Source organism: Ferrimonas marina, from assembly GCF_900129905.1.
Lineage (GTDB): Bacteria > Pseudomonadota > Gammaproteobacteria > Enterobacterales > Shewanellaceae > Ferrimonas > Ferrimonas marina.
The window spans coordinates 112,268-169,075 of record NZ_FQXG01000005.1 but is presented as its reverse complement, the minus strand read 5'-3'; the positions used below and the strand labels follow the sequence as shown (position 1 = coordinate 169,075).

Genomic DNA, 56,808 nt, shown 5'->3' with positions numbered 1-56,808 from the left:
ACCGTTTGGGGCCGGCTCTGGTAGCTTCTAGCCATTGTGTTGCAAAGGAACCGCAAGAGCATGAGTGATACCCCCATTGAGTTGCAGGGCCCGGATGGCCTGCGGGTTTCTCTATTTCGCCACGGGGCGGCGCTGGGGGCGATCACCCTGGATACGCCGGACGGCCGGTTGCCGATGTGTCTGAGCTACCCCCGCTGGCCTGCCGAGGAGCACTACTACCTGGGGGTGGTGGCGGGCCGCTTCGCCAATCGCATCGGCGGTAGCCGGGTTGAGCTGGATGGCCAGAGCCATCAGCTGGTGGCCAACGAAGGGAGCAACTGCCTGCACGGCGGCGAGCACGGCTTCGATAAGCGCCTTTGGCAGCTGACAGCGCAGGGCCAGGACGCCGCCAGTTTCGCCCTGGTGTCTGAGCATGGCGACCAGGGCTTTCCCGGCACTCTTAAGGCCCAGGTGCACTACGCGCTGCTAAGCCAGGGGCGGCTTCAGATCCGGTTTGAGGCCGAGACCGACCGCCCCACGGTGGTGAATATGTGCAACCACAGCTATTTCCACCTGGGGGCAACGGACCTGCGTGAGCTGACCCTGTGGCATCGGGCCGAGCGGTACCTGGCCATCGACAGCGCTGGGATCCCCACCGGAGAGCTGATGCCGGTGGCGGGCACACCACTGGATTTTCGCCAGACCCAGGGACTGGGCCAGGCCCTGGTGCCCTTTCTGGCCAATCAGCCCGACGGTGTGGACCATGCCTTGGTGTTGTCTGAGCCGGGTCTAGCTGAACCGGCCCTGAGCCAGCCGGTGGCGGTGCTCAGTCATCCCCGGCTTGGTGTGCGGATGCGCCTCTATACCGACCAGCCGGCGCTGCAGCTTTATACCGGTCAGCACCTGGGCGCGCCCTTTGCACCCCACCAGGGGGTGTGCCTGGAAGCGGAGGGATTTCCCGATGCCCCCAACCATCCCCACTTCCCCAGCTGTCGGCTTGAGCCGGGCCAGCGCTACCAAAAAACCGTGGTATACCAGTTCGATCGCCAGGGGTAAGGGCCACGACGGCGGGGTGGTGAAATAATCGCCTGTGCATTTGCGCCGGGCTTTTGTAGAATAGCCGCCCCAAATCACCGCGAGGCCCCCGATGAAGCGCACCTTTTCCGTAGCTCCGATGCTCGACTGGACTGACCGTCACTACCGATTCTTTGCCCGTCTGATCTCCCGTCAGGCGCTGCTCTACACCGAGATGGTGACCACAGGTGCGATCATCCATGGCAAGGGCGACTACCTGGCCTTCAACGAGGAGGAGCACCCGGTGGCGCTGCAACTGGGCGGCAGCAACCCGGCGGATCTGGCGCACTGCGCCAAGCTGGCGCAGCAGCGGGGCTACGACGAGGTGAACCTCAATGTCGGTTGCCCGTCCGATCGGGTACAGAATGGCCGCTTTGGCGCCTGCCTGATGGCGGAGCCGCAACTGGTGGCGGAGTGCGTCAAGGCGATGCAGGACGTGGTGGATATCCCGGTGACGGTGAAAACCCGCATCGGTATTGATGAGCAGGACAGCTACGGCTTTCTGACCGACTTTGTGGGCACCGTCAGCGACGCCGGTTGCGACATCTTCACCATCCATGCCCGCAAGGCCTGGCTGCAGGGCCTGAGCCCGAAGGAGAACCGGGAGATCCCGGAGCTTATCTACGAGCGGGCCTACCAGGTGAAGCGCGACTTCGCCCAGCTCAACATCTCGGTGAACGGCGGGATCAAGACCCTGGAGGAGTGCGAGGCGCACCTGGAGCACTTGGATGGGGTGATGGTGGGGCGCGAAGCCTACCAGGATCCCTACATGATGGCGGCGGTGGATGCCCGGTTGTACGGTGATGACCGTCCGGTGTTGTCCCGCGCCGAGGTGGTGGAGCAGATGATCCCCTACCTGGAGCGTCATATCGCCAACGGCGGTCGTGCCAACCACGTCACCCGTCATATGCTGGGGCTGTTCAATGGCATGCCCGGTGCCCGTCAATGGCGCCGCTACCTGGCCCAGAACGCCCACCTGCCGGGCACCGGTGCCGAGGTGTTGAGCCAGGCATTGGCCTCCTTGCCGGCCGCGGCCCAGGCGGCGTAAATCCCTCTTGGCGGAATTGACCAACCCGGTGGTCAATTCCGCTATTGCCCCCCCTTCCTCCCCATATCGGCAACTCCCCCTTGCAAAGTCCTTGTAAAAATAATCAATAAAATCAGACTTTTGGTTATTTTTTGAACATTGGCACGCCAATTGTAATAACCCCAGTGTCATTCAATCACACTGAGGTAAATCTCATGACTGCGCTCAAGACTCTGGTTTCTGTTTCTGTTGTTGCTCTGTCCCTGACCGGCACTGTTCAGGCAGGCCAGACCCTCTCCCTCAACGAAGCGATCGACCGCTCCCTGCAGCGAGGCTTTGACCAGACTCGCCAGGCCATCGTTGAGGATGCGCGTCAGGATGCGCTGGCCACTGCCCAACGGGTGTTTGGTCGTGTGACTGTTACTGATTACCCGATCATGGCCAAGCAAACCGAACAACCGAAGCGTAACGACAAGCGCATCCAGTAACCCTGGGGCACGACAACGGTATGGTGGGGAGAGACGACGATGAATGGAAAAAAGAGCTTAGCCAACCGCTGGTGGTTCGGTGTCGCCGCCCGGCTGGCCTACCTGATGGAGTGGCCGGTGCATTGGGTCAGGATCGGCATCCTGGCACTGACCTGGCTGTCTCCAGTGATGATGCTGTTCCTCTATCTGATGGCAGCCTGGCTGATGCCCAGATCATGGCGTGGCTGCTGATCCTGCTGCTGCTGGGGCTGGTGCTGCTGGTGGAGTGGGTGGATCTCTGGGCGTTGGCGATGGTGGACGGCGCCTTCTACTGGGCCCTGTTACCGGTTTTGGCGGGGGTGCTGTTATGGCGCTGGTGGCGCTGAGCCAATCGGCTTCGGCCGCCACCAGCAACAGCGCCGGTGGCAGCAAGCCCACCCCAAGCCGGGGCTTAACGTGCGGTCAACTGGGTCAGGATCTGGCGACACTCCGCCGAGTTCACATGCTGCAGGAACAGCTCCAGCTCGCGCTCGATGCACACCTCGAGATCGGCAGGCCGGCTCTGACGCAACAGTGCCAGGGTGCTGATCATCGCCTTGGGCGGCTGGGCCGCCAATGCCTGGGCCCGGCTCATGGCCAGCTCAAGCAGCTCTTCGGCCGGCACAATGGCATTGATCATGCCCCAGTCCGCGGCCTGCTGGCCACTGAAGGGCTGGCCCAGCAACAACAACTCCGACGCCCGCTGGCGCCCGACGTGCAGCGGCAACAGCAGGCTGGAGCCCGCTTCCGGCACGATCCCCAGGTTAACGAAGGGCAGCTGCAGCCGGGCATCGGCGGTGGCGTAGACCAGGTCGCAATGCAGCAGCAGGGTGGTGCCGATTCCTACCGCCGGACCGGCGACCGCGGCCAGCAGCGGCTTGGTCATCTTCGGTAGCTGGCGAACGAAGCGCAGCACCGGGGTCTGCTCATTCACCTGGTCCAGCGCCAGGAAGTCGTTCAGGTCATTGCCGGCACAGAAACACTCGGCCGACCCCTGGAACAGAACCGCGCGCACCTCAGGGTCGGACTCGGCCTGTTCCAGGTGCTGAACCAATACTGCATACATGTTTTGCGTCAATGCGTTACGCTTGTTCTGACGATTTAGGGTCAGTACCATGACTCCACCGTGACGGTGGCAAAGAACGGGATCCATAAGCACTCCTGTGACCGGCTGGCTTCCTTGAATTCCTTCAGTCTAAAGGATGGACGATGATGTTCAAACGTTTGTTTAACTTTCTTCCGTTGGTGTGTGCATTGCCTTTTTCGGCGGCGGTATCAGCCACTGTGTTAGTGGAGCAGCCCCAGGTTCGACTGATGCCCCCGGGGGTGCCAAACACCGCCGGCTACATGACCCTGACCAGCGAGCAGCAGGACGATGCCCTGCTTGCTGCCCGTTGTGATGGCGTGCGTACCACCGAGCTGCACACCATCCTGGAGGAGGATGGCCTGACCAAGATGCGTCCGGTCAGCTCCGTCGCTTTGCCCCAGGGCCAGGCGGTTGCGCTGACGCCCGGCGGCTACCATCTGATGTTGATGGGCGTCGATGGCTTGCCCGCTGAGGGCGAGACCCTGCGTTGTGAATTAACCTTTGAGCGGGCAGGGCCGCAATCGGTGGGGCTGGTGGCCACCCCTATCGGTGAGGAGTCTAAGGACGATCATCACCACCATCATCACCACTGAAGCACGGGCTCGAACTGAAGGAGAGGCAATATGGTGAAAGTGAGCACGAAGAGCGTTGTTATCACCCTCGGGGTGGTGCTGCTGCTCAACTACCTGATTGCGGTCTGGTGGAGCTTTGAACCCAAGGTGATTGAGCAGGCCGACCTGTCGCCACCGCAGGGGGAAAAGGTGGTGGGCTATGCCACCACCACGGCGGCCATCCTGATCGGCAATACGCTGCTGGATAAGCCCGGTGGCTTCCTCTCCAACGACGTCATGCCCCCCTCGGTTTTGATGGATAACATGCCGGCCTTCGAGTTCGGCGCGCTGGAGCAACTGCGAGACCTGACCCTGATCATGCGCCGGGATTTCTCCCGTTCACAGAGCCAGTCCACCGAGGATGCGGATCTGAAGCAGGCCCAGCCGCGCTTCAACATCGATCATCGCAGCTGGATGGTGCCCCGGGCGGAGTCCGAATATCGCAAGGGTGTTGAGGCATTAGAGCGCTACCGTGACCGGATCAGCGATCCCAGTGACGAGCAGGCCCAGTTCTATGCCCGGGCGGACAACCTGGTGAGCTACCTGGACCTGGTGCAGAAGCGTTTGGGCAGCCTGTCTGGTCGCCTCGCCGCCAGTGTGGGACAGGACCGAGTCAACCTGGACCTGGCCGGTGATGAGTCGGCGGCGCAATCCACTGGCGCGCGTCAGGAGCACGTGGTGCAGACCAGCTGGTGGAAGATCGATGACGTATTCTACGAGGCGCGCGGCCATACCTGGGCACTGCTTGGCATCATGCGGGCCATCGAGCAGGACTTTGCCACCGTGCTGGAGAAGAAGAACGCCCGGGTCAGTCTGCGCCAGATCATCCGTGAGCTGGAGGCGACCCAGGATACGGTGTGGAGCCCGATGATCCTCAACGGCAGCGGCTTTGGCCTGGTGGCCAACCACTCATTGGTGATGGCCAACTACATCTCCCGCGCCAATGCGGCGCTGATCGATCTCAAGCAGCTGCTGTCTCGAGGCTAGTTGTAACTCCTGTTAAAAACCGGCCTGATGGCCGGTTTTTTGGTTTGTGGCTGCGGCATTGCTAAGGGTGATTTCACCGTCGAGGCGAAGTGGATTGTCCCATGCCGAGAACATCAGGTTTACGCACTGAAAATTTTAGCTTTTTTAGATTAGCGTCGTTGTAAGCTGCTGCCATGATCAGGACAATAGCCTGCCATCACACCACCTAAGGACAACCCGATGAAGTTTAAGCCGAGCATTCTTGCCGTCGCTCTGGCCGCCCCCCTCGCACTGCCTGCCCAGGCCGATCTGCTGGGTGCCAAAGCCGGTCTGGACCTGTTTTTCGTTAACACCAGTGGCAGCCTGGAAGCTGACAGCCCCGCCTGGGACGACAAGAGCCGCCTCAGCGCCTACGCCGCCTTTGAGCACTTTGTACCGCTGCTGCCCAACGTGATGCTGCGCTACAACCAGATGGGTACCGGTAAGGAAGCCAACGAGCTGGATCTGTCCAACACCGACTTCGTGTTCTATTACCAGCTGCTGGACAACTCCGGCGTAGAGCTGGACCTGGGTGTGAACTACCGTCTCTACAGCGGTGAGGTACGCCAGGGTGGCTGGAACCAGGAAGACCTGGATAATGGTGTGGTGATGGGTTACGCCCGTACCCGGGTAAACCTGGTGAGCACTGGTCTGTTCGTGTTTGCCGACGTGTCCATTAGCACCTTCACCAGCGACAACATCAGCGATTACCAGCTGGGCATGGGCTATGGCCTGGATCTGCCGCTGTTCGATCTGAACCTGAAGGCCGGCTACCGTCAGCACGATTTTGACGTGAAAGGTTTCAGTGGCGTCACCGCCGATGTGACCCAGGATGGCTGGTTCATGGGCGCCGAGCTGACCTTCTAAGGTTTGCCTGAGCCATCAAAAAACCCGCCAATTGGCGGGTTTTTTGATTTCTATCCGGTCATCAGGACTTCTGATCGCCATCCTGATCGGCGGAGGTAGCCGGGCGCAGGCCGCGGTTGATCATCTCCAGATCGTCAGCAGACAGGGTGCCGGCGGACTGTTTCAGGGTCAGCACGGACAGGATGTAGCCGTAACGGGCATCCGCCAGTTGCTGCTTAGCGCTGTAGAGCTGACGGGTGGAGTTGAGCACGTCCACGATGGTCCGGTTACCCACCTCGAAGCCCGCTTCGGTGGCCTTCAGGGCGCTCTCGGCGGAGATCACCGACTGCTCAAAGGCGCGGATGGAGCTGAGCGACGCGTTGACGTTGTTCAGGCTGGCACGGGTGTTGCGGATCACGCTGCGGTAGGTCTCTTCCAGGCTCTGCTGGGCGCCGACGTAGTTGGCTTGCTCCTGCTTGACCTGGGAGCTGACCGCGAAGCCGCTGAAGATCGGGATATTGACCTGAACACCCAGGGTGCCTTCGCCGTTGTCCTGAACGTTGGAGAAGGAGGTGTTCTCGTTGTAGCTGGCGACCAGGCCAATGCTGGGCAGGTGACCGGTCTTGGCCAGGTCGATGCGCTGCTTGGCGATCTCCACACCCAGGCGATCCACCAACAGGTTGAGGCTGGACTCCTCGGCGATGGTCTGCCACTGCTCGTGGGTGGCCGGGGTCGGCTTGTTGGGGCTGAAGCGCGCGGTATCCAGCACGTTCAGATCCCGGTGGCTCAGACCGGTGATCTCGCGCAGGGCTTCCAGGCGATTCTCCAGGGTGTTTTCAGCGGCGATCTCATCGGCCACTGCCAGGTCGAACTCCGCTTGGGCTTCGTGCACGTCGGTGATGGCGGTCAGGCCAACGGCAAAACGCTGCTTGGTCTGCTCTAGCTGACGCTCAATGGCGCGCTTATTGGCGCGGACAAAGTCCAGCGCGTCCTGGCCGGACAGCACGTCAAAGTAGGCCTGGGATACACGCACGATCAGCGCCTGTTCGGTCAGGCTGTAGATCAGCTCGGCCTGGCTGGCAGATTGCTTGCTCAAGTCCAGGCTGACGTAGTTGGCGTGGTCGTAGATGCTCTGGTTCAGGGACAAACCACCGGTGAAACCGTCGTCTTCACGGGCTTCAATCTCGCGGTTGTAGAAGGTGTTGCTGTAGCCCAAAGAGGCGTTCACCTGGGGCAGCAGTGAAGCACGGGACTGGCCAATGACCTCGTACGCAGCATCACGGCTGGCCTTGGCCTGAAGCAGTATCGGGTCTTTCATCAGCGCCTGCTGGTAGATCTGCAGCAGGTCGTCAGCCTGGGCGGCCATGGAGCTGCAAGCTAAGCCCACGGCAACGCATACAGAGCGCAGTTTAAGGTTCATTACCAATCCTTTATCTATAACAAAATCCCGGTCCGAAGAGGGACGGGAAAATACTGGGGTGATCCCCAATGGGTGTCCAGGTATCGCTTCTCAAGAGAGGATGGATCCAGCAGGAACCCAACGAAACCGGAGTCGGCAACGGTTCAGGGGCAGGGCGGGCCGTGCCTAAAACCGCGAATTAACTCAGCTTTCGTTGAGACCAGCCCGAAGGAAGTGCAGGCAGCAGGGGACGTCAGCGTTGCAGCCAGTTTGAAAGAGGACCACTATATTCCCTCATGGCTGCGTCTTGCCCTCGTCACCCTCATGCACTCTGAACCGATCATCTTCCCTATGAAACGGTACTAAACGACCATGACTTTGACAGCGTTAGTTAACTGAATCTGGTCCGGACAAGTCAACGAAAAATCAGTACGTAAGTGTAACAGAGTACGCTGAACAAAAGCTGTTACAAAGCAATGGGAGAAAGAATGCGTCAATGGAAGCCCCCGTTTGATAAATCCTCGCTGGTACTGGAGTCCCGCCGGACCCCGTACCAGGGTTTTTTCCGCCTCGAAGAGGTGACCTTCCGCCACCCCCTGTTTGCTGGTGGCGACAGTGGCCCGGTGACCCGCGAGGTGTTCGAGCGGGGCGATGCGGTGGTGGTGCTGGCCTATGACCCACAACGGGATGCGGTGGTGCTGCTGGAGCAGCTGCGCTACCCGGCGGCGCGCACCAGCGACAACCCCTGGCTGCTGGAGCTGGTGGCGGGGATCATCGAGCCCGGCGAGTCCAACGAGCAGGTGGCCCGGCGCGAGCTGATGGAGGAGGCCGGCCTGGAGGCGCACTCGCTCGAGCCCATCTGCAGCTTCCTCTCCAGCCCGGGAGCCTGTACCGAGCGGCTCTACCTTTACCTGGCGGAGGTGTCGGTTGAGGCTGAATCCGGCCTGTTTGGCCTGGCCTCGGAACAGGAGGACATCCGTCGCCACGTGGTGCCCAGAACCGAGGCCCTGGCGCTGATGGCCGAAGGACGGCTGGATAACGCCAGTACCCTGATCGGCCTGCAATGGCTGGCGCTCAACCACCATCGACGTTGGGGCGCACGGTGAAAACGGGTCGCTACAGCCCCAGCCTGGATGCGCTGCTGCGGCTATGCAGTCGCAACTACCGCTCCCTCACTGGGCTGCTGCTGGAGGGGCGTCGTCGTCAGGGCGACGACCAGCGATGCTTCGAGTGGCGCCATGCCCAGGAGCCGGTAACGCTCAGGCTCGAACTGCACGAGCAGACCCGCTACACCGAGGTGGTCACCATCGAGCGCCTCGCTCCACCGCTGCCCTTTGTTGATCCCCCTCGGATGGAGGTGCGTTTGTACCACGACGCCAGGGTGGCAGAAGTGTTAACTGGCCAGCATTTCTCGCGTTTTCTCCCCGTCTATCCCTATCCAAATGCCAAGATGTTGCAGCGTGATGAAAAATTTCAGGTTAACCTATTCTTGGCGGAGCTCCTCGAGCAGTTTCGCCAGTCTCAATGGCAGTTGACGCGGCAAGGCGAGGAGAGTCGAAAGCTTTGAAATCCCCATTGGAGCACCTTCACCCGGAGGCTGAAGACGGCAGTGTCGTTCTGGCCCAGTTGAGCGATCCTCATCTGTTTGCGGACCGGAACAACGTGTTTCTTGGTATCAATCCTTACGACAGCCTGAGTGCGGTCCTGGCTCAGCTGGCCGAGGAGAGTGGCGTGGATGCGCTGCTGGCCAGCGGCGACATCAGCCAGGATCACAGCGCCGAGTCCTACCAGCTGTTCACCAACATGGTGGATAACCTGCCGCTGCCGGTGTTTGCCCTGCCAGGTAACCACGACCTGCCCTCCCATATGCACAGCGTGCTGGGTGCCTCACCGGTGCACTACCAGCGCCGGGTTCGCATGGGCAACTGGCAGCTGTTGATGCTGGACTCCACCGTGCTGGGGATCCCCGCCGGCCATGTGCCTTTGAGTGAGCTGCGTTGGCTGCAGGGGGTGCTGGAGGCCAGCACCGACACCCACACCATGGTGGCGCTGCACCACCATGCGGTGCCCACCGGCTGTGCCTGGCTGGACCAACACAGCCTGGATAACGGCGCCGAGTTTCTCAGTCTGCTGGCACGCTACCCCCAGGTCAAAGGGGTGGTGTGGGGCCACGTGCACCAGGAGATGGACCTGATGCACGAAGGGATCCGCCTGATGGCGGTGCCCTCTACCAGCATTCAATTCCTTCCCAATAGCCGCGGTTTCGTGCTGGATACCCAGCAACCGGGCTACCGTTTACTGCGTTTGGGCTCCGATGGTAGCATCGATACTCAAGTTAAACGCCTGACCGGGCATGAGTTTGTTCCGGACCCTACGGCTTCCGGCTATTGACGGACCGGACGGTGGCACACCCGGAGTAAAGGCCCGTCATGCTGCTCTACCTGCACGGATTCAACAGCGCACCCAGTTCCCATAAGGCCCAGGCCACCGCTCGCTACCTGGCCGAACATCACCAGGATGAGCCTTTGGCCATCCCCCAGTTGGCCACCGCACCCCAGGCCGCCATCGATGGCGTACTGCCCCAGGCGGAGGCCGTCGTTGCCGCTGGTGAGCCGTTGCGGTTGATGGGCAGCTCGTTGGGCGGCTACCTGGCCACCTACCTGGTGGAAACCCTGAGCGAGCGTTATCCCGCGGCCGACATCAAGGCGGTGCTGATCAATCCGGCGGTGACCCCATTCGAACTGCTCAGCGACTACATCGGTGAGCAGGTAAACCCCTACAGTGGCGAAACCTACCGGGTAGAGCCGGAGCATATGACCGAGCTGAAGGCTTTAGATCGGCCGCTGATCCGTCGCCCGGAGGCCTACCAGGTGCTGCTGCAAAGTGGGGACGAGGTGCTGGACTACCGGGAGGCGGTGGCCAAGTATCAATGCTGCCAGATGGTGGTGGAACCGGGGGGCGACCACAGCTTCGTGGATTATGAGCGCCACCTGCCGCAGATCATGACGTTTATCGGCTTGGCCTGAGTCGGCCAGCGACCCTATTTGAATCGAACCCGCAGCCGTCGCTAAGATGGCTCGATTAGTCAACATTGGAAGAGTGGATGAGCAGTCAATATACCTCGGACGCGATTGAGGTACTCAGTGGCCTGGAGCCGGTGCAGAAGCGCCCGGGCATGTACACCGATACCACCCGCCCCAACCACCTGGGTCAGGAGGTGATCGACAACAGCGTCGACGAAGCCCTGGCGGGCCACGCCAGTGAGATCCAGGTGATCCTGCACGAGGATCAGTCGCTGGAGGTGATCGATAACGGCCGGGGTATGCCGGTGGACATCCACCCGGAGGAGGGCGTGCCCGGGGTCGAGCTGATCCTGTGCAAACTGCACGCTGGCGGTAAGTTCTCCAACAAGAACTACGAGTTCTCCGGCGGTCTGCACGGCGTCGGGATCTCGGTGGTGAACGCCCTGTCCAAGCGGGTCGAGGTCAAGGTACGCCGCGACGGTCAGATGCACGAGATCGCCTTCGAGCATGGCGACAAGGTGGAAGACCTCTCTGTCACCGGCACCGTGGGACGCCGTAACACCGGCACCAGTGTGCACTTCTGGCCCGACGCCAAATACTTCGACTCCGGCAACTTCTCCGCCAGTCGCATGGCCCACGGCCTGCGCGCCAAGGCGGTACTATGCCCTGGCCTGCGGATCCGTTTCGAGGACAAGGTTAAGGGCGAGAAGCACGAGTGGTTCTACGAGGAAGGCCTGCGCGACTATCTGGTGGACGCGGTGAAAGAGTGGCCCAAGCTGCCGGAGACCCCCTTTGTCGGTAACTTTTCCGGCAACAAGGAAGCGGTGGACTGGGCGGTGTTGTGGCTGCCGGAGGGTGGCGACAGCATCGGTGAGAGCTACGTTAACCTGATCCCCACCGCTCAGGGCGGTACCCACGTTAACGGTTTCCGCCAGGGTCTGCTGGAGGCGATGCGGGAGTTCTGTGAGTTCCGTAACCTGCTGCCCCGCGGCGTTAAGCTGGGCCCGGAAGACATCTGGGACAAGGCCGCCTACGTGCTCTCCACCAAGATGCAGGACCCGCAGTTTGCCGGCCAGACCAAGGAGCGTCTCTCCTCCCGCCAGGCCTCGGCGTTTGTTTCCGGCGTGGTTCGGGATGCCTTCAGCCTGTGGCTGAACGAGCACACCGAGCAGGCCGAACTGCTGGCGGAGCTGTGCATCAACAACGCCCAGAGCCGTCTGCGCAAGGCCAAGAAGGTGGCCCGTAAGAAGGTGACCTCCGGCCCGGCGCTGCCCGGTAAGCTGACCGACTGCACCGGCTCCGAAGCCAGCAAGGGCGAACTGTTCCTGGTGGAGGGTGACTCCGCCGGCGGTAGCGCCAAGCAGGCCCGGGACAAAGAGTTCCAGGCGATCATGCCGCTGCGCGGTAAGATCCTGAACACCTGGGAGGTGGATGCGTCCCAGGTGCTGGCCTCCCAGGAGGTGCACGACATCTCGGTGGCCATCGGCTGCGATCCCGACTCCGACGACATCTCCGGGCTACGCTACGGCAAGATCTGCATCCTGGCGGATGCGGACTCCGATGGTCTGCACATCGCCACCTTGCTCTGTGCCCTGTTTATGCAGCACTTCCGCGCCCTGGTGGAGCGTGGCCACGTCTACGTGGCGATGCCGCCGCTGTTCCGCATCGATGTGGGCAAAGAGGTGTTCTACGCCCTGGACGAGGGTGAGAAAGAGGGGATCCTCGACCGCATCGCGGCGGAGAAGAAACGCGGCAAGATCCAGGTTACCCGCTTTAAGGGCCTGGGTGAGATGAACCCACTGCAGCTGCGGGAGACCACCATGGATCCCAACACCCGTCGTCTGGTGCAGCTGACGGTGGACGATGGCGAAGCCACCATGGCATTGATGGACATGCTGCTGGCTAAGAAGCGCTCCGGTGACCGCAAGGACTGGTTGGAGCGCAACGGCGACATGGCGCAACTGGACTAAGGACAGGGACATGAAGAAAGGGATTTTGACCGCGCTGCTGGCAACGGTCAGCGTGGGGGCCGCGGCGGTACCGGCGGTGGAGCAGGCGGTGTTGCCGCCGGGGTTTGAACTGGAGGTCTATGTCGACGGCGTGGAAAACGCCCGGCAGATGGCCTGGGGTGACAAGGGCACCCTGTTTGTTGGCTCGCGTCGCGCCGGTAAGGTGCACGCGATCATTGACAGCAACCAGGATGGCCACCCGGACAAGGTCACCGTGCTGGCGGAGGATCTGACCCTGCCTTCGGGCCTGGCCTTCAAGGATGGCGCCCTCTACGTGGCGGCGGTGTCCACCATCTACCGCTGGAGCGACATCGAGGCCAAGCTGGCGGACAAGCCCAAGCCTGAAGTGGTGTATGACCAGCTGCCGGAGGACATCCACCACGGCTGGAAGTACATCGATTTTGCCCCGGATGGCCGCCTGGTGGTGCCGGTCGGCGCCCCGTGCAACATCTGCGACCGCGAGCTGCCCTACGCCACCATCCTGGCGTTGGACCTGGAGACCGGCGAGCGCGAGGTGCTGGCCAAGGGCGTGCGCAACAGCGTCGGCTTTGATTTCCACCCGCAAAGCGGCGAGCTGTATTTCTCCGACAACGGGCGCGACCACATGGGCGATGACATGCCGCCTTGTGAGATAAACCACCTGACCGAAGTGGGCAGTCACTTCGGCTACCCCTACTGGCATGGTGGGGTGATTGAAGACCCGGAGTATCCGATTCCGGCGTCGCTGAAGGGCAAGATGGTGGACCCCATCGCCCAGCTGCAGGCCCATGTGGCGCCACTGGGGGTGCACTTCTACCGTGGTGAGCAGTTCCCCGCCCCTTGGCGTGGTGCTTTGCTGATCGCCGAACACGGCAGCTGGAACCGCAGCAGTAAGGTGGGCTACCGGATCAGCGCGCTGACCTTCGATGGCAGTGACAACAGCGGCTACACCGTGCTGGTGGATGGCTGGCTGGATGGCGAGGAAGCCCTGGCTCGGCCGGTGGCGTTTTTGCCCCACCCGGATGGCAGCATCCTGATTTCTGATGATGATAAGGGCCGGATCTACCGGCTCAGTTACAACGGCGATAACGCCGGGAAGTGAGTACCATGACCGATCTGAGCGAAATGAGCTTAGAGGGCGTAGAGCAACTGCCTCTGCGCCAGTTTACTGAGCAGGCCTACCTGAACTACTCCATGTACGTGATCATGGACCGGGCCCTGCCGTTCATTGGTGACGGCCTGAAGCCGGTGCAGCGCCGGATCATCTACGCCATGAGCGAGCTGGGTCTGTCGGCCACCGCCAAGTACAAGAAATCCGCCCGTACCGTGGGTGACGTGCTGGGTAAGTACCATCCCCACGGCGACAGCGCCTGTTACGAGGCGATGGTGCTGATGGCCCAGCCCTTTACCTACCGCTACCCACTGGTGGATGGTCAGGGTAACTGGGGTGCGCCGGATGACCCGAAATCCTTCGCCGCCATGCGTTACACCGAATCCCGCCTGTCTCGCTTCTCCGAGGTGCTGCTGTCGGAGCTCGGTCAGGGCACCGTGGAGTGGGGGCCGAACTTTGACGGCACCCTGAAAGAGCCCAAGACCATGCCGGCGCGGCTGCCGCACATTCTGCTCAACGGCATCACCGGCATCGCCGTGGGCATGGCCACCGACATCCCGCCCCACAACGCCCGTGAGGTCGCCAACGCCTGTGCCCACCTGCTGGAGCACCCCAAGGCGGAGCTGGCCGAGCTGATGGAGTTCGTCCAGGGCCCGGATTACCCCACTGAGGCGGAGATCATTACCCCGCGCAGCGACATTGAGAAGCTCTACCGCACCGGTAAGGGCTCCATCAAGATGCGCGCGGTGTACAGCATTCAGGATGGCGAGGTGGTGATCACCGCGCTGCCGCACCAGGTCTCCGGCGCCAAGCTGATCGAACAGATCGCCGCCCAGATGCAGGCCAAGAAGCTGCCGATGGTGGCGGATCTGCGCGACGAGTCCGACCACGAAAACCCGGTCCGCCTGGTGGTGGTGCCGCGCTCCAACCGGATCGATCTGGACCAGTTGATGGCGCACCTGTTTGCCACCACGGATCTGGAGAAGAGCTTCCGGGTTAACCTCAACATGCTGGGGCTGGATAACCGCCCAGGCGTACGGGATCTGAAATCGATCCTGGTGGAGTGGCTGCAGTTCCGTACCGAAACCGTGCGTCGCCGCCTCCAGTACCGCCTGGACAAGGTGCTGACACGACTGCATATCCTCGATGGCTTGCTGATCGCCTTCCTCAACATCGATGAGGTGATCGACATCATCCGCAACGAGGATGAGCCCAAGGCCGCGTTGATGGCCCGCTTCGATCTGTCGGAGAAGCAGGCGGAAGCGATCCTGGAGATCAAGCTGCGCCAGCTGGCCAAGCTGGAAGAGATGAAGATCCGTGGCGAGCAGGAAGAGCTGGCCAAGGAGCGCGACAAGCTGGAGCTGATCCTCGGTTCCGAGCGTCGCCTTAAGACCCTGGTGCGCAAAGAGCTGCTGGCGGATGCTGAGACCTACGGTGACGATCGCCGCAGCCCGCTGCAGGAGCGGGAAGAGTCCAAGGCGATGAGCGAGCAGGACCTGACCCCGGCCGAGGCGGTCACCGTGGTGATGAGCGAGAAGGCCTGGGGCCGCTGCGCCAAGGGCCACGAGGTGGACCCGACGGCGTTGTCCTACCGGGCTGGCGACGGCTACCTGGCCCACGCCCGGGGCAAGAGCAACCAGCCGGTGGTGTTCCTGGAGAGTTCCGGTCGGGCCTACACCACCGAACCGCATACCCTGCCATCGGCGCGCAGCCAGGGCGAGCCGATGTCCGGCCGCTTTAACCTGGTGGCCGGTGCCCGGCTTGAGCATGTGGTGATGGGGCAGGAGAGCGATCTCTACCTGATGGCCTCGGACGCCGGTTACGGCTTTATCTGTCAGTACAAGGACATGATCAGCCGCAACAAGGCCGGTAAGGCGTTGCTGACCGTACCGGTGGGGGCCGAGGTGCTGGCGCCGCAGCGGATTGAAGACCAAGGCAGCCAGCGCTTGTTGGCGGTAACCACCGAAGGGCGGATGCTGCTGTTCCCGCTGTCGCAGCTGCCGGTGCTGGCCAAGGGCAAGGGCAACAAGATCATCGGCATCCCGGGGGAGCGGGCCAAGAGCCGTGAGGAGTACCTCAAGCATCTGGTGGTGCTTTCCGAGCAGGCGCGCATTACACTGTGGGCCGGCAAGCGCAAGCTGACCCTGAAGCCGGACGATCTGGCCCATTACTTGGGTGAGCGCGGCCGCCGGGGCAACAAGCTGCCCCGTGGCCTACAGCGTGTTGACCGGGTTGAGATCGAACAGGATCAACCCGCCACTGACGCCTAAGCCTCTCAGCCCGGACTTGTTCCGGGCTGACTGTTTTTCCGTATTGAACGCCACCGGGGCGGGCCATTGGGCTCGCCCCGGTGGCGTGTGGTGACATCGAGAAAACCATGATCTACCTGGATATGGCCCAGTGGCCGCGCCGACAGCAGTTTGATTTCTTTCGCAGCCTGGGCTGCCCCTACTTCAGCTTCTGTGCCGAGGTCCCAGTCCAGCCGCTGCTGGATTACTGCCAGCGCGAAAGGCTCAGTGCCTACCGGGCAATTACCTATGCCATGCTGCTGACCGCCAATGAGCTGCCCTGGATGCGCTGGCGCATCCGCGGTGAGCAGGTGGTGGAGCACCCCAGCCTCAATGCCGGTTTGACTGCCCTGGGCCAGGATGGCCAGGTGCGCTTTAGCCGTACCCCCTGGTCTGAAACCTTTGCCGAGTTTGACGCCCAGCTTGAGCACAACCAGCGAGAGGCCAGCGCCAGTGACACCCTGTTCAACCAGGGCCATTGCAATGGCGATACCGATGCCGATCTCTACCTCTCCTGTGTGCCCTGGCTGCGCTTTACCCAGTACAACAACCCGATGCCACTGAACCCAGTGGATTCGGTGCCCCGTATTGTCTGGGGTAAGTACGGTGACAGCGCCGACGGCAAGACCATACCGGTGGTGATCCAGGCCCACCATGCCCTGGCGGATGGCCTGCATCTGGCCCAGTTCTACCAGGTGCTGGAGCGTCACTGTCAGCAGCCACAAAGCTGGCTGCAGTAGCCGCTGTTATCGGTCAGGCCTTGGGCGTAAATAGAGGAAACTTTATTCAGCGCACAACTGTTAACCAAAGGCATTGCCCCCTGTGGCAGCCGGCCCTATACTGGGCGCCCGTTTTGCTCGGAGTACCGTCGTGCTGAAGTTGTTACGTAGCCTGATGTTGGGTGTTTTGCTGATTGGCGCCTTTGTGCTGGCGCTGCTGATGTGCCTGTTGCGGCCGTTTCATCGCAACAATGTCTACCAGGTGGCGAACTGGTTCGGTAAGGTCGGTCCGCTGCTGGGCCTGAAGGTGGTCAAGCGCGGTCAGGAGAACCTGATGAAGGAGCAGGCGGTGGTCTATATCGGCAACCACCAAAACTCCTATGACTTGTTCACCCAGAGCAGCCTGGTCCCGCCGGGCACCGTCAGCCTGGGCAAGAAGAGCCTGATCTGGATCCCGCTGTTTGGCCAGATCTACTGGCTCACCGGCAACATCCTGATCGACCGGGGCAACCGCAGCAAGGCGATCTCCACCATCCAGGATGCGGCCCGCAAGATCCGTGAGAAGGCGCTGTCGGTCTGGATCTTCCCGGAGGGCACCCGCTCCCGTGGTCGCGGCCTGCTGCCGTTCAAGACCGGTGCCTTCCACACCGCCATCTCCGCCGGGGTACCCATCGTGCCGGTGCTGGCCTCCTGCCAGAAAGACATCTGCATGAACAAGAAGGACAACGGCGTGGTGATCGTGGAAGCGATGGAGCCTATCCCCACCGAGGGACTCAGCAAAGAGGATGTGCGCGCTTTGGCTCAGAAGGTATACGATATGATGAATCGGCGTCTGGCGGAGCTGAATGCCGAAGCGGCCCAGCTGGCCGCGGCCAAGTAAGGAGCGCAAGCATGATGAACAAAGAACAATTGATTGCCGAGCAGCAGATGGAAACCCGCGAGATCGTGCAGGCGCTGCTGGACGATGGCTCTGATCCCCAGGCCAACTACAACATCGAGCACCACTTTGCGGCGTCCGACTTCGATGCCCTGGAGAAGGCCGCGGTGGATGCGTTCAAGGCGGGCTTTGCGGTGGATGATGCCGAAGAGCTGGAGTTGGACGATGGCAGCATCGCCTACTGCTTCTCCGCCATGGCGGAGCACCCGCTGGATCTGGAGCGGCTGGATAAGGACTGCGAGTCCCTGATTGAGCTGGCGAACAAGCACAAGGTTTTGTACGACGGCTGGGGCACCCACTTCGTCGAACCGAGTAAGCAGTAATCGCGTGAGCGGATCACGGGGCGGCCAAGGGCCGCCCCGTTTGCGTTGTGGCGGGGGATTTGGACTATAGTTGCTTCGTGCACATTGGAGGAACCCTCATGCAACCCACCACAGAGCGTCGCCAACAACAGCGGCGTCAGAGCCAAGACCGGCGCGGCACCTTGCGTTGGGAAAGCGTCTATAACCAGCGTCGTCATGGTATGGGACGCCGGGTCGAAGATCAGTTCGGCTTAGCGGGCACCTAGCGCTGTCCTGACGCCTCCCTGTCAGCTCTCCCCTTTATCTGACGAAACAGCATCGGGCGTCAGTGCCCGTTGCCAGATGGCCACGTCGTGCCAATTCTCAAACTTGAAACCCACTGAGCGCATCAATCCCACCGGCTCATACCCCAGCTTGCGATGCAGCGCCTCACTGGTGGGGTTGGGACTGGTGATCACCGCCAGAACCTGGGTGATCCCCCGTGATTGCAGGGCCTGCAGCAGCGCTTGATAGAGTGGCAGTGCCAGTCCTTTGCCCTGTTGCTCTGGCGCCAGGTAGATGGTGGTTTCGGCGCAGAAGCGGTAGGCGCTGCGGGTTTTGTAGTGGTTGCCATAGGCGTAGCCCGCCACCTGGCCATCATGCTCAATCACCAGCAGCGGAAACTGGCTGGCGATCCCCGCCAGGCGCTCGCCGAACTCGCACTCGGACAGCGGGGTTTCCTCAAAGGTGGCGGTATGAAACTCGATGGCGTGGTTGTAGATCTGCAGCAGTTGGGGCAGATCGTCGGGATGGTAGGGGCGAATAGGGTGGCTCACACAGGGGTCTCCGTTGGCAGGTCTGCCAACAGTATACGATCCCGTCCCGCTCGTTTGGCCCGGTAAAGTGCTTGATCGGCCAGCTCAAACCAATGCTCCGGGCTGTTCAGACTGGGGTGATAGGGACAGATCCCGATGCTGCCGGTGATGCTCAGGTCCGGGGCGTCGTCGAAGCGCAGCGTTGGTAGCTGCTGGCGCAGTCGATCGGCCAGCTCCTGGGCGTTTCGGTGTGGGGTCTCGGTCAGCAGCATCACGAACTCTTCGCCGCCGTAGCGAGCGACCACGTCGCCCTTGCGCAGCTGGTAGCCCAGCATGCCACCCACCTGGCGCAGCACCGCATCGCCGACGCTGTGGCCATAGTGGTCATTGATCCGCTTGAAGTGGTCCAGGTCGAGCACCAGCAGGGTGGTATCACGCTGATAGCGCCGGCAGCGGGCAAATTCACGCTCCAGCAGCGAGTGCCACAGCCGGCGGTTGGCCAGGCCGGTCAGGGTATCCTGGTGGCTCAAGCGGGCCAGGCTGTCGTTGGCCTGGCTCAGTTGCTGACGATCCTGGGCCTGGACACTGACGTCATAGAGTACGATGGCGGCGTGGCTGACCAAGCCGTTGCGATCCTTGAGCGGTTGGATGGTCATATTCTGGTGCATCTGCGCCAGCTCACCGGTCACCGGGCGGGAGTTGCTGAAGGGAAACACCCAGGGGCGTTGCTCCCAGACGGTGAAGGCACGGCTTTCCAGCAGGAAGGCGGCCTCTAGCTTGCCCTTGAGCCACTGGTCTGGCAGCTCGGGAAAGAGGGAAAACAGGTTGGCCTGATCGGCCTGCTGAGCGCCGATGCCGCTGTGGTTCTCCATAAAGCCGTTCCACAGCTGAACCCGGTAATCTCGGTCGATCACCACCAGCCCCACCTCGATGCCGTGCAGCAGCTGGGTCAGCCAGTGCAAGCGGTCCAGATCATCCATGGTTAGTGCTCCATCAGTGGGGTCATGACCGTGTGCAGTCGGGGTAGGGTGGATTCCGGCAGCAACAGCAACAGCTCACACAGGATCCCCCGCTTGGGCAGCTGGTAGCGGATCTCCACCGCCAGGGTCCTGGGCAGCTTCGACATCGCCGGCGCGCTGCTCATCGCTACCGGGTGGCTTTGGCAAAAGGGGATATCCAGCTGCTGGGACAGGGCGGAAAGGAAGACGGCAAACACCAGGTTGGCGGTGTCCATCTGACGCTCCAGCGGGCTGGACTCCGCTTGGTTGTTTGCCCGGGTCAACTGGGCCAGCAGGGCATCCCCCTCAGGCTGCATCAACAGCAATGCCTCGCCGCAGATCCCATGGCCGGCAAAGCCCTGGGAGATGACCGTTAACTCGGGATCGCTCAGCCCCCCTTCGAGCAGCATGGCCAGTTCCGCCGGCCCCAGCCGTCGCAGTCGCGGGATAGGTAGTTCAATAAACTGGCCCCACAGCTCCGCCATATTGGCGGCCGCTCGGCCCATGGCCACGTTGCAGATCTCCTGCAGGGCGTCATCAAAGGCCACCGCTGGCAGCGGTGGTGTCTCGGTTTCTTGGGTCAGGTTATATCCCAGCTGTCCCAACAGGTTGAGCAGAGGCTCCGCCACCACAGGCTTTTTCAGGAACTGCAGTGCGCCCAGGGCCATCACCCGGCGGTAGGCATCCGCCTGGATGTCGGCGGAGACCACGATCACCCGCGGGGCGTGCGGCTGGCCCTGCAACCACTGCAACACCTGGTAGCCGTCCATCTGCGGCATATTCAGGTCGAGAAACAGCAGGTCTGCAGGCTGTTGGGCTAACAGGGCTTTAAGCTCATGGCCATTGCCGGCAAAGCGTACGTCGTCCTGCCAGGGCGGGGGCAGGCATCGGCACAACTGCTTGCGGGCAAGCGCCGAGTCATCGCAGATCACGATCCGATGTGACACTGAATGATCCTGTTAAGAGTCAAAAGTTTGGAACGATTCTATTGCAGTTGTAGGATGTTGTCATGATGTTAGTGCCCAGGAGGGGTCATGAGTCAACGGGTAAGCTGGCAGCTGAAAAACGGGGTGGCTTATGTGGAGCTGAACCGGCCAGATAAGCACAACGCCCTGGATTTCGAGATGTTCAAGGCGATCGTCTCGGTGCAGAAACAGCTGGCTCGCCAGCGCTCGCTGCGTGGTGTCATCCTCAGTGGGGCTGGTGAGGACTTCTGCAGCGGACTCGACATCAAGTCACTGATGGGCAACGCCCGCCAGGCCGCTCGGCTGCTGTGGAAGTGGTGGCCAGGTCAGGCCAACCTGGCCCAGCGGGTGTGCACCGGCTGGCGGGATCTGCCCGTCCCGGTGATGGCTGTGCTGCATGGCCGGGTTTGGGGTGGTGGCTTGCAGATTGCCCTAGGGGCAGACTTCCGCTTCTGCCATCCGGATGCGGACCTATCGGTGATGGAGGCCCGCTGGGGACTGCTACCGGATATGGGCGGTAACCTGGCGGTGCGTGAACAACTGGCCCAGGACCAGGCATTGTGGCTGGTGATGAGTGGCGAACAGATTGGGGCGGACAAGGCCCTGGAGCTGGGCCTGGTTACCGGCCTGGACAGCGACCCTCTGGCCCTGGCTCAGCGCAAGATGACCACTTTGCTGCGTTGCTCACCGGATGCGCTGGCAGCCAGCAAGCGTTTGTACCGACGCCATGGCGTGCCACACAACGGCGCCATGCTGGGGGCAGAGACCCTGAGCCAGATCCGTTTGCTGATGGGCCGCAACCAGAGAGTGGCCACCGCCAAGGCTCGGGGGAAGGAGCGGGAATACCAGCCGCGGGGGCGATGGTGATTTGAGTGGCCGCGCGGCTTTTTGCCGGGGCGGCCCGGCGACCGGTCAGGGCTTCGCCCCGACACCCCTTTTGCCTCCGGGGCCGGGCTTATCTTCGCTCTCAGCTGAGTCATGTCGGGACTGACCAGAGTCGACTCCCTGTCTCCGCTGGTCACTCGGGCCATCCCTGGCCCTCGCCCTCATTCCCTCAGCTTTCGCTCAGGCCCGGCCAGTCGGCGAGGGAGGACGGCTAACGCCGTGATAGTCTCGATGGCCCATCAATAATCAAAATCCGCATACTCGGATGCCCCACTGCTCTTGCGCCGACTTGGCCGCCCCCTTCACTCGCGGCAACGGCGGAGATGAGACATAAAAAAGGCTTATCGCGGATCTCCGGGGGCAAGAGCTCACTTAGTGACAGTTAGCGAAATCCACACAACTCAGTTTGATAAACCCTCTCAGGCATGGTGAACCAATGGTTCTTGCGCCGACTTTGAGATGCCCGAGCAGAGGCTTCATCGGCAAGGCTGAGGGCCAGGATGGCCCGAGTGACCAGTGGAGGCATGGAAGCCGACTCTGGTCTTTGCCGCCCGTCGATGTCGTCGATGCGAGGACTCAGCACCGATTGGAGGCAACGGGGGTTCCAAGGGGGCGATTAGCCCCTTTGGTTGCCGTCGCCAACGCGACAAAGCTACGAAGCGAAGAGTGGCGACTCTCACGAGTGAGAGTTAACTCCGCAAATATGCGAAAACCATAAAAAAACCCCGCGGTTGCGGGGTTTTTTCGTTAAGCCGTTGGGCTTATTCGTCCAGGAAGCTCTTGAGGATCTCAGAGCGGGAGGGGTGGCGCAGCTTACGCAGGGCCTTAGCTTCAATCTGACGGATCCGCTCACGGGTTACGTCAAACTGCTTGCCCACCTCTTCCAGGGTGTGGTCGGTGTTCATCTCGATACCGAAGCGCATCCGCAGTACCTTGGCTTCACGGGCGGTCAGACCGGCCAGTACCTCGTTGGTGGCCATCTTCAGGCTCTCGGAGGTGGCGGAGTCGATCGGCTGGGCCAGGGTGGTGTCCTCGATGAAGTCACCCAGGTGGGAATCTTCATCATCACCGATCGGCGTCTCCATGGAGATCGGCTCTTTGGCGATCTTCAGCACCTTACGGATCTTGTCCTCCGGCATCATCATCCGCTCAGCCAGCTCTTCCGGGTTGGGCTCGCGGCCCATCTCCTGCAGCATCTGACGGGAGATGCGGTTGAGCTTGTTGATGGTCTCGATCATGTGTACCGGAATACGGATGGTACGGGCCTGGTCCGCGATGGAGCGGGTGATGGCCTGACGGATCCACCAGGTGGCGTAGGTAGAGAACTTGTAGCCACGACGGTACTCGAACTTGTCTACGGCCTTCATCAGACCGATGTTGCCCTCCTGGATCAGATCCAGGAACTGCAGGCCACGGTTGGTGTACTTCTTGGCGATGGAGATCACCAGACGGAGGTTGGCTTCCACCATCTCCTTCTTGGCGCGGCGAGCCTTGGCTTCACCGATGGACATGCGACGGTTGATGTCCTTGATCTTGGCGATAGACAGACCGGTTTCCTGCTCCACCACTTCCAGCTTCTGGATGCAGCGCTGCAGCTCGTCCTGGTTGCGGCCCAGGGCCTCGGAGTAGGATTTGCCGGCGTCGATCTCGGTCTGCAGCCAGCTGGCGTCGGTTTCGCTACCAGCAAACACCTTCATGAAGTTCTTCTTCGGCATCTTGCACTGCTCGACGCACACCTTCATGATCAGGCGCTCCTGCACCCGGACGCGGTCCATCATGGTACGCATGCTGCCAACCAGCTTGTCGAACTGCTTGGGTACCAGGCGGAACTCTTTGAACAGCTCAGACAGCTTGGTGACCACCATGGCCACTTCCAGCGAGTCGGTGCCGTGCTCTTCCATCGCCTGACGGGCCAAGTCGTAGTGCTGACGCAAGGCGTCAAACTTCTCTTTGGCCTGGACCGGATCGGGACCGCTCGGGGTATCGTCCTCTTCGTCCTCGTCCTCTTCGTCTTCCTCTTCGTCGTCCAGCTCCTCTTGAGGCAGCTCGGAACCAACGTGGGTGGCGGTGGGGGCTTCATCTTCTTCGGTGACAAAACCGGAGATGATCTCAGACAGACGCAGCTCTTCCGCTTCGAAGCGATCCCAGTCTTCCAGCAGGGAAGCGATGGCGGCCGGGTACTCGGCAACGGAGCACTGTACCTGGTTGATGCCGTCCTCGATGCGCTTGGCGATCAGGATCTCGCCTTCGCGGGTCAGCAGCTCAACAGTACCCATCTCACGCATGTACATGCGCACGGGGTCAGTGGTACGACCGAGCTCACCTTCAACGCTGGCCAGGGCGGCAGCGGCCGCTTCAGCAGCGTCTTCGTCGGTGGCGTCCTCGGACATCATCAGCTCGTCTTTGTCCGGAGCGGACTCAAACACCTGGATGCCCATGTCGTTAATCATCTGGATAATATCTTCGATCTGGTCGGAATCGACCATGTCCGCCGGCAGGTGATCATTCACCTCGGCGTAAGTCAGGTAGCCTTGCTCTTTGCCTTTAGCGACCAAGAGCTTAAGTTGCGACTGCGGAGTTTGATCCATTGATATCATCCACTTAAGGTTAAAAACTTGGGTAAGCGGCCGGTGACGCGCAAATAGCCAATTATAACGGCGAAGGCTAGTGGCCGCTAGCCTTAGATGCGCCCCGAAGCGAGGCCAAGGCCGCGTTCAGGCTATGCATTTGCCGGATTTCCTCCACCGTGATGGTGCCATTCCGGGCTTTCTGGTTGAGCGACTCGGATAACTGCTCGAGGAACCGCTGGTTGAGCCAGCTGATGCAGTCGGCAAACTCCGACTCCAGGTTGTCTTCCACGGCGAACGGCCAAGCCATCAGTTTTTTCAAAATTGCCTCTTCCGGCCGACCCCGGAACCGCTCCAGTAGTTGGCCGGTGGTCAGGCTGGTAGAGCGGCACAGCTCCAGCATCTCTGCCAGCAGCGCCACTCCCTTGAGGTTCAGTTGCTGCAGTGCCACCTGGGGTTCCAGATCGTGGCCCAGCGCCGGCTTGTGCAGCAGCAGCGCAATGGCGTGACGCAGCGGCGTGCCGCGACCCTGTTGCGCTTGTTGCAGCGGCTTGGGGTTACCCTTGGGGCTGGGCTGACTAAAGTGCTGTCTTGCCCCCCAGCCTAGCTCGGTTTCCAGTCGCTGCAGCAATGTCTCTTTCAGTACGTCATCGGCGATCTGCTCGATCAACGGCTTGATCCCGGAGATAAAGCGGCTCTTGCCCTCATCACTGGAGAGATCGGCGCTCTCCAACTGGTGATTGAACAGGTAATCCGACAGGGGCATCGCTTCGGCGATGCGTTGCTCGAAGGCGTCTTTGCCCTCCTGGCGTACCAGGCTGTCCGGATCCTCGCCATCGGGCAGGAACATGAATTTTAGCGCCTTGCCGCTTTTCAGCATCGGCAGGGCGGTTTCCAGCGCGCGCCAGGCGGCTTCGCGCCCGGCCCGGTCGCCGTCGTAGCAGCACACCACCTCGCTGCCGGCGGTGCGCATCAGCAGCTGGATATGCTCAGCCGTGGTGGAGGTACCCAGCGAGGCCACGGCGTAATCGATGCCGTTTTGTGCCAGCGCCACCACGTCCATATAGCCTTCCACTACCAGTACCCGCTCCGGGCTGCGGTGCGCCTGGCGCACCTGGTAGAGGCCATAGAGCTCGTGACTCTTATGGAAGATCGGGGTTTCCGGTGAGTTCAGGTACTTGGGGGTACCGTCCCCCAGCACCCGGCCGCCAAAGGCGATCACCCGGCCGCGCCGATCCTGGATCGGGAACATCAGCCGATCACGAAAGCGATCGTACTTACGCCCGGTGCCCTCTTTTTCAATCAGCATGCCGCATTCGGCCAGCAGGTGAACGGCGCGATTGTCGCCCTTCTTCTGGCTCATCAAGGCGTCCCAACCCGGGGGCGCGAATCCGATGCCGAACTTCTGCACGGTTTCGCCATCCAGGCCACGGCCCTTGATGTAGTCGATCACCCGCTCTTTTTCGTCGTGCTGGCGCAGCTGCTGCTGGTAGTAGCGTGCCGCCCATTGCATCAGGCTGTAGTGATCGTCGCTGCCCCCTTTCGGGCGAGGGGCACTGGTGCGAGGACTCTGGCTGTTGGGCGTCGAGGCCTCCCGGACCACCTCCATGCCGACGGTGCTGGCCAGGTCCTCGATGGCATCGGGGAACTCAAGCCGGTCGTACTCCATGATGAAGTCGATGGCGTTACCATGGGCACCGCAACCGAAGCAGTGGTAGAACTGCTTATCCTGGCTGACGGTAAAGGAGGGGGTTTTTTCGTTATGGAATGGGCAGCAGGCGTGGTAGTTCTTGCCCGCTTTTTTCAGTTTTACCCGGCCGTCGATCAGCTCGACAATATCCACTCGGGAAAGCAATTGATCAATAAAATCTCTGGCTATCCGACCGGCCACTGACATTCACCCTGAATCTTTGTTGACTATTCTGTTTATCACAAACAAACAAGCCGTGCAGTATGCACGGCTTGTTGCTGTGATCGGAGCGACCGATTAACCGAGCTGGGCTTTTACGATTTTGCCCACTTCGGCCATATCGGCTCGACCCTGGACCTTGCCTTGCAGCAGGCCCATCACCTTACCCATATCACGCATCGAGCTGGCGCCAGATTCGGCAATCACCTCTGCGACGACGGTGTTGATCTCGTCATCGCTCAGTTGCTGCGGCAGGAACTCCTGCAGCACAACCACTTCGGCGGCTTCCGCCTCAGCCAGCTCGGGACGACCGGCGTCCTCGTACTGTTTGATGGAGTCACGACGTTGCTTAACCATCTTGGTCAGCACGACGATGATCTCTTCATCGCTGAGGGTCTTGGCTTCGTCCACTTCGACCTGCTTGATCGCAGCCAAAGCCATGCGCACGGTACCCAGGCGAGCCTTATCTTTGGCTCGCATCGCCACTTTCATGGCGTCCTTGAGTTGCTCGATGAGAGTCATGATCAGTACAGGCGAGTACGACGTGCGTTTTCGCGAGCCAGTTTCTTGGCTTGACGCTTGGCAGCAGCAGCTTTAGCGCGCTTACGTACGGTGGTCGGCTTCTCGTAGTGCTCACGACGACGCACTTCAGACAGGATACCTGCCTTCTCACAAGAACGCTTGAAACGACGCAGTGCTACGTCGAAGGGCTCGTTTTCACGGACTTTAATTACCGGCATCTGCCTCTTACCTCGAAATACTTCGGTTTAGGGCTGGTCATTCTTTGAGCAGCCTCGATTCAAAATGGTGCGAAATTCTACTCCGAGTCTACCGGGCTTGTAAAGTCCGGTAGCACCAAACACTGGCCAGCGGAGTAGGGCAACGCTAGAATTGCGCCACTTTTAGCAATGACGAGAGAGTTTAGCATGCGCATTCTGGGGATAGAAACTTCCTGTGATGAGACCGGTGTCGCCATCTACGACGATGAGGCCGGGCTGCTGGCCCACACTCTCTACAGTCAGGTAAAGCTGCATGCCGATTATGGCGGCGTGGTGCCGGAGCTGGCCTCCCGCGACCACGTGCGCAAGCTGGTGCCGCTGGTGAAGGAAGCCCTGGCCGAGGCCAAGCTCAGCGCCGATCAGATTGACGGGGTTGCCTACACCGCCGGCCCGGGTCTGGTGGGGGCCCTGCTGGTGGGGGCCTGCGCTGGCCGTGCCCTGGCCTATGCCTGGGGCGTGCCGGCCGTGGCGGTTCACCATATGGAGGGTCACCTGCTGGCACCCATGCTGGAGGAGACACCGCCGGCGTTCCCCTTTGTGGCGCTGCTGGTGTCCGGTGGTCATACCCAGCTGGTGCGGGTGGATGGCATCGGTCAGTACCAGTTGCTGGGTGAGTCCATCGACGATGCCGCCGGCGAAGCCTTTGATAAGACTGCCAAGCTGATGGGGCTGGACTACCCCGGTGGGCCGCTGCTGTCGAAACTGGCAGAGCAGGGTAACAGTGGTCGCTTCAAGTTTCCGCGGCCGATGTGTGACCGCCCGGGGCTGGATTTCAGCTTCTCTGGCCTTAAGACCTTCGCGGCCAACACCATTGCCGCCGAGGGTGACAGCGCACTGGCGGACATCGCCCGTGCCTTTGAGGATGCGGTGGTGGACACCCTGGCGATTAAGTGCCGTCGGGCGCTGGAGCAGACCGGCCTGAACCGACTGGTGATCGCCGGCGGCGTTAGTGCTAACCGTCACCTGAGGGCACAGCTGGAGTCGATGATGCAGAAACGGGGTGGTGAGGTGTTCTACCCGCGGCCGGAGTTTTGCACTGACAATGGCGCGATGATCGCCTACGCCGGGATGCAGCGGCTTAAGGCCGGTGAGCATCAAGCTCTGGCGGTGAAGGGGCAGCCACGCTGGCCACTGGACCAGCTGAGCGCCCTGGGGCAGTCATAAGAAAACGCGGCTTAGGCCGCGTTTTTCTTTTTGCTGCCGAAGCGGTGCTCCTGGCCGCGCCAGAGTCGGACCATGTTGCCCTTATGGCGCCATAGGATCAGCAGACAGAGTAGCGCTACCGCCACGGCATACTGGCCTTTGAACAGCCAGGCATAGAGCGGGGCCAGCAGGGCGGTGACGATGGAGGCCAAGGAGGAGTAGCGGCTGATCAGGGCAACCACCACCCAGGTGGCAATCACAGCACCTATCATGTCAAAGCCGATGGGGGCCACCGCGCCCAGGGCGGTCGCGACGCCTTTACCGCCCTGGAATTGGAAAAAAATGGGGTAGATGTGGCCCAGGCAGGCGGCGATGCCAATGGCGGCCAACGCCAGCGGCGGCAACCCCAGGTAGTAGCTGCCCCATACCGGCAGGGTGCCCTTGAGCACATCGAACAGCAGCACCAAGGCAGCCGGGCCTTTGCCACCGAGGCGCAGCACATTGGTGGCGCCGGGATTGCCACTGCCCTGGGTGCGGGGATCCGGCAGACCAAACAGGCGACTGACCAGCACGGCGCTGGAGATGGAGCCCAACAGGTAGGCCACCAGGCAGAGCGACAACACGAGCAGGGTCATGGGCTGCGATTTGTTTCCTTTTCCAGTTAGGCTATTATCCTTCGCCCAAAACGCGCCGCTTTGGCGCGTTGCAAAGTCAGCCTAGGTTATCCTGACCACAGCCGGAGCGCCAGTTTACACATGACCGACCAGGTGTTTATCGAAGGGCTCGAATGCCAAGCCGTGATCGGCGTGTTCGAGTGGGAGAAGCAGATCCGCCAGACCCTGGTGCTGGATCTGCAGATGGATTGGGATAATCGCCCGGCGGCTGCGTCGGACGACTATCAGCATGCGCTCTGTTATGACACCCTGTCCAAGGCGGTCACCGAACTGGTGGAGCAAACGCCCCACGAACTGGTGGAAACCGTGGCAGAGAAGGTGGCGGCGCTGATCCTGGAACGCTTCGCTGTGCCACGAGTACGGGTTCGAGTCGCCAAGCCCGGTGCAGTGGCCAACGCCCGCACTGTCGGCGTGTGTATCGAGCGGAGCCAAGCATGACGCGTATCTTTATTAGCCTCGGCAGCAACATTGATGCCCATACCCACATCTATAATGGGCTTAACGATCTGGCCGAAGAGCTGGATAACCTGATGATCTCAACCGTTTACGAGAGCGAAGCGGTGGGCTTTGAAGGGGATAACTTCCTCAACCTGGTGGCCCAGGCGGACACCGAGTTGAGTATTGAGCAACTGGTGTCGCTGTTTAAGGCCATTGAACAGAAGCACGGCCGGGTGCGGGGGGCCAAGAAATTCGCGCCGCGAACCCTGGACCTGGATCTGCTGCTCTATGGCGAAACCCAATGCGAGCTGCCGGTGGTGCTGCCGCGGGAAGAGATCTACCACAACGCCTTTGTGCTCCAGCCCCTGGCGGAGCTGTGGCCGGAAGGGGTGATCCCCGGTGCCACTGTTAATTTGGCTCAGTTGTGGCAAGACTATAAGAAACAACAAAAGTTGTGGCCTATTGAGTTCCGCTGGCCGCGTTGATCTGTTTTTCTGAAAGGAAGCGACATTGGATCCCATTCAGGCAATCGTCCTGGCCATCATCCAGGGCCTGACCGAGTTTTTGCCCATCTCCAGCTCTGCCCACCTGATCCTGCCGGCTCAACTGCTGGATTGGGAAGACCAGGGGCTGGCCTTCGACATGATGACCCACGCCGGCACCCTGGCGGCGGTGATCATCTATTTCCGTCATGATGTACGCAGCCTGCTGGTGAACTGGGCTGGTTCTCTGGCCGGACGGCATAACGAAGAGAGCCGGATGGCCTGGCTTATCATCCTGGCCACCATTCCTGCCGGCCTGGCGGGGCTGATGTTCAGTGACATCATCTCCAACGACCTGCGCTCCACCACGGTGATCGCCACCACCACCCTGGTGTTTGGTTTGCTGATGTGGTTTGCCGATGCCACCGCCTCGGAGAAGCGCGAGTTTGCCCAGATCACCTGGCAGATCGCCCTGCTGATTGGCTTTGCCCAGGCACTGGCGCTGATCCCCGGCACCTCCCGCAGTGGGGCTACCATCACCGCTGCACTGCTGCTGGGCCTGACCCGACTGACCGCGGCGCGCTTCTCGTTCCTGCTGTCCATCCCGATCACTTTGGCGGCCAGTGGCTACGAGTCCCTGGGTCTGCTGAAGAACCCGGAGCCGGTGGAATGGTTCCCGTTGCTGCTGGGTCTGGTGGTGGCCTTTTTCTCGGCCTATGCCTGTATCCATCTGTTCCTGAAGGCGATTGGCCGTATGGGCCTGTTCCCCTTCGTGGTCTACCGACTGGCGTTGGCAGCGATATTGTTCCTGTTCTTTATCTAAACGACGAGCGCGGAAAAAGGCCCCGAGTGGGGCCTTTTTTTGGTTGTTCGCAAATTGGTGGGGTTAGCACCTTTCGGTGCTGTTCTTCATCTTTTGATTTGTCTCCATGTCGCGTTGGCGACGACAACCAAAGGGGCTACTCGCCCCCTTGGAACCCCCGTTGCCTCCTATCGGTGCTGGATCTTTACTCCGGAGACATCGGCTGGCGGCATAGACCAGAGTCGACCTCCATGTCTCCGCTGGTCACTCGGGCCATCCTGGCCCTCTGCCTTGCCGATGACGCCGTCGCGCAGGCACCTCAAAGTCGGCGTAAGAGTCAATGGTTCTCCATCCCTTGGAGTGCTTATCAAGCTAAGTAGTAGGGATTTCGCTGGGGCCTAAGAAGCCGTTAGCTCTTTTCTCGAGATGACCGGCAAGAACGAAAAAAGGCCCCGTATGGGGCCTTTTTTGTGGTTGGGCTTAGCCCTGGGCAGCAGGTGGTGCCTTCGCTTCCCGCTGCGATTGTTCGCACGGGTCAACGTGGATCAGCACTTCGCGCACGTTGGGCCCCTGCTGCAGCAGGGTGTGCTCCACCGCATCGGCGATGGCATGGCCCTCCAGTACTGACAGGCGGCCATCCACGGTCAGGTGCAGATCGATCATCAGGCCACCGTGGTAGCGGGTGCGCAGACGGTGAATGCCGTGAACCCCCTCTACCTGCAAAGCCAGATCCTTGAGTTCGGCCAGGGTCTCGGCATCGGCGCCGCGATCGAGGAACTCGTTAAAGGCCGGCAGGCAGATCTTGATGGCGGCGTGGAGCAGGAACAGGGCGATGATCCCGGCACCCACCAGGTCAATCCAGCCCATGCCGGGCAGCAGCATGGCCCCGATTACTGCCATGGCGGCGGGCAGCGAGCTGATGGCGTCACTGCGGTGGTGCCAGGCGTTAGCCACCACGGCGGAGGAGCCCAGTCGACGGCCCTCGCGCAGGGTCCAGCGGAACAGCGCTTCTTTGACCACCAGCGAGGTGATGGCAGCGGCTAGGGCAATGAGGCCGGTGTCGCGGATCTCGCCGCTGCGCCAGATCTGCAGCGCATCCCAGGCGATCCCCAGCGCCGCCACCAGCATCATCAGACCGATGATCAGGGTCACCGCCGTTTCAAAACGCTGGTGTCCGTAGGGGTGGTCCTCGTCGGCGGGGGCCGACCAGACGTTGACGCCAATCAGTACGGCGATGTCACTGACCAGATCGGTCAGGCTGTGGATGCCGTCCGCCACCACGGCACGGCTGTTGCCCAGGGTTCCTGCGACGATCTTCATCCCGGCCAGGGCGGCGTTAAGCCAAAAGCCTATCCAGGTGATGCGTTGCACCCCTTTTTTTATTTTGTCCGCTTCCAAACTGAATCTCCCCATTATTCACGCCGCGATTATACGGATTTCATGGCGGGGAATGTGGGGCAAAGTGATGAAAAGGCGCGTAAATTTCTTCAGCTGAAAACCATTGTGATTTCGATTGGCCGTTCATGGGTTGTTGGAGGAGAGCTGCTCAATCTGGTTTTGCCAGTAGGTGGCCTGCTGTTGCGACTCGGCGGTGGGCTCCTGCAGCAGCAGATCGCGCAGATGCACCATGGCATTGCGATGGCCCTGTTGCGCCGCCTGCTGATACCAGTGTTGTGCTTCATCGAGGTTAGCTGGAACCCCCAGGCCATCGCGGTGCAGGGTGCCCATCAAGTCCTGGGCAAACAGGTTGCCACCGGCCGCGGCGCTTTGCAGCAGGCGGTGGGTGGTGCGGTAGTTCGGGTCCAGGGTGGGGTGGTCGACATAGATGCGTGCCAGGTAGTACTGGTACTTGGGGTACTCATCGGTGGCGATGGGACGAAGCAGGTGGATGGCGGCGGTGACGTCCTGCTCGGTGCCCTGGCCCTTGTTTAGCATCATCGCCTGATTGTACTGCGCCTTGATGTTGCCCTGGGCGGCGAGCTCCTGGTAGCGACGGTAAGCCTCCTGGTAGCGCTGCTGTTGGTAAGCCTGGAAGGCTTCCTTCATGGCGGCGCTGTGATCCGGCTGGGTCGCGGTAGGGGAGGGGGTCGGCTTCGCGACCGGCGGTTCAGTGACAGCGCTGGGCTGACTGTCATGCAGATAGAGGCCGTAGGCCAGCGCACCGGCGATCACCAGTGCCAGTAGGATCGCCAAACCCGCCCCACGTCCGCCGGGCTTATCCGCTGGAGCAGCTGGAGCGGCAGCACGGGGTTCCGGGTCCAGCCGCTGGGCCGGATCCGGGCGGATGGGTGAGGCGACCGTATCGAGCTTAGGTTCCTTGCTGGGGGGCTCCTCCACCGTGCTGATGGACTTTAGTGGCGACACCTTGCTGGCCGGTGGTGGCGAGGTGGGCAGCGGGGCTTCCTGCCAGCGCTGCTCGGCGCCCCATTGGTAGATAAGCTGGGGGATCGACAGCTTGTCCTTGAGCAGTTGGCTGAGCAAGGCATCCAGTCGTTGCTCGGTTTCGTTCAGGGCTGAGGGCTCGGTTTGGGCGATCTGGCGTGCATGCTCTAACAGGGATTCGGGGATCTGCTCCTCCCCGGCCAGGCGGTAGAGCTTGCGCTTGATCGCCTTGGCCCGCTCCTGGCGTGGCACCTTGCCGCTCTTGGCGATGATCAGATCCCCACGTACATCGAAGGACCACTTCGACGGCTGCTGGGGGCTGTCGTTGCGCACCCGCTGATTGACGTAGTCGTACCACTCATCGATGGTGATGGTGCCGTCGCCACTGCTGTCGGCCTCACCGGTTTTCAGCCCCTCAATCAGGTATTTGGTAAAGACGCTGTAGCGATCCTCCTCCTTTTCCAGCGACACCTGGATACCAGTGGAGCCGGTCATGATGTAGGTGCCGCGTCCCTCGGTGCGCATCATCTGCAGCTGGTCTTCCACCGCGCCCTTGGCGAAGGCGCCGGCAATGGCACCGGAGAAGCAGCAATCGAGGATAAAGACGATCTTGTTGGATTTGGAGTTCTTGGCGTATTGGCGCAGCACCCCGACGTCCACCGAGGTGGGCTCCAGCAGATCACAGCGGGTATCCAGGGTGGAAAGGTGCAGCACGCCCTCGGCATTTTGCTTGCCGTGGCCAGAGTAGTAGATCAACACCAAGTCATCGCTACCCGCCTGGCGGAAGGTTTCATAGATGGCCAGTTTTACCTGGCTGGAGGTTTCGTTCTTCAGCACCCGGACCGAGGAGAATCCCCCTTTGGCCTGGTTACCCAGTTGCTCCTCCAATCCCTCGACGTCGGCCACCGGGCAGCGCAGGGGGCTGAGTTTGTGGCTGTCATCGGGGAAGTGATCGTTGCCGATCAGCACCGCGTGTCGTTGCGCCGTCATCGCTCAATCCACGGCCTTGCGCAGGGCCTGTTCGGTGGCGGCTTGATGGATGGTGTCGGCATCCAGGTTGACCGCCTCGCCCTGGTCATTGCGGATCTGGATGGTGACCCCCGGGTTGCGATGCAGCACCGATTTGAGCACCTCGATCAGCACCGGCACTGCCCCGGCGGACAGTACCTCCAACAGCAGAGTTGAGAGCTCAGCGGCACCTTTGCTGCCGGATTGATGGGGGCCCTCTACCAGGCTGGCGTCGGTGCCCACCTCCTGGCGACAGCTGTGCACCAGCTCGCGGGAGAGGGACAGGGCATTCTCTGGGTCGTCGGCACTGACATCGATATAGAGGGACATGGGAAAACCTGAGAGTGGTGATCGTCAAAGCGCCGGTAAGTATAAACCCTCCGCACCGGCTTGCAGATTATTGTTGTCGGGCGAGGGTATGGAGTGTGTGGGATGTTGGGAATAAGAATCAACAAGTAGGGATGGCTATATTTAGTGAAGGTGTCTTTTGAACTGTTCCGCAAAATATCTAATTAATTAATATTTTTGCAAATAACAAATTTATTAAAGAAGAGCGAAATAACGAACGTGGCGGGCGAACTAGTTGCGTGATCTTCATCATTGTTTTGCGGAGGCGTGTTATCTAATTGTGTATCCTGCGAATCTTAAAACTGAAAAGAGGAATGATAACCAATGTCATCTCCAAAGGTGAAAACGGCGTGCTGAGCACGCCGCTTTGATTGATTAGCTCGCCAGAGCGGAAACGTTACCCCGAATGAATTCGTGAACGGCATCGCGGAACCAGGGCGGCAAGCCGGAATCATCTCGGCGAGTAATGCTGTAGTAGTTGGGCTGAGTCTGACGCTCGTGTAAGAGTTCGTATTCTACTGGAGAGAGTGTTTGAGCGCGGATCTGCGGCATCGCATCCAGAAATTCTGCCGCGCAGTGAGAACCGATGAAGGTCAAGGCATCGCTCTCCTCCAAGAATTCACTGACCTCGGACAGGGCACTGGCCTTGCCTGCTAACTCTAGCTTGAGGCCATGGTCCATGGCGTAGAGTTCGAGGGGATCGATGCGGTCATTAAAGGCGGCACACTCGGTGATCAGGAAGGGATAGCTGATGATCGCCTGCAGCATATTATGGCGGGGACGCTGCCAGATAGGGTGGTCTTTACGGCCGACCACATAGGTCATCTCTCCCATGCTGACGTGCTGTGAGTCGGTCTGTTCCTTCTCACATGGTTTCATTGCCAGCAGCAGGTCTGCACGACTTTGAATGAGGTCATCGCCAGAATTGGTGGTCAGAGGGCGGACATTCAAAGAGAGATCAAAATTATTCTCACCGGCTTTTTTGCGCAAGATGGCGGCCAAGCGGTTTGACAGGGTTGGCGGCGCGCACACCACATAGTTGCGTTTGGCCTGCCCCTGGTTGCGCTCGCAGTTCTCAGTGGCCTGGTCGCACAAGGTCAGCATCTGCTGAAAGTAGGGGTAGAGCTTGTCCGCCATGGGCGTAGGCTCAAAGCCATACTGGCGTCGGATAAACAGCTTATCGTCCAGGGCGTGGCGCAGCGCAGAGAGGCAGCGGCTGATCTTGGAAGGCGGCACATTGAGGCTGTTGGCAACCGACAATGAGTTCAATGACTCGTACACCATCACAAAGACTTTAATAGTGAAGATATTGATATCGCGAAGTCTGTTCATTGCTGGTTCCCTCAGTCTGCGGCTTTCACCTGAAACTTAATATATGAGAATTGCCAATGAAAAAGTATGACAATGAGTAATTCTGGAATGTCACGCAGGGGAAGAACTTTACTTTGTGATTTGAGTGCGACTTGGGTGCCAAAGGCAGTGAAACTTTTTATCGTTCGCAGGTAAATGCCTTGTGAAAAGCACCTTGCCGCAAATTACACTTAATGAAATTTCATCTTGGCACTTTCAGTAATTCCGTCTCGGTTTTTTGCATTTTGGTCTTTTGGATTTTTATTTTTGCAATTGGAATCGCGCTCTGCTTTCTGACTTCCGGATTTCAAAATCGTCGTTTCGGATGCGCTGGATCACATTATTTAATCGGTGTCCCGTTTAATAATTTGAACCGAGGAAAAGGCAAAATGATTTGCCACCTCAATATTCCAACAGGAGGTTACTATGAGCTTCGGTACTTTCTTAACTGTTATTGTTCCTTATCTCTTTATTTTCTTTGTTCTCTTTATTGGCTTGCCTTACCTGGTGTCTGCACTGGTGGTTGGCGGTTACGAGTTCCTGAAAGGCGAGGAAAAGGAGAAGGCCACGAACACCGTGTCCAACACAGCGGAAATGGCCAAGTCTTGATGCCGACATTGGGGCCCGACTTGGGCCCCTTTTGCTCCAAGGGGATGAGATGAAGATTCCAACATTATTGAAAAGCGCCGCCCTGGCGCTGGTGTTTGCCTCGGTAGGCACCCCGGCCTTGGCCTCGGACGATGCCTGTATGCGCTGTCATAAGCGCAACGGTGCAATGGAAGGGGCGCACGGGAATATTGGCGCCAACGGCCTTTCCTGTGTGCGTTGTCACGGCGACCAAGACGGTCACCCAAGAAATAAAGAAGCGATGATCTATTTCGGTGAAGGGAAGAAAACCGATGTCGTCGACCAGAATCAAACCTGCGTGCGCTGCCACCGCCCGGACAAACTGCGGGATGCAGACTGGACCCACGATGTCCACCTGAACACCCTGTCCTGCGCTGCGTGTCACCAGCTGCACCCGAGCGAGGATCCCATGGCCAACCTGGAGAAGCGTGAACGTACCGCTTTGTGTGTGGATTGCCATGGTGCCATGACGGAACAGGAGGACAACTGATGAAACTGTCTCGACGTCATTTCCTTGCCGGCGGTGCGGCCTGCGCGGCAATCCCGGTGGTCACCATTGCCACCACCGGCTCCGAGGCTGAGCCTCAAAAAGAAAACCTGGCGCTGGTGTTTGACCAGACCAAGTGCATCGGTTGTGAAGCCTGCTCTGAGGCCTGTCGTGAGGCCAATAATGTGCCGGAAGGGGTTTCTCGCCTCAATATCGTTCGCGAAGGCCCGCTGGGCGAAGGCGACGACAAGCACTACCGCTTTGACCGCCAAAGCTGCGTTCACTGCGAAACCGCACCCTGCGTCTCCGTGTGCCCCACCGGTGCCTGCATCCGTGATGAAAAAGGCGTGGTGGACGTGGTGGCCAACAAGTGCGTGGGTTGTCAGTACTGCATCGCAGCCTGCCCCTACCGCGTTCGCTACGTCGACCCGGTGACCAAGGCGGTGGACAAGTGCGACCTGTGCCGCAAGACCCGCCTGAAAGAGGGCCGTGCGCCGGCATGTGTTGAAGCCTGCCCGACCAAGGCCGTGGTCTTTGGTGACCTGAATGATCCCAACAGCGAGATCGTCCAGGTTCTGCGCGCCAAGCAGACCTACCGCGACAAGGTGGCTCTGGGCACCAAGCCCAAGCTGTATAAGGTTCCCCACGGTAAAGGGAAGGTGATCTGATGGACAATGCAATCTCTGCTGCACTGCATTTTGAAACCATGGTGTGGCCCTGGCCCATCGCTATCTATCTGTTCCTGGCAGGTGTGTCCGCGGGCTCCATCCTGATCGGCATCGCCACCAAGATGTACCGCGAGTACAAGGGCCTGCCGGCTCACCAGAGTGGCATCGTCAAGGGGATGGCACTGATCGCACCCATCGCGGTGATCATCGGTCTGGGCATTCTGATCATCGACCTGACCAAGCCTCTCGAGTTCTGGAAGATGATGATCTACTGGAACCCCACCTCGGTGATGTTCTGGGGCGTGATGCTGCTGTCCGTCTACATCATGCTGATGTTCATCTTCCTGGTTGCGGTCTTCCACGAGCCTCTGAAGCCGATTGGCCAACGCTTTGCCCTGGTGGGCACCGTGTTTGACCTGATCAAGCGCTTCGAGAAGCCGTTGCAAAGCTCGATGATCTTCCTGGCCATTGCGGTGGGTGCCTATACCGGCTTCCTGCTGTCGGCACTGAAGGCGTTCCCCATCTTTAACAACCCGGTACTGCCGATCCTGTTCCTGGTTTCCGGTGCCTCCTCCGGTGCCGCAGCCACCATGCTGTTCAGCATGCTGTGCTTCAAGGAGCCGGCGGACAGTGGCGACATCCACTTTGTCCATAAGGTCGAGAAGCCGGTGCTGATGACCGAGGTGTTCCTGCTGGTGGCCTTCTTCCTGGGCCTGGTCTTTGCCGGCGGTGTCAGCGGTGAGGCAGCTCGGGTGGCCCTGATGGGTGACTTCTGGGGCTACGTGTTCTGGGGTGGTGTGGTGATGTGCGGGATGATCCTGCCCTGGCTGCTGCAGTGGTTCTCGCCCAAGGCGCTGACCCACCGTCCGGAGTTCGTCGCCACCCTGTGCATCCTGAGTTTGACCGGCGTGTTTGCCTTGCGCCACTTCATTCTCTATGCCGGCCAGATGACCGCCATCTAATAGAAAACCAATACCAATAACGATTGAGCTTGATTAAGGATTGAATGATGAAGAAGCGTATTGCCTTCGTTGCCGCCATGATGTTGCCCCTGTCTGCCTGGGCAGCCTCTGTCGCCGACACTCATACCGACATGGCTGGCTGTGAAGCCTGTCACCAGGATGGCGCCCCGTCTTCCGACATGGCATACGAAAACCAGACCTGCATCGATTGTCACGGTGGCCTGGCGGATCTGACCCAGATCCACGTCGACCATGACGGCATGCTGGAGTGCACCGACTGTCACATTACTCACGATGCTGACGACGATGCCAGCAGCACCTGTGCTGACTGCCACTGAGCCGGCAGTAACGATTTAAGGGAAGCTCATTGCAAGGACGCAAACCTCACGAAGGGCCGTAAGGCCAGCAAAAGCCATGGCGCAAGCCATGGCTTTTTTTTGTTGCCAATGTTGGCAAAAACGGTGGTGGGTAAGGGCAATGATGATAACAGGTTGGCAGTCTGATCTATGGCCAAATAACTGGTATTCAGGATGCATCACCCTGTACCGGTCAAGAGTTAGAGGAAGGTCAATATTTCCCCGCAAAAGAGCAGATTAATGGTGAACCCTCTCAACGTTTTGAATGCAGTTTCTGAGTACCCTTATTGCGTGAGGGAGAATTCTCGCACCTGAAATGTTGAGAGTGATGATGATGATGAACAACAAAACCTACCTGGCGCTCGCCATGGCCTCTGCCATGGCCCTGACCGGGTGTAATGATGGCAAGGACGGTTCCGACGGCGCTGATGGCGGCAACCTGGTTAACCGTACCGATGTCACCGGCATCAATGTGATGCACTACGCCATCGAAGACGGTCAAGTGACCATCGAGTTCGAGGTGACCAACGGCCAGGGCTACCTGGTGGGTGGCCTGGATAAGGCGGAAGTAAAATTTGCTGCTAACACCGACAAGGGCATCGTGCTGAACCGCGACGGTGAACTGGGTGGCTACGGCACCTTCGAGCAGAACGCCGAAGAGCCGGTGGACGGCGCGTCCCTGCAGATGGACGAAGATGGCCTGTACACCTTTACTTACCCGATGCCGGCGGTTGAAGCCAACGACGAAGGTATCCTGTGGCTGCGCGTCGGCGGCGGCGAAGCGGACATCGCTCGCTCCCAGCCGCTGGTTGTGGCCAAGCCGGAAGCGGTGCACACCACCGCCACCGAGAACTGCTTCTCCTGCCACGTTGACTACGCCACCGGTAGCCTGCGCCACGCCAGCTACACCGCCATCGATACCGACGGCGAGGTGGACTTCGTTGCTGGCTGTCTGGTGTGCCACAACAACGTCTCCCGTGCAGACGAGCAGGGCGGCTACGCTACTAACACTCTGCAGAAGATTGGCCACATCAACCACCTGTCCTTCGAGAAGGACTACACCTCGGCCAACTGCTTTACCTGTCACGCAGAGCCGGTGTACCTGGACGGTAACAACGACACCTGTCGTGAGTGTCACGCCGTTGCCATGGTCGAGCCGAGCTACGACGTGATGAGCGACGAGCAGATCGACTACCGTGAAGCTCACGGCGCCTACAGTGCCGTAAGTGATCGTGCCACCCTGCGTGCCAAGTACGTCACCGAGACCAGTGCTGTGTACTGGGATCCGGACTTCTCCATGGAGCACGACAACACCATCCACGTGGGTGGCTACTGTACTGACGTGTCCCTGTTCGACGTGACTGGCGAGACCCCGGAAAAAGCCGACCTGTACGCCATGTACAAGGGCAATGTGGAAGGTGTTGAGCTGGCCTACCTGGGTGCCTACATCCACGGCTACCACAACAACTCCATCGTTGGCCGCCCGAGCCCGCACGGTGTGTCTGACAGCCAGCAGGCGGCCGATGGCCTGTCCGTGGCCTACTGTCACCCCTACCTGGCAGAGGGTTTCGCCCAGGCTGATCTGATGGCCTCCTCCCGCGTGACCTTCAAGGATCGCAAGTGGGAGTCCGACGACAACAAGTTTGGTGTCTCCTTTACCTCCTACTCCGATGTGGTGACCCTGGTGGATACCGATGTGTTGGTTCCGGCCGGTGAGTACGAGCGTCGTCTGGCAGTGACTGCCGACAGCTGCACCACCTGTCACAACAACGAGACCAACTACCACAAGAGCGGCTCCTACAACGACGGTGGCGAGTCCTGTGTGGCGTGTCATAACAACGGTCAGGATCGCTCCGCCAAGAACACCGCCCCGGGCTTCGGTCCGATGGTGCACAGCTGGCACTGGGGTGAAGGCAACACCGTGACCGGTGGTACCGACGAAGAAGGCAACCCGATCCACAATGCGGCGGCCAGCCTGAACGCGGACAACTGTGTAGCCTGTCACGACACCAGCCTGTCTCTGAGCGCCATCCCTAACATGTACATCCGTGCCAAGGCCTACCACGACGGTGATGACACCAAGATGGCCAGCCCGATCACCGCCAACTGTTTTGCCTGCCACAACAGCGACGCGGCCCTGGGCCACATGGAGCGCAACGGCGGTACCATCAGCGCCGAGAAGGGCAAAGGCGACGATGGCAACTGGTTCACCCAGTCCACCGCTGAGTCCTGTGCTACCTGTCACGACATGGGCAAGTCCCACGGCATCGACAAGTACCACGTGTTCGAGCGCTAAGCATCGAATTCGCTTCGAACTGAAAAGGCACCCTAGGGTGCCTTTTTTATTGTCTGCGCGATCCCGGTAGCGACACAGGTTCTGCCTTTACTAAATTTTCCAGTTTAAAAATAACAACTTGGCTACCTTGGTCTGAATAAAATCCTTCGCCATTCGGCCCGCTGCAAGATTAAATTTCGCCAACTGAAATTTACAAGTCATTAATCAGTCTCCGAGCTCTGCCTGGGCCGTCCTGGGTGGGGCTTTCTTCTGTCGATGCGGTTTTCTTTGGTTTTTTGTTCGTCCTCTTGAGGCTGGGCGCGCTGAGCTTGGTTACTGCTGGCGCGGTGAAAAATAGGTGAGGCAATTCAATTTTCAGTGCTTTATCACCCGATACCTTGCTTGGGCGAGATGTTCGCATCTTTCTCAGAAAGAGATTGTTGGAGTGATGATGATGATGAATAAGAAGACCTATCTGGCTATGTCCGTCGCCGCGGCGGTGGCACTGGCCGGGTGTAGTGATGGCAAAGATGGCCAAGATGGTGCCGATGGCCCGGAAGGCCCGCAGGGCCCTGGCTACGTACCGCCGATGGTGGACAGCGCTGAGGTAACCAACCTGGAGGTGCTGCACTACGCCATCGAAGAGGGTCAGGTGACCCTGGAATTCGAGATCACCGATGCAGACGGCTACCTGGTTGAAGGGCTGGACCGCGCTGAGGTGAAGTTTGCTGCTCAAACCGATCGCGGCATCGTACTGAACCGCGACGGTGAGATTGGTGGCTACGGCACCTACACCCTGGGCGGTGACAGCAATGCCGAAGGCGCTTCCCTGGAGATGGACGAAGACGGCCTGTACACCTTCGTTTACCCGATGGCCGCCGTAGCGGCGGACGATGCCGGTATCCTGTGGCTGCGTGTCGGTGGTGGTGAAGCGGCGATTGCTCGCACTCAACCGCTGATCGTGACCAAGCCGGAGATGGTGCACACCTCCAGCACCGAGACCTGCTACTCCTGTCACGTGGATTACGCCACCTCCAGCCTGAAGCACCCCAGCTACACTGCGGTGGACATGAATGGTGATGTGGATTTTGTTGCCGGTTGCCTGGTCTGCCACAACAACGTATCCAGCGCAGATGAGCAGGGCGGTTATGCCGCCAACACCCTGCAGAAGATTGGTCACGTGAACCACCAGAAGTTTGAGAAGGACTTCGCCCCGACCAACTGTTACGCCTGTCACGAAGAAGCGCCGATCAACGTCTCCTTCGGTGGTCCGGGTTGTGTGGATTGTCACACCAGCTCCCTGTCTGAGCAGCCGATGCCGATGAACGCCGATATGCGTGAACTGCACGCTAATGCGGCCGATAAGGCTACCGGTATCACCATCGCTAAGAACCAGCAGCTGCGCGCCGAGTACACCTCATCGGTTACCGCGCCGGTTATGACCGAGGAAGGTTACTGCTCCACTCTGACTCTGTTCAAAGGGGAAGAGAAACAGGATCTGGAAGCGTTGAAGGAAGCTGGCACCGTTTCTTACGCCGGTGCTTACCTGCATGGCTACAAGAACTCTTCCATCCTGGGTCGCTCCACCAACAGCTACAACAGCTCCTACGTTGATGGCGCATACAAGATGTGTTTCACCAACATGGTCGAGTTCCCGGACGCCACCTACATGGCAAGCACCCGCATTACCTTCAATGAAGGTGTGGACGCTGGCTACACCGGTGTGACCCTGCATGCCCACTCCGACAACGCCGATGGCACCAAGTGGGACCGTCGCCTGTCTGTGCATGACACCAGCTGTACTACCTGTCACACCAGCGAAAGCAACTACCACAAGAACGGTGCCTACGCCGACGGTGGTCTGGGCTGTGTCGCCTGTCACAACAACGGCCAAAACCGTAACAGCCGCTGGACCCTGCCGGTGGATGCCTTCGTGACTGCCGCCTTCGCAGAAAAAGCCGGCTTCTACGCGCTGACCGACAGCACCACTGGTGAACAAACCGGTTGGACCGCCGGCAACGGGCCGGGTTACGGCCCGATGGTGCACGGTTCCCACTGGGGTAAGGCCAACGTTCGTGGCTCCGTGATGGAGACCGACCGCAACGGTAACGAGTACGAGGTGTATGTCCAGAACTCTGCTGCTCAGCTGAACGCGGAGAACTGCGTAGCCTGTCACGCCGACGGTGTTGACCTGTTCGCCATCCCGAACCAGTACATGCGTGCTCGTTCCTTCCACAATGGTGACACCGACATGTTGGCCAGCCCGATCACTGCCAACTGTTTCGCCTGTCACTACGACGACGCTGCGCTGAACCACATGGTGCAGAACGGTGGTGAGATCGATGCCTCTATTGCCGAGCTGGAAGCCATGGGTATCAATTGGTACGACGCTGTACCGAGCGAGTCCTGTGCTGTTTGTCACGCGGAAGGCAAGACCTTCGGTATCGACATGTACCACAACTTCTAACCACGCATAGAAGTGCAACCTAAGGCCGCCCCAGCGGCGGCCCTCCCTGCAAATCAAGGCACCCCCGGGTGCCTTTCTTCTCTCTTCCCATCTGGCCCAAATCCGCTTCAGCATTTCACCTCGCGATCGACTCAATTGTGACTCTGGGAATTGCAGGCTCGCCCGTAGATCCGGTTCATCGGCATCGATGCCCTCAAGACGCATCTTGTGAATGTCAGCTGGCAGCTTTGCCTGACAATTGGATGCTTTTTCCTCATTTTTTGGCCAAACATCCTTACTGCTCAGAACCCCCGGTTTTGGTGATCTCTCCCCACTTTTTCAATGGGGGGGTTGGTTAACGTGATGTGGCGGATTCACGTTGATATGTATCCGAAAATTGTTGGGAGTGATGAAGATTATGAACAAGAAGACTTACCTGGCCTTATTGGTCGCCGCCACGGTGGGGGTGACAGGCTGTAGTGGGGATGACGGCAAAGATGGCGCACCGGGCGAACCGGGACCGCCGGGGCCAGGTGGCCCGGGTTACGTGCCGCCGATGGTGGAAAGCTCTGATGCGACCTACCTGAATGTGATCAGCTACGCCATTGAAGATGGTGTGCTGACCTACGAATTTGAAGCCACAGACGCCGAAGGCCTGCTGATTGAGGGTCTGGACAAGGCGGAAGCCAAGTTTGCAGTGCAGACCGAGCGTGGTGTGATCCTCAGCCGCAGCGGCGAGGGTGAGCACGGCGGCTATGGCACCTTTGTGCTGGGCAGCGAAGACAATGTCGAAGGCGCCAGCCTGGAGATGAACGAAGATGGTCTGTACACCTTCGTGATGCCGATGGCGAATGTCACCGCCGATCTGGAAGGGATCGTCTGGTTGCGTGCCGGTGGCGGTGAAGCGGCGATCGCCCGCTCCATGCCGATGGTGGTGAACAAGGCCGACACGATTCACACCAGCTCCACCGAGTCCTGTTACGCCTGCCACACCGACTACGCCACTTCAGGTTTCCGTCACCCCAGCTACACCGCCAATGACATGGAAGGCGGCGTCGACTTTGTCGCCGGTTGTATGGTTTGTCACGGCAACGTTTCCCGTGCCGAGGACGATGGCGGTTACGCCACCAATACCCTGTCCAAGATTGGTCACGTTAACCACCAGAAGTTCGGCAGAGACTTCCAGGTCACCAACTGCTACACCTGTCACGCTGATGCGGCGCCGGTGAACACCAGCATCGTGGGCCCGGGTTGTATCGATTGTCACGACAACGGTGGCGCGCCGGTTGGCCCGATTGCACCGAGCACTGGCGGCAACGATGTGCGTGAACTGCACGCCAATAAAGTCGCCCTGACTGAGCGTCAGGCGGTGTTTGCCGACTACTGGATTGCCCTGTCTGATATCAAGTACGATGCCACCTATACTGGTCCGAATTTCGATATCAATAGCTCCAATCCGGATTCTGGCGTCGCTGCTAGCCCCGGTGGTTACTGTTCTACCCTGACCCTGTACAAGGGCCCGGCAGGGGATGTGGCTGGTTCTGAGATCATCAACATCCACGACAACCTGACCGATTACGGCGGCACCTTGCTGGATTACGCTGGCTCCTACATCCACGGTTACCACAACGACTCCCTGGTGGCCCGTGCTGGCAGCCATAACTTCTACGATGCCACCTACAATGACGACGGTACCAAGACCTTCTGTCATGGTCCGGGTGCCACCAAGGACGGTGCTACTGTCTACGGTGATACCGCGTTCCAGGGTTACCACCCGGGTCTGACTGTATCCGCTCGCGTTGATTTCATCGACAGCAAGTACGTCAATGATGATGGTAAGTACACTGCGGGTCTGAGCGGTTTCAGCAACGTATACATGCTGGCCTCCGACAGCACTACTGACTTCGCCCGTCGTCTGGATGTGGTCTCTGAAGGCAGCTGTATCGCCTGTCACAACGACCTTACCAACTACCACAAGCACGGCGCCTACGCCCTGGATGTGACCGGCTGTGTTGCCTGTCACAACAACGGTATGGACCGTGGTGGTAAGCGTTGCCTGAGCGTCGATAGCTTTGCCACTGACGCCGAAGCCAATGCGGCTGGCTTTATCCGCTCCACCAGCGCTTACTGTGCTCGTTACGAGCCCACTGGCGAGGCCTACATTGCTGAGATGACCGGACCGGGTCTGGGGCCGCTGGTTCACTCCTGGCACTGGGGTAACGGCGCCATCATGTCGGAAGAGGTCGAGGTGAAGGATGACGCAGGCAATGTGACTGGTACCGAGTGGCAGATCACTGCTAACTCCGCGACCCGTCTGAACGCCGAGAACTGTGTGGTCTGCCACGCCGGCGGTGTCAGCCTGGCGGCTATCCCGAACCAGTACATCAAGTCCAAGGCTTTCAATGAAGAGATGGCCTCTGGTGTGATGAGCTCGCCGGTCACTGCCAACTGCGTGGCTTGCCACAGCGGTAACGCAGCGGTCAGCCACATGGAGCAAAACGGTGGTGAGCTGAACATCACCGCGGATGATACCTGGTACATGACCGGCACCGGTGAGTCTTGCGCCACCTGTCACGACATGGGCAAGAGCTTCGGTATCGACAAGTACCACAACTTCTAAGCTCGCTTAGAAAAGGATCGCGCCACGGCGATCACCCCTGCAAAACCTTAAGGCACCCTCGGGTGCCTTTTTTTGTTTGTGGCGAAAGAGTTGCAGTTTTGGCAATCCAGAAGTGCAGAAAATAGAACTCCGAAAGGGCATTGATGAAATGGAATCCGCTCTGATAACACTAACTTGGAGGAATGTTCTGTTGCGGCCCGCCTTGTTGGTGATGTTAGTGATTTTTTGCTCTAGATCAGAAAATTTCACTTTTCCGCAGTGGGCGTTGCAATTGGTGATCTTGCCCCCCTTTTTTATGGGGGTATTTAGTTAATTTGTTGTGGCGGATACGCGTGGATTTGTATCCGACTATTTGTTGGGAGTGATGAATGATGAACAAAAAGACTTACATGGCGTTACTGGTCGCCGCGACCCTCGGGGTTGCTGGTTGTGCCGATGACGGCAAAGACGGCGCCGATGGTGCACCGGGTGATACCGGCCCAGAAGGCCCGGGCTACGTGCCCCCCATGGTAAGCACCTCTGATGTAACCTACCTGAACGTTACCCACTACGCCGTAGAAGACGGCCAGGTGACCTTTGAATTTGAAGCTACTGACGCGGAAGGCCTGCTGATTGAGGGCCTGGACAAAGCGGAAGCCAAATTCTCTGCTCAGACCGAGCGTGGCATGATCCTGAGCCGCTCTGGCGAGGGTGAGCACGGCGGTTACGGCACCTTTGATGTGACCGCAGAAGAGCCGCTGGAAGGCGCGACTCTGGAGATGAACGAAGACGGCCTGTACACCCTGGTGATGCCGATGCCCAACGTGACCGCCGATCAGGAAGGGATCGTTTGGCTGCGTGCCGGTGGCGGCGAAGCGGCCATTGCGCGCTCCATGCCGGTAGTCGTGAACAAGCCGGAAGGCTTCCACACCACCACCACCGAAAGCTGCTACGCCTGTCACACCGACTACGCGACCTCCAGCTTCCGTCACCCGAGCTACACCGCGGTTGATATCAACGGCGACGTGGACTTCGTTGCAGGCTGTATGACCTGTCACGGCAACGTTTCCCGTGCCGAAGAAGATGGCGGCTACGCCACCAACACCCTGTCCAAGATTGGTCACATCAACCACCAGAAGTTCGAGAAGGACTTCCAGGTGACCAACTGTACTACCTGTCACACCGAGTCTCCGGTAAACACCAGCATCGCTGGCCCGGGCTGTGTTGACTGTCACAGCGACGGCACTGCGCCGGTTGGCCCGATCGTACCGGGTGAGGTAGACGTACGTGCTATCCACACCGCCAAGGTGGCGATCGATGAGAAGCAGGCGATCCGTGCTAACCACTCCACCAGCGTCTCTGCGCCTTACTGGGATGCCACCGCGGCGTACACCGTGTACGACCGTTACGGTAACCCGATTGGCGACTTTGTTGGCGGTTACTGTGTAGACCTGGCTCTGTATGACACCACCGGCGAAGCTCCTGTGATGCTGGACATCCCGGCGCTGTACGAAGCCGGTACCCTGGTGTACACCAGTGCTTACCTGCACGGTTACTACGAAGGTTCCGTTGTGGGCCGTCCGGCCAGCAGCTACGGCAAGATCGATAACGAAGATGGCACCCGTACCCTGTGCTTCTCTGAGATCGGCGCTGGCGTTGAGATGGCAGGCATCATGGCCAGCTCTCGTATCACCTTCTCCCACGCGGGTTGGGTGAGCGATGATGGTCGTGAAGGTGTGTCCTTCACCGCCTACTCCCCGGTTGTTGCTTGGGATGGCGTTACCATCGGCACCGAAGAGGCTGACTTCGATCGTCGCCAAGTGGTTCTGGCCGATACCTGTACCGCTTGTCACAACAGCGAGACCAACTACCACAAGAACGGCTCCTACGATAATGGCGGTTGGGACTGCATGGCCTGTCACAACAACGGTCAGGATCGCTCAGCCAAGAACAGTGCACCGGGCTTCGGCCCCATGGTTCACTCCATGCACTGGGGTGTGGGTAATGAGCTGTCCGGCGCCAAGCAGGATGAGGAAGGTAACAATGTGCCGAACTCTGCTGACCGTCTGAACGCTGACAACTGTGTGTCCTGCCACGAAGGTGGTGTGTCTCTGGCGGCCATCCCGAACAACTACATGTTGTCCAAGGCCTACAACGGTGGCACTGCGGGCGTGATGAGCTCCCCTGTGACCGCCAACTGCTTCGCTTGTCACAACGACGACGCGGCCCTGAACCACATGAAGCAAAACGGTGGTGAGCTGAACGTTACTGCTGGCGACAACTGGTACACCATCTCCACTCCGGAGTCCTGTGCCACCTGTCACGACACTGGCAAGACCTTCGGTATCGACAAGTACCACAACTTCTAAGCTTGCTTAGAACAGGTGGCCACGACGGCATTCGTGGCCACCGTCCCTGCAAACACACAAGGCACCCTCGGGTGCCTTTTTTGCGTCTCCAAAGGGCATAAACTGGTGGGCAAAAGAGGCTGAACCCTCGTCAGTTACGTAGGCTGATCAACACAGTGCTTGCGGAGAGTCTCTTATGTCCCTGATACAACGCCTGATGCTGCTGGAGCGATTTGCCGCGCCGACCCTGATCACCCTGTTGTATTGGCTGTTGCTGCTGGCGGTGATCGCCATGGCCTACTTTCATGCCAGTCACTTTCACGGCAATCTTTGGATGGGGCTGTGGATCCTGTTCAGCGGCTCGATTGGCGTGCGGGTATTGTGCGAGTTGCTGATCATCCCCTTTCGCATCGAGCAGCATCTTCGGCCCGCTGAGTCGCCACCGCAGGCGGAGACGGAGGTAGAGGCAAGATCTCAGTCGGAGCAGGACTGACCCGCTCAATCGGCTGCCTTGCCAAACTCGGCGCCCTGGCATACTCTCCAGACCATCCAGGCGATAACGCCTTTGTTTTGCGAGGAAATCCTATGTCCATCATCGCTGTCCCCAGTGTGGGTAAGCCCGTGGCCAAGCGTCACCACAAGCCCCGTCATCTGAAGAAGATGGCCATCGGCCCGTTCAGCCAGGGCTGTGTTGAGTTGCGTTACCAGGCGGACATCGACCAGTTTGATGCCCTGGACGACGCCCTGATTGCGCTGCAGGTGGAGCAGGGCTGGGACATCTTCGTGGCTTACTTCAATGAGCGGTACCATGTTGCCGTTACCTTTATCGAAGGCGACGCCAGCCAGCAAGCGGTCATTGATGCTGTGCAAGGGGTGATCACTCAGGTGCACGGCGATGTTGCTGAGCTCAAGGTGTTGGCCGGTGATGCCAACTACGGCGACTGGGACGCCAGCTACGACGCCCAGTAAGCGCTTTGTCGCTCACCTCTAAACCGCCCCTCGGGGCGGTTTTTTCGTTTTCGCCGCAGTATTACATCCGCTTGCGTTGCACCCTGCCCGGGTTGCTGTCTCGATTCGTTGACCTAAATCAATTATGAGAATGGTTCTTAATCTTAAAAAGCGAATGAGGGAACCGCATTAACTCGTTATCTTCCACTCCGTCAGCGCCTTAATCTAGATCCATAGACAGGAGGGCATGACCATGTGGGACAGCCTGATGCAATGGATTGAGGGGCGCTACGGCGCCGAAAACCAGGATTAAGACACGAACTGGGTCGATAACGAGGATGCACACCATGACTGAACGACTGACTGCACAAAACGGCGCCCCTATCGCCGACGACCAAAACAGCCTGAGCGCCGGTGCCCGCGGTGGCCTGATGCTGCAAGACTGGCAACTGATTGAGAAGCTGGCGCACTTCAACCGTGAGCGGATCCCGGAGCGGGTGGTACACGCCAAGGGCAGCGGTGCCTACGGTACCTTCACCCTGAACAAGGATCTGTCCGATTACACCATCGCCGATCACTTCCAGGGCGTTGGTAAGCAGACCGAGGTGTTCCTGCGCTTCTCCACCGTGGGTGGCGAGTCCGGCTCCGCCGATGCTGAGCGTGACCCCCGTGGCTTTGCGGTGCGTTTCTACACCGCCAACGGCAACCACGACATCGTCGGTAACAACACCCCCACCTTCTTCCTGCGTGATGGCATCAAGTTCCCCGACTTTATCCACACCCAGAAGCGCAACCCCAAGACCAACATGAAGGATGCCCAGGCAATGTGGGACTTCTGGTCACTCAACCCGGAAGCGCTGCACCAGATCACCATCCTGATGTCCGACCGGGGCATTCCGGCCACCTACCGTCATATGAACGGCTACGGCAGCCACACCTTCTCGCTGTGGAACGCCAAGGGTGAGCGTTTCTGGGTCAAGTTCCACTTCAAGACCAAGCAGGGGATCAAGAACCTGTCCAACGAGCAGGCGGACAAGATCAAGGGCATCGATCCGGACCACGCCCAGCGTGACCTGTTTGCCAGCATCGAGGATGGCGATTTCCCGCAGTGGGCGGTGAACGTGCAGATCATGCCGGAGGCCGACGCGGAGCGTTACCACATCAACCCGTTCGACCTGACCAAGGTGTGGCCGCACAAGGATTACCCGCTGATCGAGATCGGCACTCTGGAGCTGAACCGCAACCCGGAGAACTACTTCAACGAGGTGGAGCAAGCGGCCCTGGCCCCGTCCAACCTGGTACCCGGTGTCGGCGCCTCACCGGACAAGATGCTGCAGGCCCGACTGTTTGCCTACGCCGATGCCCAGCGCTACCGCATTGGCGCCAACTACAACCAGTTGCCGGTGAACTGCCCCCATGCCAGCAAGCCGAACCACTACCAGCGTGCCGGTGCCATGGCGGGTGTGGGTTGCCCCTTCCACGGCAGCGCCGCGGGCAGCGATAGCTCGGTCAACTACGGTCCCAACACCCAGCAGGGCCCGGCTCAGCAGCCCCAGGTGGCCGAGCCGCCGATGGACCTGGCCGGTGCCATGGACCGCTACGACAAAACCGTTGAGGACGACTACGCCCAGGCGGGCGATCTGTTCCGACTGATGAACGGCGAGCAGCAGCAGGCGCTGTTTGACACCATCGCTTCCACCCTGGGCCAGGCCAGCATGGATATCCAGGAGAAGATGCTGGAGCACTTCCGCCAGGCGGACGTGGCTTACGCAGCCGGTGTGAAAGCTGCCCTAGAGCAGCGATAAGAAGAGGCTGGCTTACCAGCCGAACTGGCCGCCGGAGGGATCCGGCGGCCTTTTTTCGTATGGGGGTTAGTCTGCACTCCAGCTGTTGCTGGTGTACTGGCCTTTAAGCAGTGGCAGCAGCTGCCAGTACTTGGAGGCGTTCTCGCCGTCGCTGGCACACTGGAAGCGGGGGTGTTCGGCCTTAGCCAGCTCGGCGGCCAGGGCCCGAATGTCACTGCTTTCCAGCCCGGTGACCTTGCGGGCCCACTCCGGCGTCTTCGGCGTTGCATCCGGCCAGCCCAGCAGGTAGCCACGGTAGCTTTCTGCCTCGGTCAGCGGCGGCGGGCAGTCCGGAGTGGAGCATCGGGTGACGGCACCAAAGCCGTAGACGTGGCGTTCGACGAACACCTCGTCGATGGGCAGGGCATCAAACTCGGTGAGCCAGCTGTAGATGATGGCGTCGATCAGGGCCCACAGGGAGCCGCAACGTAGCTTCAGATGCCTGCCTTGGGGGATGCTGTCGGCATTGCTGATCACCCAGCAGTTGTCGGTCAGCGGAGGCAGCTCTGACGGAGCCTTGTGAAACACCAGGTTGAGATCGGCCAGCTCACTGCTGGGGGCATTCAGCTCGTTTATTGAGGCCATGCCGTGGGTCTTGTTATTGCTCGAGTGTGCGTGGCCCTTGAGCCGCGACTGCACCACACTGATCAATTCGATGCGGGTTGAATCCATTTATTGTTATTTCTTTGTGAGCCAATGATGGCGCTTATGCTGTTTTTCACTACTCTACGATGTTGCGATCAGTTGGAGTGTCTTCTGGGCGACATTTTCATAGCGCGTGTGCGACACTTTTTGTAATTGACCGGTTATGACTCAGGTGAGCACAGTAAGCTGGTGACATGAATTCAGAAAAATCCGCCTACCCCTCGACCGAGAGCGTGATCCTCGGCCTGCGCCGGGGCCTGTTCCGCAGCTGGAGAGAGCAGATGAGTGCCATGGGCTGCACTCAAAGCGACATCGACGCCTTGCTGAAGGCGTCCCGTCAGTTGCACCTGGCCGAAGGCAAGACCTTCTGCGGTGAGGTGGACTTTCCCGGCATTATCCTGATTGAAGACGGCATCATCGCCCGAGAGCACGTGCTGTCCGATGGCCGCGCCGGGATTTCCTATGTGATGATGTCCGGCAACCTGATCTTGGCAGAGAAGGCCAAGAACTTTGGCACCAGCCTGATGCACTCCCGCTGCCTCACCCCGGTGACAGTGCGCCTGCTGCCCTACGAGCTGTCCGGACCATTGATGGCCAAGAACCTACGGATCAGCCACTTTGTCTATGCCCACGCCAACTTTCTCGCGGTACGCATTGAGGAAGCGGCGATGCTGCGACAGCTGCTGCCGAAGAAGGACTTTGTTTACCTGGCGGTGCTGCTGATCAACGACGCCTGGACCAAGCGGGGCAATGGCGCCATCCCCTTCAGTGACGACACCTGGTGCCGCATCGTCTGCAGTACCCGGCAGTATTTCAATGGCGCGATCCGCCCGCTGGTGAAGGCCGGGATCCTGGAGAAGGGCTACCGCAGCCTCAAGGTGCTGGACGAGCAGCGACTGCGCGAAATGATGAGCTGCGATTACTTTAGCCATTACCGCATGCGCCACTCCACCGTTGAGCTGGAACACAGGTAACAGAAAAGCTAAGGTGACAGGCCCAATTGATAAAGGGCCCTGATGTGCCGAGCCTCTATGTTGATGCGGATGCCTGTCCCAAGGTGATCCGCGAGATCCTTTACCGCGCCGCCGAGCGCGCCAAGCTGCCGCTGATCCTGGTGGCCAACCAGTCCATCGCCACGCCCCCCTCTGCCTATATCCGCAGCTTGCGGGTGCCCCAGGGCTTTGACGTGGCCGACAACGAGATTGTCCGCCGCTGCGAGCCTGGCGATCTTGTGATCACCGCCGACATCCCTCTGGCTGCCGAGGTGATTGAGAAGGGCGCCCAGGCCTTGAACCCCCGCGGAGAGCTCTACACCGAGCACAATATCCGGGCCCGGCTCAACATGCGGGACTTTATGGACACCATGCGTGCCTCCGGCGTACAGACCGGTGGACCACCGCCGCTCTCCGCCACCGAACGCCAGCAGTTTGGCAATGCCTTGGACCGTTACCTGGCCAAGGTGGCACGCCAGGCCCGTTCGTAACAGAGCAATACTCCACCAACTCATAAGAAAAAAGCGCGCAACGCCAAATGTAAATGCGGCGTCATATTTTGTTACCACCTTGACTATGGCGGGCAGCCAACAGTGGGTACGGTGCCAGCAGCGAGTTCGTTTCAGCGATCGCTCAGAACAATAAGAGCGTGTTGGCGGGAACTGCCAACAACCGCACACCCACAAGGAGCGTTACCATGCTACCCAAGTCCCTGATCGCGGCCACCGTGGCCCTGACCCTGGCTGCCTGCTCGAGCACTGTGAACCACCAGGAGACCACTGCCTTGAGCCCTGACAACCCCTTTGCCGCCCCCAGCAGCCTGATCTACCAGGCGCCGGACTTCACCCAGATCGAAGACAGCCACTTCAAGCCGGCGTTTGAGGCGGGCATGGCCCAGCACCTGGCGGAGATCGAGCTGATCGCCAATAACCCGGATCCGGCCACTTTCGACAACACCATCGTGGCGATGGAGAAGAGCGGCGCCCTGCTGACCCGCACCGCCTCGGTGTTCTACAACCTGGCCAGCTCCACCGGCAATGACGAGCGCACCGCCCTGATGGCGGAGTTCAGCCCTAAGATGTCGGAGCACAGCGACAACATCTACCTCAACGATGCCCTGTTCCAGCGTGTCGATGGCCTGTATCAACAGCGCGCTGAGCTGGGCCTGGACAGCGAGTCCCTGCGTCTGCTGGAGGTGATGCATCAGCGCTTCGAGCTGGCCGGCGCCAAGCTGACCGATGAGCAGAAGGTGAAGGTGCGTGAGCTGAACAAGCGACTGTCCACCCTCTCCACCACCTACGGCCAGAACCTGCTCAAGGCCAGCCAGGAAGGCGCGGTTCGGGTCAAGGATAAGGCTCGCTTGAAGGGTTTGAGCGAAGGTCGGATCCAGGCCGCCGCTGCTGCCGCCAACAAGGCCGGCTACGAGGGCGAGTACCTGATCACCCTGACTAACACCACCCGTCAGTCTGCGCTGATCGACCTGGAAGATCGCGCCCTGCGTGAGCAGGTGTGGAAGGCCTCTGCCTACCGTGCCACCGAAGGCGAGTTCGATAACCGCGGCCTGGTGCTGGAGCAGGCGCAACTGCGTGCCCAGAAGGCGGCCCTGTTCGGCTTTAACAGCTGGGCGGAGTACAAGCTGCAGACCCAGATGGCGAAGAAGCCGGAAGCGGTGCTGGAGCTGCTCGGCTCCATGGCGCCCAAGGTGGTCGCCAACGCCGGTAAGGAAGCGGATGAGATCCGTGCCCTGATGAAGGCCGAAGGCGCCGACTTTGAGCTGCAGCCCTGGGATTGGTTCTACTACGGCGAGAAGGTACGCGCTCAGAAGTACAACCTGGACCAGGACGAGGTTAGCCAATACCTGGAGTTCAACCGGGTGCTGGAAGACGGTGTGTTCTACACCATGACCCGCCAGTTCGGCATCACCTTCAAGGCCCGTCCGGACATCCCGGCTTACCATGAAGATGTGAAGGTGTACGAGATCTTCGACAAAGACAGTAGCAGCATGGGCCTGTTCTATGCCGACTACTTTGCCCGTCAGGGCAAGCGGGGTGGTGCCTGGATGAACGTCTTTGTTGGCCAGTCTCACCTGCTGGAAAATAAGCCAGTGATCGTCAACGTGATGAACATCCGCAAGGCCGCCAAAGGTCAGCCGCAGCTGGTCTCCTTCGATGAAGCCACCACCATGTTCCATGAGATGGGCCATGGCGTGCACGGTCTGTTCTCCGACGTGACCTACCCGAGCCTGGCAGGCACCGCGGTATCCACTGACTTCGTCGAGTTCCCCTCCACCTACATGGAGGATTGGGCCTTCCACCCCGAGGTGATCAACAACTACGCCAAGCACTATGAGACCGGCGAAACCATTCCGCCGGCCTTGCTGGAGAAGGTGCTGGCGGCGGCCAAGTTCAACCAGGGCTTTGACACCCTGGAGTACCTGGCAGCGGCCTTGCTGGACATGGAGTGGCACAGCATCGATGCCAACACCCAGATCGACGATGTGGCCGAGTTTGAAGCGGCAGCCCTGGCCCGTAACGGGGTGGCGCTGAACTACATCCCGCCGCGCTACAAGTCCACCTACTTTGCCCACACCTTTGCTGGTGGCTACTCCGCAGGCTACTACGCCTACATGTGGAGTGAGATCCTGGCGGCGGATGCCTTTGCCCACGTCCGTGAGCAGGGCGGTCTGACCGAGGAGCAGGGTGAGTGGTTCCGCAAGACTATCCTCTCTGTCGGCAACAGCCAGGACCTGATGGAGGCCTACAAGGGCTTCAAGGGTGCCGAGCCGACCACTGAGGCGCTGTTGATCCGTCGCGGTATCAACCTCTAAGCCAGCCATCCTTGATGGCATCAAAAGGCCAGCCTTCGGGCTGGCCTTTTTTATGGCGAAAGCGGGGGAAAAATCACCGTTCGCCTTATCGGTACTTGCCTGGCTACCCTCGCTGTGGGTAAGGTCAATCGTGATCCCGATCACCGCATGGCGAACAGCATCGGGGAGCCAGGAAATTTATGTTCACAAGGATGATGACCATGCGGACTCGCATTTGGGGCGCCGCGCTGTTGGTATTGGTGGGCTGCAGTGATAACGCTGCCAGCACCGACACCAGTGTGAAGCCCACCGATATGTTGCCCCAGAGCAACCCCTTCCAAAGTGCCAGCACACTGCCGTACCAGACCCCGGATTTTGCCGCCATTGAGCACCACCACTTTGCCCCGGCGTTTGATGCCGGTATGGCGGAGCACCGCCGGGAGATCGAGGCGATCATCGGCCAGCAAGAGGCCCCCAGCTTCGCCAACACCGTTGTCGCGCTGGAACAAAGTGGCGAGCTGTTACGGCGGGCCCGTCGGGTGTTTAACCACCTGGTGGCGGTGGCCAATAACCCGGAGCGTAAGGCGCTGAAGGCCAGCTACGCCCGCCGCTTCTCCGAACACAACGACAGCATCTACCAGGACCCGACCCTGTTTGGTCGCATCGATGCGCTTTATCAGCAGCGTGACCAGCTGGAGCTGGCACCCGAGGATCGCCGCCTACTGGAGCAGACCCATCAACGCTTTGTCCGCACCGGGGCGGCCCTGTCTGAGCAGAGCCGGGCGCGGGTGCAGCAGCTCAATGTCACCATCGCCCAACTGACCAACCGCTTCGGTGAGAACCTGCAGGGAGCCACCGACGCTGCCGGCGTCTGGGTGGATGAGATCGCGGATCTGGCCGGTCTCAGCGATAGCCAGATCCGCTCAGCCCAGCGGGCAGCAGAGCGGGCCGGATCGCCGGAGCGCTTCTTGCTGACCCTGAAAAGCACCACCCGTCAGCCCGCCCTGGCCAACCTGAAAAATCGCGCGCTGCGGGAGCGCTTATGGCGTGCCTCCGCCGAGCGAGGTGTGGATGGTGAGTTCGAAAACCAGAGCGTCATTCCGGCGCTGATGCTGGCGCGGGCGGAAAAGGCACAGCTGCTGGGCTACGACCATTGGGCTGGCTATCGTCTGGACAAGCAGATGGCCGGTGAGCCGGAGCAGGCGCTGGCGCTGTTGGGCAGCATGGCCGCCGATGTGGTGGCCAACAGTGGCCGCGAGGCCGAGCAGTTGCGGGCACAGATGACCCGGGACGGCGCCGAGCATGAACTGGCCCCCTGGGATTGGCTCTACTACGCCGAGCGGGTGCGCCAGACCCAGTACGAGCTGGACAGCAAACAG

General features: G+C 60.0%; 55 protein-coding genes (1 of these 55 running past the window's edge). 40 read left to right on the top strand and 15 right to left on the bottom strand.

Going from position 1 to position 56,808, the window contains the following annotated elements:
- Window positions 1-60: 60 nt before the first annotated feature.
- The 5 genes from BUC04_RS13145 (at window position 61) to BUC04_RS23960 (ending at window position 2,933) form a co-directional block, all read left to right on the top strand.
- A complete protein-coding gene (locus BUC04_RS13145) occupies window positions 61-1,035 on the top strand; it encodes an aldose epimerase family protein (RefSeq protein ID WP_067660951.1) in 975 nt (324 codons plus the stop codon).
- Between the two features lie 91 nt (window positions 1,036-1,126).
- Complete coding sequence (gene dusA, locus BUC04_RS13140; RefSeq protein ID WP_067660954.1) at window positions 1,127-2,101, top strand: tRNA dihydrouridine(20/20a) synthase DusA; 975 nt, start codon at window positions 1,127-1,129, stop codon at window positions 2,099-2,101.
- 194 nt (window positions 2,102-2,295) lie between these two features.
- On the top strand, window positions 2,296-2,568 hold the full coding sequence (locus BUC04_RS13135; protein ID WP_067660956.1) for a hypothetical protein: 273 nt from the start codon (window positions 2,296-2,298) through the stop codon (window positions 2,566-2,568).
- A gap of 39 nt (window positions 2,569-2,607) precedes the next feature.
- Window positions 2,608-2,799 carry a PspC domain-containing protein gene (locus BUC04_RS13130; RefSeq protein WP_067660959.1) on the top strand — a complete coding sequence of 64 codons (192 nt, stop codon included), beginning with the start codon at window positions 2,608-2,610 and terminating at the stop codon, window positions 2,797-2,799.
- Window positions 2,784-2,933: a hypothetical protein gene (locus BUC04_RS23960; RefSeq protein WP_156480005.1), complete on the top strand. Its 150-nt coding sequence runs from the start codon at window positions 2,784-2,786 to the stop codon at window positions 2,931-2,933. Before BUC04_RS13130 ends, BUC04_RS23960 begins: the two co-directional genes overlap by 16 nt.
- A gap of 65 nt (window positions 2,934-2,998) precedes the next feature.
- On the opposite strand, the gene BUC04_RS13125 is transcribed toward BUC04_RS23960, so the two are convergent.
- Window positions 2,999-3,739 carry an enoyl-CoA hydratase gene (locus BUC04_RS13125; protein ID WP_067660968.1) on the bottom strand — a complete coding sequence of 247 codons (741 nt, stop codon included), beginning with the start codon at window positions 3,737-3,739 and terminating at the stop codon, window positions 2,999-3,001.
- A 56-nt stretch (window positions 3,740-3,795) separates the two neighbouring features.
- Between BUC04_RS13125 and BUC04_RS13120 the strand changes: the two genes are divergently transcribed.
- The 3 genes from BUC04_RS13120 (at window position 3,796) to BUC04_RS13110 (ending at window position 6,156) form a co-directional block, all read left to right on the top strand.
- Window positions 3,796-4,266, top strand: coding sequence for a copper chaperone PCu(A)C (locus BUC04_RS13120; RefSeq protein ID WP_067660971.1), 471 nt, complete (start codon window positions 3,796-3,798; stop codon window positions 4,264-4,266).
- Window positions 4,267-4,299: 33 nt separating this feature from the next.
- Window positions 4,300-5,271 carry a DUF2333 family protein gene (locus BUC04_RS13115; protein WP_067661253.1) on the top strand — a complete coding sequence of 324 codons (972 nt, stop codon included), beginning with the start codon at window positions 4,300-4,302 and terminating at the stop codon, window positions 5,269-5,271.
- A gap of 219 nt (window positions 5,272-5,490) precedes the next feature.
- Window positions 5,491-6,156 (top strand): TIGR04219 family outer membrane beta-barrel protein, encoded by a 666-nt coding sequence (locus BUC04_RS13110; protein ID WP_067660975.1) that lies wholly within the window; start codon window positions 5,491-5,493, stop codon window positions 6,154-6,156.
- Between the two features lie 61 nt (window positions 6,157-6,217).
- On the opposite strand, the gene tolC is transcribed toward BUC04_RS13110, so the two are convergent.
- Window positions 6,218-7,555 carry an outer membrane channel protein TolC gene (tolC, locus tag BUC04_RS13105; protein WP_067660977.1) on the bottom strand — a complete coding sequence of 446 codons (1,338 nt, stop codon included), beginning with the start codon at window positions 7,553-7,555 and terminating at the stop codon, window positions 6,218-6,220.
- Between the two features lie 467 nt (window positions 7,556-8,022).
- Between tolC and BUC04_RS13100 the strand changes: the two genes are divergently transcribed.
- The 11 genes from BUC04_RS13100 (at window position 8,023) to BUC04_RS23955 (ending at window position 18,168) form a co-directional block, all read left to right on the top strand.
- Complete coding sequence (locus BUC04_RS13100) at window positions 8,023-8,640, top strand: NUDIX domain-containing protein (protein WP_067660980.1); 618 nt, start codon at window positions 8,023-8,025, stop codon at window positions 8,638-8,640.
- A complete protein-coding gene (locus tag BUC04_RS13095) occupies window positions 8,637-9,101 on the top strand; it encodes a DUF1249 domain-containing protein (RefSeq protein ID WP_067660983.1) in 465 nt (154 codons plus the stop codon). The genes BUC04_RS13100 and BUC04_RS13095 overlap by 4 nt, the downstream gene beginning before the upstream one ends.
- The gene (gene cpdA / locus BUC04_RS13090) at window positions 9,098-9,925 is read left to right on the top strand and encodes a 3',5'-cyclic-AMP phosphodiesterase (protein WP_234977407.1); all 828 of its coding nucleotides are present in this window, start codon (window positions 9,098-9,100) and stop codon (window positions 9,923-9,925) included. The genes BUC04_RS13095 and cpdA overlap by 4 nt, the downstream gene beginning before the upstream one ends.
- Window positions 9,926-9,963: 38 nt before the next feature.
- Window positions 9,964-10,560: a YqiA/YcfP family alpha/beta fold hydrolase gene (locus BUC04_RS13085; RefSeq protein WP_067660987.1), complete on the top strand. Its 597-nt coding sequence runs from the start codon at window positions 9,964-9,966 to the stop codon at window positions 10,558-10,560.
- A 77-nt stretch (window positions 10,561-10,637) separates the two neighbouring features.
- Window positions 10,638-12,527 carry a DNA topoisomerase IV subunit B gene (gene parE / locus BUC04_RS13080; RefSeq protein ID WP_067660989.1) on the top strand — a complete coding sequence of 630 codons (1,890 nt, stop codon included), beginning with the start codon at window positions 10,638-10,640 and terminating at the stop codon, window positions 12,525-12,527.
- A gap of 10 nt (window positions 12,528-12,537) precedes the next feature.
- Window positions 12,538-13,647, top strand: coding sequence for a PQQ-dependent sugar dehydrogenase (locus tag BUC04_RS13075; RefSeq protein ID WP_067660991.1), 1,110 nt, complete (start codon window positions 12,538-12,540; stop codon window positions 13,645-13,647).
- Between the two features lie 5 nt (window positions 13,648-13,652).
- The gene (gene parC / locus BUC04_RS13070; protein ID WP_067660993.1) at window positions 13,653-15,926 is read left to right on the top strand and encodes a DNA topoisomerase IV subunit A; all 2,274 of its coding nucleotides are present in this window, start codon (window positions 13,653-13,655) and stop codon (window positions 15,924-15,926) included.
- A gap of 107 nt (window positions 15,927-16,033) precedes the next feature.
- Complete coding sequence (locus BUC04_RS13065) at window positions 16,034-16,684, top strand: CatA-like O-acetyltransferase (RefSeq protein ID WP_143165715.1); 651 nt, start codon at window positions 16,034-16,036, stop codon at window positions 16,682-16,684.
- A 130-nt stretch (window positions 16,685-16,814) separates the two neighbouring features.
- Complete coding sequence (locus BUC04_RS13060) at window positions 16,815-17,543, top strand: 1-acylglycerol-3-phosphate O-acyltransferase (RefSeq protein ID WP_067660997.1); 729 nt, start codon at window positions 16,815-16,817, stop codon at window positions 17,541-17,543.
- A gap of 14 nt (window positions 17,544-17,557) precedes the next feature.
- Window positions 17,558-17,923 (top strand): ribonuclease E inhibitor RraB, encoded by a 366-nt coding sequence (gene rraB / locus BUC04_RS13055; protein WP_067661255.1) that lies wholly within the window; start codon window positions 17,558-17,560, stop codon window positions 17,921-17,923.
- 98 nt (window positions 17,924-18,021) lie between these two features.
- Window positions 18,022-18,168, top strand: coding sequence for a hypothetical protein (locus tag BUC04_RS23955; RefSeq protein WP_156480007.1), 147 nt, complete (start codon window positions 18,022-18,024; stop codon window positions 18,166-18,168).
- Between the two features lie 21 nt (window positions 18,169-18,189).
- Here BUC04_RS23955 and BUC04_RS13050 read toward each other — a convergent pair whose 3' ends face one another.
- From BUC04_RS13050 to BUC04_RS13040, 3 genes are read right to left on the bottom strand one after another with little or no spacing between them, the layout of a single operon-like run.
- Entirely contained in the window at window positions 18,190-18,717 is a 528-nt protein-coding gene (locus BUC04_RS13050; RefSeq protein ID WP_067660999.1) for a GNAT family N-acetyltransferase, read from the bottom strand.
- Window positions 18,714-19,676, bottom strand: a complete 963-nt coding sequence (locus BUC04_RS13045; RefSeq protein ID WP_067661001.1) for a sensor domain-containing diguanylate cyclase — start codon at window positions 19,674-19,676, stop codon at window positions 18,714-18,716. Before BUC04_RS13045 ends, BUC04_RS13050 begins: the two co-directional genes overlap by 4 nt.
- Before the next feature lie 2 nt (window positions 19,677-19,678).
- Entirely contained in the window at window positions 19,679-20,641 is a 963-nt protein-coding gene (locus BUC04_RS13040) for a response regulator (RefSeq protein WP_067661002.1), read from the bottom strand.
- Between the two features lie 87 nt (window positions 20,642-20,728).
- Between BUC04_RS13040 and BUC04_RS13035 the strand changes: the two genes are divergently transcribed.
- Entirely contained in the window at window positions 20,729-21,526 is a 798-nt protein-coding gene (locus tag BUC04_RS13035) for a crotonase/enoyl-CoA hydratase family protein (RefSeq protein WP_067661004.1), read from the top strand.
- A gap of 779 nt (window positions 21,527-22,305) precedes the next feature.
- Here BUC04_RS13035 and rpoD read toward each other — a convergent pair.
- The 4 genes from rpoD to rpsU all read right to left on the bottom strand — a co-directional run bounded on the left by rpoD (window position 22,306) and on the right by rpsU (window position 26,760).
- Window positions 22,306-24,132, bottom strand: a complete 1,827-nt coding sequence (rpoD, locus tag BUC04_RS13030; RefSeq protein ID WP_143165714.1) for an RNA polymerase sigma factor RpoD — start codon at window positions 24,130-24,132, stop codon at window positions 22,306-22,308.
- 76 nt (window positions 24,133-24,208) lie between these two features.
- Entirely contained in the window at window positions 24,209-26,008 is a 1,800-nt protein-coding gene (dnaG, locus tag BUC04_RS13025; RefSeq protein ID WP_067661008.1) for a DNA primase, read from the bottom strand.
- A 90-nt stretch (window positions 26,009-26,098) separates the two neighbouring features.
- Window positions 26,099-26,542, bottom strand: coding sequence for a GatB/YqeY domain-containing protein (locus tag BUC04_RS13020; protein WP_067661010.1), 444 nt, complete (start codon window positions 26,540-26,542; stop codon window positions 26,099-26,101).
- Window positions 26,543-26,544: 2 nt separating this feature from the next.
- On the bottom strand, window positions 26,545-26,760 hold the full coding sequence (gene rpsU, locus BUC04_RS13015; RefSeq protein ID WP_067661012.1) for a 30S ribosomal protein S21: 216 nt from the start codon (window positions 26,758-26,760) through the stop codon (window positions 26,545-26,547).
- A 186-nt stretch (window positions 26,761-26,946) separates the two neighbouring features.
- Between rpsU and tsaD the strand changes: the two genes are divergently transcribed.
- Entirely contained in the window at window positions 26,947-27,963 is a 1,017-nt protein-coding gene (gene tsaD, locus BUC04_RS13010; RefSeq protein ID WP_067661014.1) for a tRNA (adenosine(37)-N6)-threonylcarbamoyltransferase complex transferase subunit TsaD, read from the top strand.
- A gap of 11 nt (window positions 27,964-27,974) precedes the next feature.
- Here tsaD and plsY read toward each other — a convergent pair whose 3' ends face one another.
- A complete protein-coding gene (plsY, locus tag BUC04_RS13005) occupies window positions 27,975-28,577 on the bottom strand; it encodes a glycerol-3-phosphate 1-O-acyltransferase PlsY (RefSeq protein WP_067661016.1) in 603 nt (200 codons plus the stop codon).
- A 120-nt stretch (window positions 28,578-28,697) separates the two neighbouring features.
- Between plsY and folB the strand changes: the two genes are divergently transcribed.
- The 3 genes from folB to BUC04_RS12990 are packed head-to-tail and all read left to right on the top strand — an operon-like array spanning window position 28,698 to window position 30,359.
- Entirely contained in the window at window positions 28,698-29,054 is a 357-nt protein-coding gene (folB, locus tag BUC04_RS13000; RefSeq protein WP_067661017.1) for a dihydroneopterin aldolase, read from the top strand.
- Window positions 29,051-29,539: a 2-amino-4-hydroxy-6-hydroxymethyldihydropteridine diphosphokinase gene (folK, locus tag BUC04_RS12995; RefSeq protein WP_067661018.1), complete on the top strand. Its 489-nt coding sequence runs from the start codon at window positions 29,051-29,053 to the stop codon at window positions 29,537-29,539. The genes folB and folK overlap by 4 nt, the downstream gene beginning before the upstream one ends.
- 25 nt (window positions 29,540-29,564) lie before the next feature.
- Complete coding sequence (locus tag BUC04_RS12990; RefSeq protein ID WP_067661019.1) at window positions 29,565-30,359, top strand: undecaprenyl-diphosphate phosphatase; 795 nt, start codon at window positions 29,565-29,567, stop codon at window positions 30,357-30,359.
- 459 nt (window positions 30,360-30,818) lie between these two features.
- Here the strand turns inward: BUC04_RS12990 and BUC04_RS12985 are convergent, their stop codons facing one another.
- The 4 genes from BUC04_RS12985 to BUC04_RS12970 all read right to left on the bottom strand — a co-directional run bounded on the left by BUC04_RS12985 (window position 30,819) and on the right by BUC04_RS12970 (window position 35,408).
- Complete coding sequence (locus BUC04_RS12985) at window positions 30,819-31,736, bottom strand: cation diffusion facilitator family transporter (protein ID WP_200804689.1); 918 nt, start codon at window positions 31,734-31,736, stop codon at window positions 30,819-30,821.
- Between the two features lie 123 nt (window positions 31,737-31,859).
- The gene (locus BUC04_RS12980; RefSeq protein ID WP_067661023.1) at window positions 31,860-33,710 is read right to left on the bottom strand and encodes a caspase, EACC1-associated type; all 1,851 of its coding nucleotides are present in this window, start codon (window positions 33,708-33,710) and stop codon (window positions 31,860-31,862) included.
- A 3-nt stretch (window positions 33,711-33,713) separates the two neighbouring features.
- Window positions 33,714-34,058: an effector-associated constant component EACC1 gene (locus tag BUC04_RS12975; protein WP_067661025.1), complete on the bottom strand. Its 345-nt coding sequence runs from the start codon at window positions 34,056-34,058 to the stop codon at window positions 33,714-33,716.
- 393 nt (window positions 34,059-34,451) lie between these two features.
- Window positions 34,452-35,408 carry a LysR family transcriptional regulator gene (locus BUC04_RS12970; RefSeq protein WP_067661027.1) on the bottom strand — a complete coding sequence of 319 codons (957 nt, stop codon included), beginning with the start codon at window positions 35,406-35,408 and terminating at the stop codon, window positions 34,452-34,454.
- 444 nt (window positions 35,409-35,852) lie between these two features.
- Between BUC04_RS12970 and BUC04_RS12965 the strand changes: the two genes are divergently transcribed.
- From BUC04_RS12965 to BUC04_RS12910, 12 genes are all read left to right on the top strand, one after another.
- The gene (locus BUC04_RS12965; protein WP_067661029.1) at window positions 35,853-36,035 is read left to right on the top strand and encodes a hypothetical protein; all 183 of its coding nucleotides are present in this window, start codon (window positions 35,853-35,855) and stop codon (window positions 36,033-36,035) included.
- A gap of 49 nt (window positions 36,036-36,084) precedes the next feature.
- A complete protein-coding gene (locus tag BUC04_RS12960; protein WP_067661030.1) occupies window positions 36,085-36,543 on the top strand; it encodes a cytochrome c3 family protein in 459 nt (152 codons plus the stop codon).
- Complete coding sequence (locus BUC04_RS12955; RefSeq protein WP_067661032.1) at window positions 36,543-37,208, top strand: 4Fe-4S dicluster domain-containing protein; 666 nt, start codon at window positions 36,543-36,545, stop codon at window positions 37,206-37,208. Before BUC04_RS12960 ends, BUC04_RS12955 begins: the two co-directional genes overlap by 1 nt.
- Complete coding sequence (nrfD, locus tag BUC04_RS12950; protein WP_067661034.1) at window positions 37,208-38,170, top strand: cytochrome c nitrite reductase subunit NrfD; 963 nt, start codon at window positions 37,208-37,210, stop codon at window positions 38,168-38,170. The genes BUC04_RS12955 and nrfD overlap by 1 nt, the downstream gene beginning before the upstream one ends.
- 47 nt (window positions 38,171-38,217) lie before the next feature.
- Window positions 38,218-38,508: a cytochrome c3 family protein gene (locus tag BUC04_RS12945; RefSeq protein ID WP_067661038.1), complete on the top strand. Its 291-nt coding sequence runs from the start codon at window positions 38,218-38,220 to the stop codon at window positions 38,506-38,508.
- 352 nt (window positions 38,509-38,860) lie between these two features.
- Complete coding sequence (locus BUC04_RS12940) at window positions 38,861-40,822, top strand: multiheme c-type cytochrome (RefSeq protein WP_306305292.1); 1,962 nt, start codon at window positions 38,861-38,863, stop codon at window positions 40,820-40,822.
- A 430-nt stretch (window positions 40,823-41,252) separates the two neighbouring features.
- Window positions 41,253-43,268, top strand: coding sequence for a multiheme c-type cytochrome (locus tag BUC04_RS12935; protein WP_306305293.1), 2,016 nt, complete (start codon window positions 41,253-41,255; stop codon window positions 43,266-43,268).
- A gap of 397 nt (window positions 43,269-43,665) precedes the next feature.
- Complete coding sequence (locus tag BUC04_RS12930) at window positions 43,666-45,867, top strand: multiheme c-type cytochrome (RefSeq protein ID WP_234977405.1); 2,202 nt, start codon at window positions 43,666-43,668, stop codon at window positions 45,865-45,867.
- 371 nt (window positions 45,868-46,238) lie between these two features.
- Complete coding sequence (locus BUC04_RS12925; protein WP_306305294.1) at window positions 46,239-48,215, top strand: multiheme c-type cytochrome; 1,977 nt, start codon at window positions 46,239-46,241, stop codon at window positions 48,213-48,215.
- A gap of 175 nt (window positions 48,216-48,390) precedes the next feature.
- Entirely contained in the window at window positions 48,391-48,687 is a 297-nt protein-coding gene (locus BUC04_RS12920; protein ID WP_067661045.1) for a hypothetical protein, read from the top strand.
- 92 nt (window positions 48,688-48,779) lie between these two features.
- Complete coding sequence (locus BUC04_RS12915; RefSeq protein ID WP_067661047.1) at window positions 48,780-49,163, top strand: hypothetical protein; 384 nt, start codon at window positions 48,780-48,782, stop codon at window positions 49,161-49,163.
- A gap of 326 nt (window positions 49,164-49,489) precedes the next feature.
- Entirely contained in the window at window positions 49,490-50,947 is a 1,458-nt protein-coding gene (locus BUC04_RS12910; protein ID WP_067661259.1) for a catalase, read from the top strand.
- 66 nt (window positions 50,948-51,013) lie between these two features.
- On the opposite strand, the gene BUC04_RS12905 is transcribed toward BUC04_RS12910, so the two are convergent.
- The gene (locus BUC04_RS12905; RefSeq protein ID WP_067661050.1) at window positions 51,014-51,658 is read right to left on the bottom strand and encodes a hypothetical protein; all 645 of its coding nucleotides are present in this window, start codon (window positions 51,656-51,658) and stop codon (window positions 51,014-51,016) included.
- Between the two features lie 167 nt (window positions 51,659-51,825).
- Between BUC04_RS12905 and BUC04_RS12900 the strand changes: the two genes are divergently transcribed.
- The 4 genes from BUC04_RS12900 to BUC04_RS12885 form a co-directional block, all read left to right on the top strand.
- Window positions 51,826-52,605, top strand: a complete 780-nt coding sequence (locus BUC04_RS12900) for a Crp/Fnr family transcriptional regulator (RefSeq protein ID WP_067661052.1) — start codon at window positions 51,826-51,828, stop codon at window positions 52,603-52,605.
- A 44-nt stretch (window positions 52,606-52,649) separates the two neighbouring features.
- A complete protein-coding gene (locus tag BUC04_RS12895; RefSeq protein WP_067661053.1) occupies window positions 52,650-53,114 on the top strand; it encodes a YaiI/YqxD family protein in 465 nt (154 codons plus the stop codon).
- Window positions 53,115-53,320: 206 nt separating this feature from the next.
- Window positions 53,321-55,450 (top strand): M3 family metallopeptidase, encoded by a 2,130-nt coding sequence (locus tag BUC04_RS12890; RefSeq protein ID WP_067661054.1) that lies wholly within the window; start codon window positions 53,321-53,323, stop codon window positions 55,448-55,450.
- 194 nt (window positions 55,451-55,644) lie between these two features.
- Window positions 55,645-56,808, top strand: the 5' portion of a protein-coding gene (locus BUC04_RS12885) for a M3 family metallopeptidase (RefSeq protein WP_067661261.1). It continues 987 nt past the right edge of the window; only the first 1,164 of its 2,151 coding nucleotides appear in the window; the start codon lies at window positions 55,645-55,647; its stop codon lies beyond the right edge, outside the window.

Excerpts from the sequence above, each read along its gene's own strand:
- BUC04_RS13145 (WP_067660951.1), top strand. The coding sequence starts at position 61 with ATGAGTGATACCCCCATTGAGTTGCAGGGCCCGGATGGCCTGCGGGTT.
- dusA (WP_067660954.1), top strand. The coding sequence starts at position 1,127 with ATGAAGCGCACCTTTTCCGTAGCTCCGATGCTCGACTGGACTGACCGT.
- BUC04_RS13135 (WP_067660956.1), top strand. The coding sequence starts at position 2,296 with ATGACTGCGCTCAAGACTCTGGTTTCTGTTTCTGTTGTTGCTCTGTCC.
- BUC04_RS13130 (WP_067660959.1), top strand. The coding sequence starts at position 2,608 with ATGAATGGAAAAAAGAGCTTAGCCAACCGCTGGTGGTTCGGTGTCGCC.
- BUC04_RS23960 (WP_156480005.1), top strand. The coding sequence starts at position 2,784 with ATGGCGTGGCTGCTGATCCTGCTGCTGCTGGGGCTGGTGCTGCTGGTG.
- BUC04_RS13125 (WP_067660968.1), bottom strand. The coding sequence starts at position 3,739 with ATGGATCCCGTTCTTTGCCACCGTCACGGTGGAGTCATGGTACTGACC.
- BUC04_RS13120 (WP_067660971.1), top strand. The coding sequence starts at position 3,796 with ATGATGTTCAAACGTTTGTTTAACTTTCTTCCGTTGGTGTGTGCATTG.
- BUC04_RS13110 (WP_067660975.1), top strand. The coding sequence starts at position 5,491 with ATGAAGTTTAAGCCGAGCATTCTTGCCGTCGCTCTGGCCGCCCCCCTC.
- tolC (WP_067660977.1), bottom strand. The coding sequence starts at position 7,555 with ATGAACCTTAAACTGCGCTCTGTATGCGTTGCCGTGGGCTTAGCTTGC.
- BUC04_RS13100 (WP_067660980.1), top strand. The coding sequence starts at position 8,023 with ATGCGTCAATGGAAGCCCCCGTTTGATAAATCCTCGCTGGTACTGGAG.
- BUC04_RS13085 (WP_067660987.1), top strand. The coding sequence starts at position 9,964 with ATGCTGCTCTACCTGCACGGATTCAACAGCGCACCCAGTTCCCATAAG.
- parE (WP_067660989.1), top strand. The coding sequence starts at position 10,638 with ATGAGCAGTCAATATACCTCGGACGCGATTGAGGTACTCAGTGGCCTG.
- BUC04_RS13075 (WP_067660991.1), top strand. The coding sequence starts at position 12,538 with ATGAAGAAAGGGATTTTGACCGCGCTGCTGGCAACGGTCAGCGTGGGG.
- parC (WP_067660993.1), top strand. The coding sequence starts at position 13,653 with ATGACCGATCTGAGCGAAATGAGCTTAGAGGGCGTAGAGCAACTGCCT.
- BUC04_RS13065 (WP_143165715.1), top strand. The coding sequence starts at position 16,034 with ATGATCTACCTGGATATGGCCCAGTGGCCGCGCCGACAGCAGTTTGAT.
- rraB (WP_067661255.1), top strand. The coding sequence starts at position 17,558 with ATGAACAAAGAACAATTGATTGCCGAGCAGCAGATGGAAACCCGCGAG.
- BUC04_RS23955 (WP_156480007.1), top strand. The coding sequence starts at position 18,022 with ATGCAACCCACCACAGAGCGTCGCCAACAACAGCGGCGTCAGAGCCAA.
- BUC04_RS13045 (WP_067661001.1), bottom strand. The coding sequence starts at position 19,676 with ATGGATGATCTGGACCGCTTGCACTGGCTGACCCAGCTGCTGCACGGC.
- BUC04_RS13035 (WP_067661004.1), top strand. The coding sequence starts at position 20,729 with ATGAGTCAACGGGTAAGCTGGCAGCTGAAAAACGGGGTGGCTTATGTG.
- rpoD (WP_143165714.1), bottom strand. The coding sequence starts at position 24,132 with ATGGATCAAACTCCGCAGTCGCAACTTAAGCTCTTGGTCGCTAAAGGC.
- dnaG (WP_067661008.1), bottom strand. The coding sequence starts at position 26,008 with ATGTCAGTGGCCGGTCGGATAGCCAGAGATTTTATTGATCAATTGCTT.
- BUC04_RS13020 (WP_067661010.1), bottom strand. The coding sequence starts at position 26,542 with ATGACTCTCATCGAGCAACTCAAGGACGCCATGAAAGTGGCGATGCGA.
- rpsU (WP_067661012.1), bottom strand. The coding sequence starts at position 26,760 with ATGCCGGTAATTAAAGTCCGTGAAAACGAGCCCTTCGACGTAGCACTG.
- tsaD (WP_067661014.1), top strand. The coding sequence starts at position 26,947 with ATGCGCATTCTGGGGATAGAAACTTCCTGTGATGAGACCGGTGTCGCC.
- plsY (WP_067661016.1), bottom strand. The coding sequence starts at position 28,577 with ATGACCCTGCTCGTGTTGTCGCTCTGCCTGGTGGCCTACCTGTTGGGC.
- folB (WP_067661017.1), top strand. The coding sequence starts at position 28,698 with ATGACCGACCAGGTGTTTATCGAAGGGCTCGAATGCCAAGCCGTGATC.
- folK (WP_067661018.1), top strand. The coding sequence starts at position 29,051 with ATGACGCGTATCTTTATTAGCCTCGGCAGCAACATTGATGCCCATACC.
- BUC04_RS12980 (WP_067661023.1), bottom strand. The coding sequence starts at position 33,710 with ATGACGGCGCAACGACACGCGGTGCTGATCGGCAACGATCACTTCCCC.
- BUC04_RS12975 (WP_067661025.1), bottom strand. The coding sequence starts at position 34,058 with ATGTCCCTCTATATCGATGTCAGTGCCGACGACCCAGAGAATGCCCTG.
- BUC04_RS12970 (WP_067661027.1), bottom strand. The coding sequence starts at position 35,408 with ATGAACAGACTTCGCGATATCAATATCTTCACTATTAAAGTCTTTGTG.
- BUC04_RS12965 (WP_067661029.1), top strand. The coding sequence starts at position 35,853 with ATGAGCTTCGGTACTTTCTTAACTGTTATTGTTCCTTATCTCTTTATT.
- BUC04_RS12960 (WP_067661030.1), top strand. The coding sequence starts at position 36,085 with ATGAAGATTCCAACATTATTGAAAAGCGCCGCCCTGGCGCTGGTGTTT.
- BUC04_RS12955 (WP_067661032.1), top strand. The coding sequence starts at position 36,543 with ATGAAACTGTCTCGACGTCATTTCCTTGCCGGCGGTGCGGCCTGCGCG.
- nrfD (WP_067661034.1), top strand. The coding sequence starts at position 37,208 with ATGGACAATGCAATCTCTGCTGCACTGCATTTTGAAACCATGGTGTGG.
- BUC04_RS12945 (WP_067661038.1), top strand. The coding sequence starts at position 38,218 with ATGAAGAAGCGTATTGCCTTCGTTGCCGCCATGATGTTGCCCCTGTCT.
- BUC04_RS12940 (WP_306305292.1), top strand. The coding sequence starts at position 38,861 with ATGATGAACAACAAAACCTACCTGGCGCTCGCCATGGCCTCTGCCATG.
- BUC04_RS12935 (WP_306305293.1), top strand. The coding sequence starts at position 41,253 with ATGATGATGAATAAGAAGACCTATCTGGCTATGTCCGTCGCCGCGGCG.
- BUC04_RS12930 (WP_234977405.1), top strand. The coding sequence starts at position 43,666 with ATGAACAAGAAGACTTACCTGGCCTTATTGGTCGCCGCCACGGTGGGG.
- BUC04_RS12925 (WP_306305294.1), top strand. The coding sequence starts at position 46,239 with ATGAACAAAAAGACTTACATGGCGTTACTGGTCGCCGCGACCCTCGGG.
- BUC04_RS12920 (WP_067661045.1), top strand. The coding sequence starts at position 48,391 with ATGTCCCTGATACAACGCCTGATGCTGCTGGAGCGATTTGCCGCGCCG.
- BUC04_RS12915 (WP_067661047.1), top strand. The coding sequence starts at position 48,780 with ATGTCCATCATCGCTGTCCCCAGTGTGGGTAAGCCCGTGGCCAAGCGT.
- BUC04_RS12910 (WP_067661259.1), top strand. The coding sequence starts at position 49,490 with ATGACTGAACGACTGACTGCACAAAACGGCGCCCCTATCGCCGACGAC.
- BUC04_RS12905 (WP_067661050.1), bottom strand. The coding sequence starts at position 51,658 with ATGGATTCAACCCGCATCGAATTGATCAGTGTGGTGCAGTCGCGGCTC.
- BUC04_RS12900 (WP_067661052.1), top strand. The coding sequence starts at position 51,826 with ATGAATTCAGAAAAATCCGCCTACCCCTCGACCGAGAGCGTGATCCTC.
- BUC04_RS12890 (WP_067661054.1), top strand. The coding sequence starts at position 53,321 with ATGCTACCCAAGTCCCTGATCGCGGCCACCGTGGCCCTGACCCTGGCT.